This is a genomic window from Gemmatimonadaceae bacterium (genome assembly GCA_036496605.1).
Taxonomy (GTDB): domain Bacteria; phylum Gemmatimonadota; class Gemmatimonadetes; order Gemmatimonadales; family Gemmatimonadaceae; genus AG2.
This window is the reverse complement of sequence record DASXKV010000061.1, coordinates 1-50,138: the sequence shown is the minus strand read 5'-3', so window position 1 is coordinate 50,138 and position 50,138 is coordinate 1. Positions and strand designations below refer to the sequence as shown.

Here is a 50,138-nt window from a genome sequence, read left to right as displayed (position 1 = left end):
TGCACCGCGGCAATGTGTGACACGACCGCGCCCATGCATGAGGCGACCGCGATTGCACACGACACGACCGCGGCTTCGCATGACACGACCGCGGCTTGATTCGACACGACCGCCCCTTTACAAGACACGACCGCGGCTTCACCCGACACGACCGCGATTTCGGCGGCGCACGACGCCTTCGCTGACCCCGATTTTCATTCACATGGCCAGGTAAACACGCTCCAGGCGATCGATCTCACGTGCCCGGGACGCGGGACCAGATGACGACGGTGCCACACGAGCTCACGGCGCCCTGCTGAAACTGCGTCGGCGTGCTCGACGGACCAGCGTAGAGCTCAACACCCTCGATGTCGCGCGCCGAGAAGTCATCGACCTCGAGGTTCGGAACGCGCTGGCCGTCGACGAAGTATTGCGGCAGGCAATCGCGGCGAAAGTTGGCTGGCGAGTCGAAACGAATGCCGCTGCCACCGCGTGAGCGAACGAAGCGCACGCCCGGCGCGTCTCGAAGGACGTCACTGAGCCGGGACGCGTGGCGGGCTTCGATATCATCGCGCGTGAAGAAGGTGCCGCCGATGCCTGTCGCGCGCCGGCGGTAAAAGTCCTCGATCCAGAGCATGTGGCGCCTGGTGTGATCGTTAATGTCGACGCCGGGAAGCTCGAGCGCCTGCGCCATCATGACGACAACGAGGGTGTCGTTCGTGTTAGGCTTCACGTCGACCTGGACACTTCGCGGCACGTAGCCGAGTCGCCGCACTGAGACTTCGGCTTGTCCGGGATCGACGCGGGAGAGAACGAACGCGCCGGAGTTGTCGGTGCGTGTCAAAATGTGCGCGCTCGTAATGCTGACGTCCGCTTCGGGGAGCGGAGCGCCGGCCGAATCGCGCACGAGTCCGGTCACCCTTCCTTTCTGCGCAGCGACTGGCACCGACCACAGCATTACAGCCGCAACGATTGACGCCACGTGCCAGCCGGCAACGCGGGTTCGGCGCACCGCGGGCATGTTCGACGTCGTCTGCATAACGACTCCCGCGTGAGACAGGTTAGATGTGGGCTGGTGCCGTCCCTCCTCAGGTTGAGACTGAGGAGAGACCGGCTTTTGTCAAGGAGAGCCGAAAGCGAGAGGGACCTGAAACAGTACGGTACTGGATCTTGGCGCACGATCATTGCCTTGACGCTGCGACCTCAGCTTGGATCCTTGTCATGCCCTCCATTTCAAAAACCGTCGCCGCGGCTCTGCTGTTCGCGTCGCTTTCTCCAAACGCGAGGGCACAGATACCGGGCACTCCGCTGCTCCAAAACGCGTTCGCGAATCCCGGGATCACTGCCGCGGTCGACTTCGCCTCACTCGGCAGCGCGTCGTCCTTCGCGGCGGCCGGCGCGTGGGCACCGGGATCGGCTCGATTTCAGTTCAGCGGCGGTATCGGGGCCCAGACGCGGTCGGGCTCACCCACCAGAACCGCATATGGAGTCCGTCTCAACATTCCGCTCCTCAGCGAGGAGAGCAGTCTCGGGTTGAGTCTGTTTGCAGGCTACGGTGGTTTATCCGGCGGAGGGATAGATAGTTCAACCACCAAATCCGTGATCCCGCTCGGCGCGACCGTGGGCTACCGCATCGGACTCGGCGGAAATCACGGGCTTTCCATATACGGCTCACCGGTCTACGAGGCGGTTGGCCGTGGCGGCGGAGCAGGCAGTGCAAGCGTCTTCAGGGGCGCCGTCGGACTCGATTTCGGAATTACTTCATCGATTGGCGCGACGCTCGGCATCGAATTCGGCCCAAGCGAGAGCGCGGAGTCGGGCAAGCCATCGGGTACCGCGTTCGGTTTTGCGCTGTCTTACGCGATCGGTGGAGGGCGGTAGGTGGCTTGCATCTTGCCCTCCTCATGGGTGTGCGGGCGCCTTGGCTCGCCATGATGGTCCTCGAGCCGCGGAACAGATGCGGGACACCGACTTGCCACCGATACTGGTGGTGGACGATAATCACGATAACGCGGAGATCATCCGTCAGTATCTTGAGATTCGCGGATATCCGATAACGGTCGCGCACGATGGCGATGAGGCGCTGGCGCTGTTCGAGACGGTGAAGCCCGCGCTCGTGCTGCTGGATGTGATGATGCCCGGCCGGGACGGTTGGGAAGTGTGTCGCATCATGAAGCAGCATCCCACGCTCGGAAAGAGCGTTCGGATTGTGATGGTGACTGCGCTTGGAGAATGGGAAGACAAGCGCGAAGCGCTCCAATTGGGCGCGGACGACTACGTCGAAAAGCCATTCGATCTGCCGACCCTTGCGACGACCGTGCAGCGGAACCTGGCAATGCGAAGTGCGATGGCGTCGTAGTGGTGCGGCCGAGGTGGAATGAGCGATTTCATCCTCCTCACTGACAGCGACGACCCGGCCATCACCGCCGCCGTTGGGCAGCTGGAATCCTGGACTGTGCAATACGCCGACGCGGCGCGGCTGCTCGACGCGATCGGGACGGAAGGCGTTCGGGCGTTGCTGGTGGTCACGACCGACCCAACGTTATTGCGCACAGCGACCGAACGCGCGCACGCTAGTGGAATCCCAGTCATTATTGGCTGCGTCGACGACACCGCGCGACGTCGTGCCGTCGAGCTGCGGGCGGAGGAATGGTATCGCCTACCGGCGACGCCGGACGAAGTCTCGGCGCGGATTCACTCGGCGGTTCACCGCGGTACGCTTACCGGCGCCTCGATCACCGACCGCGTCGAGCGCGTCGAATACGAGGAGATGCTGCACGATGCGATGACCGGCCTGCCGACGCTGCCGGTGATGATCGAGCGATCACGCGCGTTGTTCAAAGAGCGGGGCGAGCTCGTCGTGCTCTATCTGAACTTCGTGCGCTACTCGAAGATCGAAGAGATCTACGGTTGGGAGAAGCTGGACGCCGTCCTGGAGACGACATCGGCGGCGGTGCGCGAGTTTCTCGACGATACGTCTGCGCCGGGAAACTCGCGCTTGATGGTGAGCTTCACCAACGACGACGATTTCATCTTCTTCCACGTTCCGGCGGCTGGCGTTGCCGCCGCGACCGACAATGAGATCACCGATATGGTGGCGCGATTGCAGCGCCACGTCGCCGGGCGCATCGAGGCGCAGCACGGCGACGACATCGCGGCGCTGTTCGACATCTATGTAGGCCGATCGCACGTCTACTACAATCCGAAGGTCCGTCTCGAACGACTCATCTACCGTGGTATTCGCGAGGCGGCAAAGGCGGCGCGGAGCATCGAGGAGCGGGATCGCGCCCGGCGCGTCGCGGATCTGCGCGCCAGCCTGCGCGAACGTGGCGTGTATATCGATTACCATCCCATCGTCGTCACGGAGACGCAGGAGATCTACGGGTACGAAGCGCTCGCGCGCGGCGTGATGCGCAGTCTGCGATCGCCCGAAGTGATGTTCGACGTCGCTGCTGAGGCGGACCTGGTGTGGGAGCTGAGCCGACTGTGCCGGAGCCGTGCGATCGAAGGAATGGATACGCACCTCCAGCCGGGCGAGCTGTTGTTCCTCAACGTCGATCCGCACGACTTCAACGATCCCGCGTTCAATGAGAACGAGGTGAAGTATCCGGAGCGCGTCGTCATCGAAATCACGGAGCGCACGGCGATCAAGGACTATCCAAAGTTTCGAGAACGCTTACGAGCCTTTCGCGAAGTCGGGTTCCGCTTTGCCGTCGACGATGCCGGCAGCGGCTACGCCGGCCTGGGGTCGATCGCCAATCTCGAGCCGAATTACATCAAGCTCGATATCTCGTTGATCAATGGCATCGATACGAACTTCATCAAGCAGAATCTGGTCGAGACGATGGTGAAGTTCTCGAACGACCACGGGGCGAAGGTGATCGCGGAGGGCGTCGAGCGCGCGGAGGAGTTCAAGGCGGTGAAAGAGCTCGGCGTGCATCTCGTCCAGGGGTTTTTTCTGCACCGGCCATCGCATGCGCCACCGCCGGCACTCACCGCCGTCCGCCGTTAGGCATACGCGCCACCGAGGAGCGATTCGACGACGCGCAGCGAGCGCTCCGCGGCGCCAAGGCCACTGGACACCAGGCTGAGCGCGTTCGCCCCAGCGATAGCGCGTGCGGCCGGATCGTCTACCCAGGTAGTGATCGCCTCCGTGAGCGAGCCAATATCGGCGACGGAGCGCCCGCCCGCCTCACCAACGAGTGACACCGCATCGCGACTTCCCTCGTGACATGGGCCGAAGAGCACGGGAGCACCGAACGCCGCTGGCTCGAGGACCGAGTGCAATCCCGCCGCGTGAAAGCCGCCGCCGACGAAGGCGAGGTCGGCTAGCGCGTACAGATCGCCGAGCACGCCGACGCGATCGACGAGGACGACGTCGGTCGAAGGGTTGGCGGTGTCGAGCCGATCGAGGCGAAAGCCTTCGGCTCGGCTCCAGGATTCGATCGGTGCGAGGTGCGCGGCTGTCGGCTCGTGGGGTGCGATGATGAGTCTCGCCTGCGGCGACCGGAGGTGGACTCGGGCAAAGGCAGGGAGTAGAACTCTCTCATCAGCCGGCCAGGTCGAGCCGGCGACCAGGGTCGGTCGCTCGGAAGCAAGGTGCGACACGGTCGGAGAACCACGATCGACGCGTTGCGCGCGCTGCCACACCTGGTCGTAGCGCGTGTCGCCGGTGATCGCGATCGCGTCTCGCCGCACGCCAAGCTCCGCGAGACGCGCCGCATCGGCGTCGTCGATCGCGCCAACGGCATCGAGCATGGCATACGCGTCGTGAAGGAACGCGGCGGCCAGGCGCGAGCGACGGGACGAATTCGGCGAGAGAGTCGCGCTGACGAGGCCGAGTCGTATTTCCCTTGCATGCGCGACAGCATTCAGCGTCGGCCAGACGTCGAGCTTCGCGTACACGAGCGCAGTTGGTCGAAGCGCATCCAGCGCTGCACGCATATCGGTTCCGGCATCGAAGGGGAGATAATCCCGAAAGTCGACGTCGAGTGAGCGCGCGAATGCTTCGGCACTCGGCGAAAAGTGCGTGAAGGCGAGCTGCACATCCGGATGCCTCTTCCGCATGAGCTCGAGAACAGGCCGCGCCTGTAGCCCTTCGCCGACGGAAGGCGCATGCGTCCAAAGCAGTGGCCGCGAGGGATCGCGATGCGTCGCAGCCCAATCGCGATAGCGACCGATAATCCCTCTTCGTGCCCGCAGGGCCCGGAGTGCCTTCGCGTCGCTCGACGGGAAGAGGTTCGCCAGCGACGCGCCAAGTCGCGCGAGGCGGGCGCTGCCCTCGTAGCCGAGCCGGAGGGCGGGATGCACGCCGCTCGCGTTAGGCGGACGCGGTTGTCAGTGTGACGCGCCCCGCTTTGCGAGTTGGGCCTCGATTACTCGCCGGAAAGCAGAATACGGCTCGAATCCAGCGAGCGGCTGATCGCCGACAAAAAAGCTAGGTGTCGACGCCACGCCAGCGGACTGGCTACGCGCATAGTCCGCTTCGATTAACGGGCGTGTGAGGTGGTGCGAGACGCAATCCCTCCAGGCGGGCATCGCGACGCCAAGCCGAGCGGCGAGCGAATCGAATGCCGGCATCGCGTTCGGAAGATTCTCCCAAGTCTGCTGCGACGAAAACAGCGCGTCGTGCATTGGCCAGAACTTGTTTTGGACGGATGCACACATTGCTGCCTCGGCCGCGGGCATCGCGTTCTGGTGCTGTCGCAGGGGGAAATTCAGATAAGCGAGCACGACCTTTCCCGTCGCGACATAATCGCGGACCAGAGGACCGTAGGTCGAGTCGTGCCACATTTTGCAATAAGGGCACTGGAAGTCGCTCGCCTCGATAATCCATAGAGCGTTCTGTGAGCGATTACCGCGAATGCGGCCGCTGTCGGCGTGGGCACTGACGGAGTCGCTCAAGCTCGCGCTCGGTGCTCGCGCAGCTGCTGCCGTGGCCGGCGTTGTCGTTGCGGAAGTTGCGGGAAAGCGTGTCGAGTCGCCGCGTGCGGCATCGGCACCGCGACAGGCGAGCGCGGCGAGGGAAACGGCGGCCAAAAATCTGAGCGGCGCGGCCATGAGCGTGTTTGAAAGAGGTGTACGACTAGCGGCCCGGACTGAAGTCCTCGAGCGCATTCGCCTCCGGCATCGCCGGTGCACGGTGGTGCCGAGTATGTCGCCAGAAAAGTAACTACCCGGTGGCGGCTCGATGAAGCGACAGCGAGTCTGTAACGAGAGTCGCGGCAACGAATTTGAGGAGTCGATGCGGCGCGAGAACGCTCTGGTTTTTTCTCTCTGGTGCGAGCGACGCGGTGGGGCCGCGGCGGGCGGTACAAGGCACAAAACGTGCTCTACCCAAAACCGACGTGCGGTCGTCGCGATGCGACTGCAGCACGAGGCAACGCGAGTATGCCGGGCGGAGACGAGTGGCGACGATGGGGAGTGCATCGCAAGCTCGCATAACTGCCCGCCATAGCGCGGCGATCTCGCGAGTCGCACTGGAAACCCGAGCCACAGAGAGAAGAGCGGCATGAAGCGAGAAGCGCTGATGGCGCTGACGGCGCTGGGGATGGCGTTACCGGCCCTCCGCGCACAGGACACGACGCGAGCGCAACGGCCCGTCGCCTCCGACACGACAAGACGCATGACGGCGGCGGTACCCGCGGGCACGCCGCTCGAGCAGCTCGTCGCCGAAGAAGCGCAACGGCGCGCCAACATTGCTCGCGTTTTGTTGATCACGAACGCACAAGTCGCCGTGCAGCAGGAAGCGCTGCGCAATTTGAGCGATCAGCTCTATGTGAGCGAGCAGCTCGTCGGCGCAACGCATGGACAGCTTGCTCTCGCCGCGGAAGCACTCAAGAAGCAACCGAGCACGGTTCTCTCGGTGTTGTTTGCGGCGGATTCGGTCGCGGCGCCGAGCGTTGGCAGCTTAGCGCTTTCCATCGATGGCGCCAACACCACGATGATGACGGTGTCGGATACCGCGCGGACGGCGTTTCGCGTCGGTGCGGCCGACGAGCTGTTTCGCGGAGCAGTGCTCCCAACTCCACACACGATCGTGTTGACGGCGACACTGAACGGACAACCACAGCAGCTCGTGACACGTGTTCGTGCCCTGGGTGACGCTGTCACGTACGTGCAATTCGCCATTCAGGACGGGAAGCTGGTGCAGACGTCCTGGGCGAGCCACACGGCTAACCCATTCTGAACGGACGGCGGAGGTCTTGATGATCAGAGGATTGAGCCTCGCTGCCCTCGCAGTCGTCGCGCTGCCGCTACTGGCGCAGCAGCGTCCAACGACGACGAGCACAACGATGACGCTGGCGGACACGTCGCTCCTGCCGCCGATAGATCCGACGCGCGCGTTGGAGGCCGAAGTCCGCGTCGCGCTGAACGATCTGCTCGCGAATCGCACCGTCTCGGCGTTGCAGCGACTCCAGTGGCTGGCATCACTGCCGCCGACGTCCACCGCCGGTACGAGCAGTGAGACGCTGCGCGGACGCGGTGACATGTTGTTTCTCCTCGCCCAGGCGCAGTATCGGTTAGGCATGGACAGCGCGTTCCGAACGAACGCGCAAGCGGTACTCAGCAGCGGGCCGGCTCGTTATGCGCCACTGCTGCGCTCGCAGATGATGTTGAGTGCGTATCGCACGGGCGATTTCGCGCGTGTCGCGGATCTCATGAACGGGCCGTCGGCTGATCAAGCACGAGGGCTCGCCGCCCTCGTCGGCGGGTTGGCGGCGTACCAGCTCCGGAACTATCCGGGTGCGGCAGCGAAGTTTGCCGCGGCGAAGGCGACGGGCGCTCCCTACGCCGATTTCGCCGAGTATATGGATGTGCTGACTTCGCTCCGCACCGACACGACGCGCACCGCGGCGGCACTGTCCAGGCTCGAAGCCCTCGCGCCGACGGCGAAGGGCGCCTTCGCGGATCAGGTTCGTTTGACGGCGGCGGAGCTCGCGTATGAAACGAACTCCTTCGATCGCGCGATCACGCTCGCGAACGCGGTGACGCCTAACAGCGGCCTGGCGCCACTCGCCCTTCTGACGAAGGCGTGGGCGCAATACAAGAACAAGGATATCGCGGGAGCTGGCCAGAGCTTCGCTGCTTTCGCCGATCAGTATCCGCTCCTGCCGCAACGCGACGAAGCGCGGCTGATGGCGGCGCAGTCGCTTCTGCAGTTAGGCAAAACGGACGACGCGGCGCGACTCTTCAAGATGGTCGCGGACTCCGGTCACTCGGAAGCGACTCGGCTCGACACCAAATCGACCGACGCGGTGATGAACCTGGCGCGCGCGTTGGTGCGCGCGCGTGCCGCCGGTCTGCTTTTCGCCAACGATCCCGAGATGGGCAAGACGATCCAGCTCGAGGAAACGGCGGGCGCCGATCCGCAAATTCTTGCCTCGGTCATGACGGGCACGACGCCGACTTTACCCGACGTCGAAGTCGCGCGCATCGTGTCGTTGAGCGATCTGATGCAGCGTTATAACACGATCAGCGATTCGCTCGGCCAAGGTTTACCGAAGCGCGTTCTGTTCGCGCCACCCTCGGCGAATGCGGCGCCAACGTTGTTTGCGCAGCACTCGGAGGCAGTGATGGCGGCCGATCTGGATGCCGCGATCACGTCACAGCGGCTGCGTCTCGCGACTCGCAATGCGACTCTGCGGCTCATGCAGATTCGCGGACTCCAGCAGGCGATGAAGGGGCGCGCCGATACCGTTGCGAAGCTCGTTGCGCGAGTCGATACGACTGATGCACGGCTGCGCGGCTTGTTGACGAGCATCGACTCAACCGAGGCGCACCTGCGCGCCACGCTCGTCACTGAGGTGCGCAACGTTCAAGGTGGGCCGGCATACGTGCTTTCCGTGCGCGCCGACAGCCTCCGTCAGCGTGGGCTGATTCCGCAAGGCATGGATGTCGAGGCGCTCGTTGCCGCGCGCACGGACTCGATGCTCAACGCGTTGCCTCTGTTCCTGCTTCGCGACTCCGTGCGAACGAGGCTTGGCGTCGTGCGTCAGCAGCTCGCCGATTCACACGAAGCGATTCAGGCGGCAGACGTCCTGTTCTCCGCCGCGACAACGGGTCAGCTCACGGACACCAGCGCTGCGCTCTCGAAGCTCCGCGGTGATATGGCGGCCGCCATGTCGCGGCGCACGCAGGCAGAAGCTGGCTTGGTCGCCGCGGTGAGCAGGGAGCTTTCCGCGCGCGCGACCGACCTCCTCGGGCTGCTGCAGCACGATCTGCAGGCAGCCGAATTTGGAACGGCGACGACGGCTTTCTTCAACGCGATCGATCAGGGCAAGACGCCGGCGACTGGTACCGGGCGATCGAGCGACGCGGGTAGCCTAACGGGAACCGCTCCTGCCGCTGTCGGCAGCTTGACGTCGCCATCGAATACGAGTGCTCAATCTGGAGCAGCGGCGGCGAGCAGGGGAACGCTGGCGCGCACCGGAACACCTCCCACGCAGAAGAAGTAAACGATGACTCGGATCATCAGGTTATTCATAACGGCGGCCATCGCGTTGCCGGTGGCGCTCCAAGCGCAAACGCCGGCATTGACGGTCGCGAACACGACGCGAGCCGCGCCACCGGCATCGCTCGATTCGGCGATCGTGAGACTTCAGGATTTTCTCAATCGCTATCCGACGAGCCCCCTCCGGCCAAACGCCTTGCTGCAACTCGGCGAGTTGCTCGTGAGGCAGGCCGACACGGTATTTGCCGAGAGCCAGCGCGCGGCGGGCGTCGTAGCGCGACCGGACAGTGCGGCCGCGCGTGGAGCGCGTCCATCGCCGACGGCGCCGTCAAGCGCGCCGTCAACCGCGCCGGCAACGACCGCGAACGGAGCGCCGATTGCCCCGGACTACACGGCGGCGATCACTCGTTATGAGGAGCTCGTCAACCGGTATCCGAACTTCGAGCAGATCGATGCCGCGAGCTATACGCTCGGAACCCTCTACGCATCAGAACAGCGATGGGCCGACGCCGCACGCATGTTCGAGCGCGTTTCGGCGATGCGCAACTCCAGCTTCCGGAGCGAAGCATTCTTCCGGCTCGGCGACGCACGCTTCGAGCTGGCATCGCGGCTCCGCGGCGATCCACGGCGCGTGGCCTTCGCCTCGGCGGCCACGGCCTACGAGCAGGCGGTCGCGTCGACGCAAGCGCCGAGCGACATCTACTTCCTGGCTCTCTATAAGCTCGGATGGTCGTACTACAACCAAGCGAATCAGGCGAATCAGGCCGAATATCAGAAGGCCGTCGACGTCTTCAGCCGACTGGTCGATGCGTACGACAAACTGACGCCCGAACAACAAGCGCGACTCGGGCTGCGCGGCGAGGCCATCGAGTACATGGCCGTCGCGTTCACGCAGGTTGGCGGCGCCCAAGCGGCGAATCGTTACTTCCAGACGCGAGGTGGAGCGCCATACCAGCTCGCACTGATGCGTCGCGTCGCCCAGACCTTCCGGGATCAGGGCAATTTCCCGGAAGCGATTCAGGCCTATCAGATGGTAATGACGCAGGCGCCGACGGATTCGAGTGTCCTCACGGCGACGCGCGAGACCGCGGACATCTATCAGAATCGGCTGCTCGAGCGCGATTCGGCACAGGCGGCGCGAATGCGTCTCGCTGACGTGCTCGCCCCAGGTGGGGCTTGGGCGAACGCGAACCCACAACTCGCGGATACGGCGGCAAAGTTGCGCGAGTCTGCCTTACGAGAGAGCGGTCAGTATCTCCTCGCCTCTGCGCAAGCAGGAAATCGCGCCCGCTTCACCGAGGCCGCCCAGACCTATCGACGGTACCTCACGGATTTCCCGAAGAGCGACAGCGCGCAGATCGTCAACCGGTATCTCGGCGAGGCGTTGTTCGGTGCCGGCGATTACGCGCACGCCGGTTCAGAGTTCGCGAAAGCGGCATTCTCATATGGCAATGGCAACGCGGAGCTGTCGCAGGAGGCAGGTCGTAACGCCATCATCGCATTCGACTCCGCGCTCGTTCGGAATAAGAGCGATCGCGGTGCGCAGGACTCGCTATTCGTCGTTGTCGATCGGTTCGTCGCGGCCTTCCCGCAGACCGACGTCGCGAAGAAGGCGCTGATCGAGAAAGGCCGGCGCGCGTCGGAGACGCAACGGTGGGACGCGATGGAGCAGGCGTTCCGCACGTATGCGACGACGTATCCGAACGATCCGTATACGCCGACGGCGCAGCGCCTCATCGGTGACGCGCTGTATCGCGGCGGACACTACGCCCAAGCGCAGACACAGTGGGAGCAAGCGCAGCGCGTAGCGACGTCGAGCGGCCAGACACGGCTCGCCGATTCCATTCGGGTGCTGCGCGAGTCGGCCGCGGGAAGTTATGCGGATTCCCTGGTGAAGCGCGGCCAGTACGGCGAAGCGGCAGAGGAGGTCTACGTCGCCTACGCGAAAGCGAATCCGCAGAACGCGAAAGCGCCCGACGCCCTCCGGAACGCGATCGAGACGTACATGCTCGCTGACAGTGCTGCGCGCAGCCGGAACGATGAAGGTGCATCTCGTCAGGCACGGCAACACGCTATCGAGCTATCGGCGCAGCTGGCACAGCAATACCCGAACTACAAGTACCGGTTGCAATATCAGACACTCCGCGCGCGGCTGCTTGCCGATCTCGGCGAGAAGGATCAGTCGGTCCAGGCGTATCAGCAGTTGATACAGGAGAATGCGACCTGGAATGGCCGTTCGGACGCGATGGTGCGCGTGGCGGTGATGCTTGATTCGTTAGGGAGGAAGAAGGAAGCGGCGGCGGCGTACGAGTCGTTCGCGAACGCGTACCCGCGCGACCAGCGTGCGCCCGATGCTTTATGGAACGCGGCGGTCACCTACTCTGAAGCCCCGGATCCGGCGGCGGCAGCGCGCACGTTCGCCCTATTCGCGCAGCGGTATCCGCGCGACAAGCGTGCGAGCGATGCACGTCAACAGCAGATCGCGCAGCTGCAGACCTCGGGTGATACGGCCGCGGCGAGCCGAGTGCTGGCGAATGCGTGCGAGCAGCCGACGGAGTCGCTGCAGACGGAATGCTCGTCGCGCGTGGCCCAGCGTTCGTTCGAACAGGGCGTCGCGACGTTCGGGCAGTATCAGCCGGTCAAGTTGACGATCACGTCGAAATCACAACTGACGGCCGCGGGCGTGCAGCGTGCGTCGCGTGACAAGCAGACGCTGCTGCGCCAGCTGACGAGCAATTTCTCGAGCGCGATCAAATCGGGAGTTCCGTCGTACCTCGCCGCAGCGAGCTATTACGTTGGCCTCGCGCAGTGGGAGTACGGCAACTTCCTCAAGAACGTGCGGCTACCGTCGAGTCTCTCCGACGCCGAGCAGACGGCGGCGCAGCAGGGTGCTGCGCAACAGGCGGAGCAGTACTACGGCGCCGCTCGGCAGATCTGGCAGGAGCTGGTGCAGCGCGCCCAGTCGACGCCGGCGATCGGGAACGATCCGGGTGCGCGTCCGTGGATCGATCGCGCACGCAACGCAGTGCAGGGGAACGTTGACGCGGCGCCGCCGAGCGTCGTGACGGGAGGTCGCTGATGGCGACGAGCACGAGCAGCATGAGCAAACGTGAAATTGGACGGGGAACGGCTCGCGGAGCCGTCGTCCTGCTACTCGCGGTTGCATTCGCGATCGACAGCTCCCCGGCCAGTGCACAGCGGCGTCCGCCGCGGCGGCAACAAACGATCGAGATTCACGGGACGGTACCGACACCGCAGGTGGTGACGGTGCGACCGCGCGAAGTCCCGGCGTACAGTCGCCAGGTGCTCGTACCGCGCTTCTACGATCACGACTTCTGGCCGGAGATTCAGGAAGGCTACGCCATCATGTCCAATCGCATGGTGACGCCGGCCGATTCGCTCGTGCTCGCCGCGGACAGCGTCGGCACGCCGGATCTGTTCCGTCTGCCGGCGGTCAGCCCGCTCACGCCGTTGCGTGCGCAGTACGGTTCCATGCGCAAACAGTACGAGTGGTGCGCGCCACACTTTTGGTGTCCGTCGCATCGCGTGCGGATGCGCATTCCCGCGGACTCGTCGGCGTTGTTCCCGCCGCGATTGCCGCCGCAGCCGATGGCGGTCGCGCCCGGCAATGCGAATCCGAACGCGCCGAATCAGCTGCCGGTCGTGCAGCAGCGGTGGTGCGCGACGCACTGGTGGTGTCCGCCTGGTGGCATCGTGACGACGCCGCCGTCGACGACCCCTTCTGCGACGCCGACGCCGGCCGACACCACGCGCCGTCCGCCGCCGACACCACCCGATTCGACACGGCGGCCGCCGGGCACGTCTTCTGCCTTACGGCACTGAGAAAGACGCGCGGCATCACCGGGGCTGAGCTCAGCGTGGTGCCGCGCGCGAGGGACGTAGTTGTATCGATGCACGAGCACACGATTTCACAACACGCCTGCGAGGAGACAGGGCGACATGTCAACGATCATTGAATGGTACAAGAACGGCGGACCGATCATGAACTTCATCCTCGCCGTAGGCGTGGCGGGGATCGCGATTTTCATCGAGCGGTTCTACACGATCGTGATCAAGTCCAAGATCAACGGCCGTGCATTCATCGAGCGCGTGATCTCGCTCGTACGCGCCGGCAAGATCGACGATGCGATCAAGCTCTGCGCGCAGTCGACGGCGGCGCTCCCCGATATGGGGTTGCTCATTCTCCGTAGCCGCAGCCGCGACGAGGCCGATCTGCAAAGCGTCGCCGATGCGGCGGCGATCACGGTGATGCCGAAGCTGACGCGACGGCTGCAATACCTGCCGATGCTCGCCAACGTGGCGACGCTCTTCGGTCTGTTCGGAACGATCTACGGCTTGCGCGAAGCATTCGCGTCGGTGGCGTCGGCCTCGGCGGCCGAGCGGTCGGCGAAGCTCGCGGCGGGCATCGCGATCGCGCTGAACGCGACCGGCTTCGGTCTGCTCGTGGCGATTCCGCTCTCGATCGCGCACGCGTACCTCGTGAGCCAGTCGGAGATGATCATCGAGCAGGTGGACGAGTTCTCGGTTCGCCTCGTGAACGCGCTCATCGACCGACCGGACGTTCGCCTCGGCCATCGTTAGGCCGTGACGCGCAGCGCCGACTTCAGCACAGGACGGATCCATGGCTTCGCGATTTCATAAATTTCGGGCACGCCAATTGGAGCGCGAGCCACTCACGGCGCACGGCCGGATCAATCTCGTGCCGCTCGTGGACATTCTCACCGCGATCGTGTTCTTCAGTCTCCTCACGTACACGGGCGCGGTGATGACGAACCTGACGGCCTTCGATCTGGCGCTGCCGCCAGTCGTGGTGACTGCGCAAACGAACACGAGCGGCGCGCAGCCGGACACGGTCACGCCCATTCTCATGATCGGTGTCAAGCAGGGCGGCCTGCGCGTCGAGCATTCCAATGGCGGTGCCACGCCCTTCGCACAGAACATCGCTGGGCTGACCCCCGCGTCGCTCGATTCGCTCGAGGCGACGCTCCAACAGATCAGGCAGCGATTCCCCGACGGCGACGCGGCGACGGTCGTGCCTGACGACGACGTCAACTACGACGACATCGTGCACGTGTTGGAGAAGGTCAAGCTCGCCAACTTTCCGAAGATCTCCCTGAGCAGCGCCGCGCGATCCATGCAGGTCGCGTCGACCAACCCCGGAGGACGCTGAAGATGATGTCCGAGCGTACACGGGCGATCCGTGAAGCCCGGCGGCGATCGCAGTTCCAGAAATTCCGCCTCGTACAGCTGAACCTGATTCCGCTCGTCGATACGTTCGTGGCGATCGTGTTCTTCTCACTCACGGCGGCGACCGTCGGCGACCTCGCGCCGATCCTCACCGGCGTGAACCTGCCGCAAGCCAAGGTCGGCTCGCCGGCACACCAGGAGCTCACGTTAGGCGTTTCGAGCAAGCCGGCGGCGATCGTGTTCAACGGCAAGCAGCTCATGTCGGTGACGGCGGCTGCGCAGGCGACATCGAACTATCCCGATCAACCGCTCGTCGTTCCGCAGCTCTATAGCGTGTTGAAGGCGGCGGCCGACTCGATTCGTCAAGCGAGCGGAACGAGCCCTAACGAATCCGTGACGACGCCGCTCGCCATTCAGGGCGACAAGACGATGCGCTATGACCTGCTCCAGCGACTGCTGCAGACGGCTCGGCTCGCCGGATTCCGCCAGGTTACGCTGCAGGTGCAGCGCGCGACGGAACAAGGGCAGGCAACGACGGTAACGATGTAACATGGCGACTCCATTGCAACCAGCGACGCCGGCCGGATCGCCCCCGCCGCGCGATATGGACCGGTTCGACAACCGGCTGCGCTTCGAATGGGCGGACCCCGAGCAGCGCGTTCTGCTGTATTCCTGGGCGTTCGCGATCGCGATCGCGATCGTGTGGCTGATCATCGTGGGATTCCACAAGATGGTCCCGCCATCGATCAACGACGAAGGCGTCGTGATTACGCTCGCGCCAACGCCGACAACGGCGCCACCGGCCGCACCGCCAGTGGTGCCTAACAACGGCACGGCTGAGGCGGTGGCTGCTCCGGGCAAGCCGAACGCACCGCCTGGGCACAAGGGGCCGGAGAAGGGCAATCCGCGGCAGGGCAAGCCCGGCTCGCGTACCGAGCAGACGAACAACGGTGCGATTGGCACAGCGTTCGGAACGGGGAGCGGCTCGGGCACGGGCGGCCTAACGGGTAACGTGTCGTCGCTCATTGGCGGCGTGGCCGTGGCGTCGGGAAGCGGCGGAACCGGCGGCGGGCAAGGCGGTCGCGGTGGCGGCGGTACGGGCGGCAAGACGGTGCTCGGCTTCGGTCAGGGCGGAGAAGGTGGACGCACACCAGGCCGCGGCGGCTTCGGCGGTGGGAATGGAACGGGCGGCGGCGGCGGCGGTGGCATTGGTGGTGTGGGCGCCGGTGGTGGCATTGCTCGCGCCGCAGTGCGCGTGGCAGCGCCTGCGCCAGTCCGTGCCGACAATCTTGGCGGAAATCGACGCGATGTCGGAGAGCTCGGACAGTTCGTTCGTAGCCGTGAGTCGCAGCTCCGCTTTTGCTACCAGGAGTATGGATTGAAGGCGAATCCCTCACTTGCGGGAACGGTGACGGTTGCGATCTCGCTTACGGGTGGTGGCGACGTCACGGGTGCGAACATCACCAACCGCACTTGGGGCGGGCCTGGGGCTTCGGAGGCGGAGAGCTGCATCCGGAGCAAGATCGAGTCATGGAAATTCCCGTCTTCTGACGCGGGCGGCGGCACGTACTCGTTCCCGTTCAACTTCACCAAGTGAGCGAACGATTTGCCGTTGAAGCGGGGCGACCAACTGGCCGCCCCGTTTTGCTGTTAGCTTGGTGATTGGTCTTTGGGGTTGGTCGTTGGTTGATCCTTGGCAGTTGCCGAGCACGAAAACCAACCAACGACAACCAGCACCAGCAACCAACCACTCTGTAACACCTAACGACGATTCCTCCGGTGCTGCGACTCAAGTTTGCGCTGGTGGCGCTTGCGACCGCACTGCAAGTGCAGATCGGGCCGCTGCAAGTGCCGGCGCCCGTTGGATTCGTCAACGATTTCGCGCACGTCATCCCGCCAGACAACGCGACGCGGATCGAGCGAATCATCGAGGACGTCCGCGGGAAGTCCGGCGGCGACATCGCGGTCGTCACGCTTGCCGACTTGAAAGGACGCGACAAGGCCGATGTCGCACTCCGTATCGGTCGAGCCTGGGGAGTGGGCAGCAAGGGAAACCCCGGCGATCCAGCGCGCAATCGCGGCGTCGTCATTCTGGTGGTGCCGAAGGAGACGAGCTCCGATGGTGGTGGCCACGTCGAGATTGCGACAGGTCTCGGCTCCGAGGGCTTTCTCACCGATGCAACTACGGGTGAGATCCAGGACGAGGCCCTGCCGCTCCTCCGTCAACAAGACTACGGCGGCGCTATCGAGCTCATGACGCTGCGCGTCGCTCAGCGCTTCGCCAGCGAGTTCAATTTCCAACTCGACACGTCATTCCAGGCGCCCGCACCGAGCTTCACGCCGCGTGGAGCTCGCGCACCATCGGGTCGCGGAAGCCGAGGCGGAATCAGCCCGTTCGTGTTGTTTATCATCTTCATAATCGTGATGTCGATTCTCAGCTCCGGAACGCGACGTCGCGGTTGCGGGCCGGGCTGTCTTTTCATTCCATTTCCGATCGGTGGTGGATGGGGCGGAGGTCGCGGTGGTTTCGGAGGTGGCGGGTGGGGAGGCGGTGGTGGTGGCGGAGGCGGTGGCTTCGGTGGGTTCGGTGGGTTCGGTGGGGGTGGTGGATTTGGAGGGGGTGGTTCCGGCCGTGATTGGTGACCAGGGGAGCGTCAAATGGCGAAGATGACGCCTGAAGAACTCGTCGAGCAATTGCGCGCCGCTTACGGCCCCGATCTGCGCAGCGTGGTGCTGTACGGATCGGCCGCCGCCGGCGAGCACATACCGAAGCGATCCGACTACAACATCCTCGTGCTCGTGGAGACGCTGCCGCTCGATCGACTACGTGCCGCAGCGGCCGTGGCGCGAGCGTGGGGCGAAGCCGGCAATCCGCCGCCGATGACGATGACGACGCGCGAGTGGCGTTCCTCCGCGGACGTCTTTGCGATGGAGTACGCGGACATCATCGATCGACACAAGATCCTTTTCGGCGAGAATCCATTCGACGGCATTCGCGTTGACCCCAAAGATTTAAGGCTCCAGCTCGAGCACGAGGCGATGGGAAAACTGCTCAGGCTCCGGCAGGGCGTCCTCGCGTCGGGCGGAGACGACCGACGTCAGACGGAGCTGCTGGCGGACAGTCTGAGCACGATCATGGTGATCTTTCGCGCCGTTTTGCGCCTCGAGGGAGCCGTCCCCGCGAAGGACAACATCGCGGTCAGCCAGACGGTCGCCCGGAACGCACGGTTCGACGCGACTCCTTTCGAACGAGTGGTTCGCCATGTGCGAGGAGAGCAGGCGATCGCGCCGGCTGAAGTCGGCAACGTGATTGCAGGCTATCTGGACGGCATGGAAAGGCTCGTCGACCATCTCGATCGGTACACGGGATGAAGGTGAGCGAGGCTGCTCAGAACTTCTTCAAGAGGAAACGAACCACATGAAAATCGCTTTGCGGCGTATAGCATTGCTCCCACTCCTCGCGGTCGCCGTCGCTTGCCCGGGAGACAAGAAAAACAACACCGCTCAACTACCCGTCGATACGGCCAAACCGGACACCACCAAGGCGCTTGCGACGACGACGGACACTACCACCACCGATCTGTCAAAGATCAAGTCGAATCTGCCGACAGCTGCGCCCGATACATTTCACCGACGGAACCCCGCGGCGGTAAATGGTGGTGGCGTAGGCAATAGTGGCCGGACGTCCTTCGCGGACGCGCCGAGGCCGCTGGTCGATGCAGTCGAGCGTGAGCAGAGCGCTACCCGCTTCTGCTACACGGAGTTCGGCCAGAAGGCCGATCCAACGCTCCGCGGCAACGTGGCCATGGTCGTCACGATCGGCAGCACCGGAGTCACGAACGCGACCGTAGGGGATTCGAAGTGGTCCGGCACCGCTGGTCGAGCCGTGAACCGGTGCCTCGATCAGAAGGCGAAGCAAGCCTGGAACGTGGCGCCGGGGGCCGTGAAGCCGGGCCATTATGTTGTGCAGTTGAGCTTCAGCGGTACGCGATAAGTGGAACGGACGGGCCCGCGGCAACGTAGACAGCGGCACAGATCGCCCAATCACGGAGTGCTCGATGAAACGAACGTGGCTCGCAGTTCCCCTGCTCATCGCGAGCGCGGGGTGCGGATACAATCGCATTCAGCAGCTCGACGAGCAGGCCAACGGCGCGCAGGGCCAGATCGAGGTGCAGTTGCAGCGACGTGCTGACCTGATCCCGAATCTCGTGAACACAGTGAAGGGGTACGCTCAGCACGAGTCGGACGTCTTCATCCAGGTGGCGCAGGCGCGCTCCGGAGTGCTCGGCGCCGTGCAAACGCATGACCCCCAACAAATGGCCGACGCCAATGCGCAGATGACGTCGGCGCTCGGCCGCTTGATTGCGGTCGCGGAGAACTATCCGCAGCTCAAGGCCGATCAGCAGTTCACTCGCCTGATGGACGAGCTCTCGGGAACCGAGAACCGGATCGCTGTTGCGCGAGGCGATTACAACAGCGCTGCGCAGGAGTACAACACGTACATTCGGCAGTTTCCGCAAACGCTCACAGCGAAGTTCACCGGCGCGAAGGCACGCAATTACTTCAATGTGACAAATCCCGGGGCTCGCGAAGCTCCGACGGTCGATTTCTCGAAGCCTTCTGGTGCCGCGCCTTCGGGTCAGACGGGATCGAGCGCCGCCCCAACGAAGCACCCATGATCGCGTGATGTCGCGCTAGTGAAAAGCGAAGAGGAAATGGCCAGTCGTCCAGGCCTGGACGACTGGCCATTTGTTTGGACAAATGCGATCGGGCCGAAATGAATCAATCACGTGACGAAACGCGCGCTGTGATTGTTAGAAGCGTTGAGTCACAGTGGATTACGGCGCAAGAGCGTGGTAGCCCGTGCAATTGAAGGGATTGGCGCCGAGCAACACCGTGTCTAACTTTGTACGCCTCCGCCCTGGCGATTTCCCACCTACTTGCTTGGGCTCCGAGGTCGTTGCACGCAGGCTCTTTGTCTGCAGCCGACACTCGACTCTCCTCCATCCCTCGAAGGAGCCCTCCCGATGAGAGCTTTGTGGAAAGGGTTGCTTACGGCCTTTGGTTGCGCTGTCGTGTACGCCAGCGCCGCCCATGCCCAACAGCAACGGCCGGCCATCGTTGGCCGCGTGACCGAGCGTGGAAGCAACACGCCGATCGCGGATGCGAATGTAATTCTCGCCGGCACGCAACGTGGCGGCCGGACCGACGAGAATGGCACGTTCCGCATCGCGGATCTCACACCTGGCACGTATGCGGTGCGCGTGACGCGCCTCGGCTACTCGGCGGCTACCAAGCAGGTCACGGTTGCTGAGAGCGGGAACGCGACCGCGGATTTCGTTCTTCAGACGTCGGCGGTGCAAATCGATCAGGTGGTCGTCACCGCGACCGGAGCGACGGAGCGCAAGCGTGAGAACGGCAATGACGTCGGCATCATCAAGCCGGGTGACAATTTGAGCCTGGCGGCCGAGCCGAACCTGACGTCAGCTCTCGCGGCGAAGACACCGGGTCTCACGATTACGCAGGGTGCGGGAACGGCCGGCACATCGTCGCGCATCCGCATCCGCGGCGCCAATTCGGTCTCTCTCTCGAACGATCCGCTGCTCATCGTCGATGGCGTGCGATTGGATAACAGTACTGACTCCTTCGGTCCGGGCGTCGGCGGAGCGAGTGTCAGCCGCTTCGACGACATCAATCCGGAGGACGTCGAGAGCATCGAGGTCCTGAAGGGCCCCGCGGCATCGGCGCTCTACGGAACGGCCGCCGCGAACGGCGTCATCCAGATCACGACCAAGCGTGGCGCCGCGGGCCGAACGCAGTGGAGGACGTTTGCGCAGTACGGAAATCAGTGGAATCCGATCAAGTACGGAGACAACTACTACAACGTCGGCACGCTTCCTAACGGCAGCCTGTACACGTCCCAGTGCACGAACGATCGTGCGACGCAAGGCGTCTGCGTTCAGGGAACGCTCAATCACTTCAATCCAGCCGGCTTCTACAACGTCTATACGACGGGGAATATCAAGACGTACGGCCTGAGCGCCGCCGGGGGTGGCGACGCGACGCAGTACTTCGTGAGCGGCGATGCCGATCGCCAGCAGGGCGCGATCACCATCAACACGACGCACAACTACAGCTTGCGTGCTAACCTAACGACGCGGCTGACGCCGAAGCTCAACGCCACGTTTACGACGAACTATGTCGACCGCAACGTGCGCTTGCCCGACAACGACAACGACATTTACGGGCCGCTGGGCAATATTCTGCTCGGCAAAGCCTTCAACTGCTCGGCGACGCAATTCCACGCCAACTCGCTCGCGCCGCAGTGCGGCAGTGACACGCTGAGCGATGGCTTTTATTCGGCCGTGCCATCGACGTTCTACATCCGCGACAACTCGCAATGGGCGAAGCGCTTCATCGGCGGCGCCACCGCGACCTGGCAGCCCTACTCGTGGCTCACCGGCGTCGGCCAGGCCGGCGTCGACATGGACAACGTGTTCGAGCGCGCGTACTTCCCGTCGAACGTCGTCACATGGATCAACGCAGGCATTACCAACGGATCGATAGCGGAGTATCGCCGGCAGAATCCGCGGTACAGCACGCAGGGCAGCTTCACGGCGACGAAGCAGTTCGGTTCGATCTCGACGTCGACGGTGGTCGGTGGTCAGTACCTGAGCGAGCAACAACACTGGACCTTCGCCTCCGGAACGAACCTGATTCCAGGCACGGGCTCTCTCGCCGCTGCCTCCGCGAACAAGTCGGTCAACGAGAGCAACCAGACGATCGTCACGGTGGGGTCGTACGCGCGCGAGCAGCTCGGCTTCGGCGATCGCCTCTTCCTCACTGGATCGATTCGCGCCGACGAGAACAGCGCCTTCGGTAAGGATTTCAAGCTTGCGTATTATCCGGCGCTGAGCGCGTCGTGGGTGGTCTCCGAGGAGCCATTCCTTCGCGACAAGTCGTGGATTGCGTCGGGCTTCCTCAGCCAGCTGCGATTGCGCGCGGCGTATGGCCAGAGTGGACAGCGTCCCGGCTTCCGCCAGGCGGATACTTATCTGTCGGGCGCCGCGGTCACGCAGGCGGGTCAGTCGGAGCTACCGGCGGTGGTCATCGGGGGCACGGGTAACGTGGAGCTCAAGCCGGAGATCTCGACCGAATACGAAGGCGGCTTTGACGTCAACTTCTTCCAGGACAAGCTCGGCCTCGAGTTCACGCATTACGCCAAGACGACGCGTGACGCGCTAATCGCTCGTGTGCTTGCTCCGTCGTTAGGTGTGAGCACGACCCAGTTCGTGAACCTCGGCCGGGTGTTCAACGGCGGCAACGAGCTCGCCCTCAACACGACGGTCTTCGACAAGCGCAGCGCGAAGCTGGACTTCACGCTCGCGGGCTCGACGCTCAAGAATCGGCTCGACAAGCTCGGTGCGGGCATCGCGCCGATCATCTTCGATCCTCAGCGGCACGTCGAAGGCTATTCGCTCGGCGGCTTCTGGGCGAAGAAGATTCTGTCGTACAGCGACGCGAACCATGACGGCGTCCTGAGCCGCAGCGAGGTGCAGGTCGACAACGCGATCACGTACATCGGGCCATCGCTTCCCACGTTCGAGCTCAGCGCGACGCCCACGCTCACGCTATTCGGCAACGTCAAGCTTTCGGCGCTCGTGCAGCATCGCGGCGGCAACTACATCTACAACCAGACGGAGGAATTCCGGTGCACCACCTCCGCGTTCGCGAATTGCCGCGAGGACAACGACCCGACCGCGCCACTCGTCGATCAGGCAGCGGTGATCGCCTATCAGAAGACCGTGGCGAGCGGAGCACCATCGCACGCGGGGTTCATTCAGAAGGGCGATTTCACCAAGCTTCGTGAGATCTCGGCGACGTACACGCTGCCGCAGCTGGTCTCGAACCGGCTCGGACTGCGCTCGTCGTCCGTCACGCTCGCGGGCCGCAACCTCGCGACATGGTCGCCGTATCGCGGAGCAGATCCGGAAATCCAGTACAGTCAGCAGAGTGGTCAGGGCAACACGAGCTTTGGCTCGACCGACTTCCTGAGCCAGGCGCCGTTCCGGCAGTTCGTCATGCGTCTCGACCTCGGCTTCTAAGCGCCTTCACGCCAAAAACACGATGAGGAATTTCATGATTTCATTTTCGCGGCGAATCCTCGCGCGCGCCGCAGCGCGGTCCGCAGCGATCGCGTCGCTCGCCGTTGTCGGGGTGTCGGTCAGCGCGTGCAACCTCGACAAGACGCTGAAGGTGCAGGACGTCGACGTTGCCACGCCGGGATCGGTGTCCTCGGCCGCCGGCCTCCCCGTGGTTTACGCGGGTGGTCTGGCCGATTTCCAGCAGCAGATCAATTACGTCGACGGCACGGTGGATCTCCCCGGCCTGCTCAGCGACGAGCTGCGTGACATCGATACCTTTCCAACGCGTATTTCCGTCGATGAGCGCGGTCCGATCCAGATCAACAACGGCACGGTGCAGGCATGGCTGCGCTTCATGCAGCAGGCGCGCGCGTCGCTCGAACGTGGCGCTGGCGCGTTCGCGCAGTTCGCGCCCAAGGATCCTCGCAGCGCCGAACTGCACGCATTGGAAGGCCTCATGTACGTGTATTTCGCCGAGGACTTCTGCAACGGAATGCCGTACAGTGAGTTCGTGAACGGTGCGCCGGTGTACGGTCCGCCGACGTCGAATACGCAGAGCTATCAGCTCGCCATCGCGCAGGCCGATTCGGCGCTCGCGATCGTGAGCGACACCACGAGCCAGGGCTACCTCGCGTCGGTCGTGAAGGCGCGCGCACTGCTCGATCTCAATCAGCCCGACCAGGCCGCGGCGGCCGTCGCCAAAGTACCGGTCACGTTCCAGTACAACGTCTACAATTCCACGAACAGCGGCCGCGAGAACAACGGCGTCTTCATCAACGTCGGACCGCAGAGCAAGCGTTATGCGGTTGCGGATGGCGAGTCACCGCAGAGCATCAAGTTCCGCACGTTAGGCTGGAACGATGCCAACGCGACGGGCGATCCGCGGGTGCGGTGGTATCAGCTGGGTGTGGGGCAGGACGGTCAGTCCGCCGCGTATTACACGCTCAAGTATCCGGACTTCGGCACGGCGATCGTCGTCGCCGACGGCATCGAAGCGCAGCTGATCAGCGCCGAAGACAAGCTGAAGAACAACGACGTGGCGGGCTGGTTAGGCATTCTGAACGCGTTGCGCGGAAATACCACAATTCTCAACGCACCGCCGTACACGCTGGCGGGACAGAAGGCCGCGACCGCGCTCGCGCCGGTGGCCGATCCGGGCACACCGGATAGCCGGATCGATTTGATGTTTCAGGAGCGGGCGCTGTGGATGTATCTCACGGGCCACCGGCTCGGCGATCTGCGACGGCTCGTGAGAAGCTATAGGCGTTCGCCAGATGCCGTGTTTCCCTCGGGATCGTATCTCGGAGCTGCTGGTGGTTCACTGGGCCCGGACGTGAATTTCCCGATCACCATCGACGAGCAGAACAATCCGTCGGCGCCGCCGAATCTCTGCACGGACAGACTTCCATAAGGAAGTCTGGCCTCACTGCTCTACAACGAAGGCCTCGGACCGCTAGCGCGGTCCGAGGCCTTCTCTATTGGAATGAGTGGGACCGCGGCAGCTCGACGACTCGAGGAAGCGGCGTCGCGAGCCCACCAGCGCCAATTTGGCCGTGCGGGCCCAACGTGACGGGCGAACGATCCTGGGTCGACCCGCTCGATTGGAGTTGCGAGTTGTCTCGTTCACGACGTGAACCGAATCGGGATCGTCTCTCGTGTTCGCCGGATTAACTCTGCGCGAAGAAATCGGGGCGAGTGAACCTTTTCATCGATCACACAGTTCGTCCCATTCGATCGGATCGTAGGCCGATTAAAAGATGATAACTCGTCGCGAGATGTGACGGCGTTCCGCGCATCACGGGTTGATGATGTCGGCGCACGAACGAATCGTGCGGCTGCTAACGAGTCACTCGTTCGGCGCCGCCTCGCGTCTGCGCGCGGATCGCGGTTCGTCGCAGGCGTGTCGTACTCGGTCACATTGCGTAGCCGCCTAACGTCCACGATGTCATTCACACACGAGTGGGGGACGACGATGAAGAGTTCCTGGAGCCGCATCTTCGGGACACTGGTCTGCGCGGCAGTATTGGCCGCGCCGGCCGGCGCGCAGGAAGCCGCCGCTGTCGGCGGTCGAGTGGTTGATCGTTCGAGTAATCTTCCGATCGGCGACGCGAGTGTCGTCGTCGTCGGAACGCAGCGCGGTGCACGGACGAACGAGCAAGGTCGGTATCGCATTACGAGCGTACCGGCCGGCACGTACATCGTTCGTGTGAGCCGGCTCGGATACGCAGCGACGTCACAAAGTGTGACCGTGCCGAGCACCGGCGACGTCGCGGTGGATTTTCAGATTTCGCCGACGGCAGTCACGATCGATCAAGTGGTCGTCACCGCGACTGGTGGCGAAGAGCGAAAGCGCGAGACGGGCAACGCGGTGAGCACCGTGCAGCCTGCGGCCCAGCAGCTTGCGGTCTCGACGACCGTCGCGGACGTGCTCGCGGGGCAAGCGCCGGGTGTCGACGTCAATTTCTCCGGCGGCACGCAGGGCCAGGCGACGCGCATTCGCATTCGCGGAGCGAACTCCGTGTCGTTATCGAACGAGCCGCTCATCATCGTCGATGGCATTCGCGTGAGCAACGATTTCAACGCGGTCGGTGGCATCGGCGTCGGCGGACAGGTTCCAAATAGACTCAACGATCTCAATCCGGAAGACATCGAGTCGATGGAAGTGTTGAAGGGGCCAGCGGCATCGGCGCTCTACGGCACGGCTGCGGCGAATGGCGTCATTCAGATTCGCACGAAACGTGGCCACGCCGGCGCGCCGCGATGGACGATGTATGGCGAAGGCGGCACGCAGAAAGACACCTATAACTATCCCGCGAACTTCAACCAGATCGGAACGCTGCTGACGGGAGCCAACGCCGGAAAAAGTGCGTCCGGCTGCACGCTCAACGCGCAGGCGCTCGGACAATGCGCGGCAAAGCCGGATTCCCTCCAGGTCTGGGATCCGCTCGTGCAGGCGAGCCCGTTCGTGACGGGGACGAAAGGAACCGTCGGAATGAGCGTCACCGGTGGTGGCGACGTCGCGAGCTACTTCCTCTCGACGGACATCGATCACGACAAGGGCGTGTTTGCGCCGAACCATTTCGGTCGAACGAGCGTTCGCGCGAACGTCAACGGGCAGCTGGCAAAAACCCTGTCGGGCGAGATCTCGACGAACTACGTCGCGAGTCGGCTCGCCTTCCCGCAAAACGACAACAACGTCCTCGGGGTTCTCGGCAGCGGGCTCCTCGGCTTTGCCACCGATGATCCGGTGAGCCGTGGCTATCTCGCCGGCCAGACGCCGCACGACATCTATGCGATCGATTGGCGAGAGGACGTCGAGCGCTTCATCGGTTCGTCGAATCTGAACTGGGCACCGAATCGTTGGCTGTCGGGCGTCGCCACGGGCGGCGTCGATTTCTACAGCCGGCGCAACGATCAGACAATCCCGCCTAACACCGTATTCTTCGGCACGTTCCCGGATGGCCAGCGCACGGCGAACACGACGAACGACTGGCAATACACTGCGAACGGCAGCGCGACGGCGAACTTCGATCTCACAACCTCGTGGCATTCGCGCACGACAGTCGGGGCGCAATACAACGAGGAGCAGGTCGCCAGCAATCAGGCGTTCGGCGCGAAGCTGCTCGCCGGTACTGGTTCACTCAACGGGACATCGGCTCGTTTCGCTGTCGGCGAGACGAACACGGACAACCGCACGATCGGTGGGCTGGTGCAGGAGCAGGTCGCCTGGCGCGACCGTCTGTTCCTGAGCGGTGCACTGCGGACGGACAACAACAGCGCGTTCGGCTCGAATTTCGGCTGGATCACGTACCCGGCGGCGAGTGTGTCGTGGGTCGTGAGCGAGGAGCCGTTCTTCCCGCACTTCGATTTCCTGTCGTCGCTGCGCCTCCGCACTGCCTACGGGCGTTCGGGACAGCGTCCGAATTTCCGCGACGCGATCACGTTCTACAACGTGCAAACGGTTACGGTGAACAGTGTCGATTCGCCGGGCATCCAGGTCGGCGGCACGGGCAACCCGGATCTTCGGCCAGAAGTTTCGCGCGAGTACGAGGGCGGATTCGACATGCAGCTCTTCAACTCACGCATTGGTCTCGAGGCGACGTACTACAACAAGCGCGCACACGATCTTCTCATCGCGCGGCCGCTGCCGCCGTCGCTCGGCCTCACGACGACACAGTTCGCCAATCTCGGGGAGTCGACGAACAACGGAATCGAGATTGGGCTTACGACGCACGTGTTCGATTATCGCATGACGAGCTTCGACCTGAACGGGGCGCTCACGACCAACCACAACAAGCTGATCACACTCGGCAATCTGCCGTCAGGTCAGCCGGTTCCACCGATCGTTAATGGCGAGCAGCGCCAGGTCGCCGGCTTCCCGTTAGGCGGCTACTGGGACCGTCCATACACGTTCTCGGACGCGAACGGCGACGGCATCATCAGCTCGAACGAGCTTACGGTATCGCCGGACTTCCAGTATCTGGGCAACCCACTGCCGACGCTCGAATGGTCGCTCACGCCCCGACTCGGGGTCACGAAATGGGTGGAATTCTCGGCGCTGCTCGACCACAAGGGCGGTTACAAACTCTATAATTTGACGGCGCGCTTCCGCTGCAATTTCAGCAACTGCCAGGAAGCGTACGACAAGAGCTCGCCGCTCTCGTTGCAGGCGCGAAACATCGGCCAGCTGGCGGGGACCGACGCTGGCTACATCGAAGACGCGACGTTCACGAAGCTCCGTGAAGTGGCCGTGACGTTGACCGCGCCGTCTCGCTGGGCGCACTACGCGCGGGCCGCCGGCGTGAAGCTCACGATCGCTGGCCGCAACCTGCATACCTGGACGAACTATACGGGCTTCGATCCCGAGGTCAACTCGACGCCGAACGGCAACTTCGCCACGTCGGACTTCCTCACCGAACCGCCGCTGCGTATCTACACGGCGCGCCTAACGCTGCAGTTCTAATGCGCGGCATCCACATTCAGACATGGACATACGCGATGAATAGATTCCTCAATACCGCGCGTCTCGTGGCGAAGTCGCCACGCGTGTGGATCGTGAGCATGCTCGGCTCGGTCATTATGCTCACCGCGTGCAGCCCAACCGACGCGCTCAAGGTGAAAGACATCGACGTGGCGCGGCCCACGTCGATCCAGGACTCGAGCGCGCTGCCGGCAGTTCTCGACGGCGCCATTGGCGACTTTGGCAATGCATACAATGGCGGCGGGGACTTCAATCAGATCACTCTCGCCGGCCAATTGACCGATGAGCTGATCAACACCGAGACGTTCCCAACACGCATCGAGGTCGACGAACGGAAGCAGAAATATCAGAGCAATACGTCCCTCAGCAACCTGTTCTACGCGACGTCCCAGGCGCGGCAATCGGCAGACCGTGCTGCCGCGCTCTACTTGCAGTTCGCGAACAAGGATGCCGGCCTTTCGGAGTCGCTCAATCTGAGTGCGCTCGTTTACATCGTGTTCGCGGAGAACTACTGCGCCTCAGTGCCGATCAGCAATCAGGATGCAAGCGGCAACGTCATTTACGGTTCGTCGCTCACGACAAAGCAGCTGTTGGATGTCGCCGGGCAGAAGGCCGATAGCGCGAAGACGATTGCGTCAGCGAGCGGGGTAACGGGCGGTGCGACCTATGCCGCTTCGATGGTGAACCTCGGCCATCTCGTCAAGGCTCGCGAGCTCCTCGATCAGGACCAGTTCGCGGCCGCCGCAGCGGAAGTGGCCAGCGTCTCGACGACGTTCCAATATCGCTACACGCACTCCGCGACGAGCGCGCGACAGAACAACGGCACCTGGGGCGTGACGGTGAGTGTCGGTCGGTTTGGGGTCGCAAACTCAGAAGGGACGAACGGCCTGGCCTTCCGCGCACAAGGCGACACGGCTGGTACCGTGAAAGATCCTCGGGTCGTGAGCGGCCGCACTACACGAGCCAACAGTAAAGGCAACGGCTTCGACGGCGGCACGCCTCAGTGGGTGCAGCTCAAGTATCCCGCGCGCGACACGCCGGTGATCATCGCCGACGGTGTCGAAGCGCGCCTGATCGAGGCCGAAGCACAATACAGAGCCGGCAACTACGCTGGTGCCGGCGGCACGCTCGCGATCCTGAACGCGCTGCGCAGCAACGCCTCACTGCTTGCCCTGCGCGGCTATCCGGCCGGCTCGTTGGCGGCCCTGCCGGACGTTTCCGCCCAGGGCGGCGTCGCGGAGGAAAATCAGCTGTTTTCAGAGCGTGCGTTCTGGCTGTACCTCACGAGTCACCGGCTCGGCGATCTCCGCCGACTGATCAAGTATTATGGCCGTGGTGCGGAGACAGTGTTCCCTACGGGCTCGTACGTGAAGGCTGGTGTTACGACGACGTACGGCACGGACGTGAACTCGCCGATCCCGCAGGCCGAGGACAACAATCCAAACTTTTCGCGGTCATCCTGCAGTACGACCGCGCCGTGACGGGCAGCAGGCGGGCCCCGACTAGTTAGGAACGGACAGGTTTAGCAGGCAATATTCCGGCATACATGAGGAGCGGCGGGCAGAACTGCCCGCCGCTTTTCTTTTTTTGTCGGGTGGGGTAGCGCGGCGCGCTCGTCACGGGAATATTCGGGGCTGACGGGCACCCAAAAGTGACCGGTTGGCCCGTAGGTGTTGTTGAATTGGAACGTAGGCAGACCTTTCCAGGTTAGTCCCGGCGAATCGTTCGCATGCCGAACGATGCGCCGCGTCGTGATCTCAGACGTGCTCCCGGACTTCGCTTGGATGTCGCGCGCGATTGCGCCGCGCGGTTGGTAGTTGCAGTTGCGATCCCACGTCGCCGAGGAGGCAACCCACATGTGTGCGTCTCGCTGCGAACCGCAAAAGTCCCCTGCAAGGAGGACCATTAAATGACAATCGCTCCCCGAAGTAGAGTGAGCAGGGCTCGAGTGTGGGCCGCTCGAGCGCGACTTACGATTGGCGCGGCCTCGTGTGCACTGTTTGCCCTGGCTCCTGCGGCACATAGCCAACAGATGTACGGTAGCGTGACCGGACGCATAACCGACGCCGGCACGAACCAACCGGTCAGCGACATCCGGGTCATGGTCGTCGGGACGACGATAGGGACGAGCACCAACGCCGAGGGTCGGTACACCCTTGCGAGGGTGCCAGCTGGCCAAGTCTCGATCCGCACGATCCGCGTTGGCTACCAGCAGCAAATAAAGCCGGTAGAAATCACCGCAGGACAAAGCACGACGCTCGACTTCGTGATAACACAGGCGGCCGTGCAACTCGCGGAGATAGTTACGACAGCAACGGGCGAGCAGCGCAGGGTTGAGCTCGGAAACGCCATTGCTACGATCGACAACGTCCCACAGAAGGTCGAGCAGACCGCGACGAACAACATTGCCGATCTGCTCGTCGCCAAGGCGCCGGGAGTCGTAGTACTTCCGGCAGCGATGACGGGCGCGGCACCGGTGGTCCGAATCCGGGGCATCGGCTCGCTGGCGACGACAGGTAGCGGCATCACCAACGACCCGATTTACATCATCGACGGCGTCCGGATGAACACCGGTACCCTAAATCTGGGCACAGGCGGCACGCGAGCGAGTTTGCTCAACGATCTCGATCCAAACGAGATCCAGGACATCGAGGTCGTGAAGGGGCCGTCCGCGGCGACTCTATATGGTACCGATGCGGCAAACGGCGTCGTCGTGATCACCACGAAGCGCGGCCATTCCGGCGCTACCCAGTGGACCTGGTTTGGTGAACAGGGACTGGTGCAGGACAACAACAAGTATCCTGCCTCCTACGCTATCTGGGGCCATAAGACCGGCACGACGACCCTGCAGAGATGCACGCTTGTCAGCCAGAGCCAAGGGACTTGCGCGCCCGACAGCCTGACCTCCTTCAACGTGCTGACGGATCCCTCCTCGACGCCGTTCCACACCGGGAATCGAAACTGGTACGGGTCGCAGGTCAGCGGCGGCAACGACAGGGTACGCTTCTTCGTGAGTGGCGATATCCAGAATGAGATCGGCCCAATCAAGATGCCGGAATTCGCGCAGGCGACGCTTGTGGATTCGATGAAGGTCGGGATGCGGGACGAGTGGCTGCATCCGGAGGCGTTCCAGTCGTACAACTTGCGGACGAACCTCAACGCGAGCCTGTCGCCTAACGTCGACCTGACGATGACCGCGGGCTTCAGCAATACGAACCAGCGACTTCCGCAGGTGGACAACAACATCAATAGCTTCATCTACAGCGCGCGCAACAACCCCGGCTTCAACCACAACGGGGCCCCCGGCCTCACGTATAGCGAGATCGGTTCACTCGGTGAGTTCCGGAACGGCTACGGCGTCTACAGCCCAGCGCAGATCTTCCAGGACCTCAACGAGAATGGGACTGAGCGCTTCATCGGCTCGGCGGATGCCCAGTGGCACCCCTTCTCTTGGATGTCGAATCAGGGCACCATGGGCGTCGATCTGGCAAGCAATGACCACTCGCAGCTGTGTCGTTTCTCCGAGTGTCCGAATCTCGGCACACAGCGACTCGGCACTGTGAGCAACAACCACGCGGACCTGCGGAATTTCTCGGCCAGGGTCGTCAGCAACTCCCACTGGCAGGCGCGATCCAGCCTCATTTTGACGACTACCCTAGGTGCCGACTATACCAACATTGCGGTAGACACGACGGTCGCGAACGGTACGAATCTCCCTCCTGGCGGCCAGACGGTTGGTGAGGCCGCAGTTCAAAGCGCGTCCAATGCCTTCCAGACGGTGGAAAAGACGCTCGGCTTCTACCTTCAGGAGGAAGCGGCATTTCGCGACCGGCTATTCGTCACCGTTGCTGCACGCACGGACCAGAACAGTGCGTTCGGAACGAATTTCTCGCGCATCGTCTATCCGAAAGCGAGTGTCTCGTGGCTCGTTTCGGACGAGGGATTCTTCCCGAAGATGAACTGGCTCGATCAATTCCGTCTTCGGAGCGCCTACGGCGCATCGGGTGTCTCGCCTGGCGGCATAGTGGCTCTGCGTACATTCCAAGCGCAAACGGCCAATATTCCGCCCATCGCTGGCGTCGCCGGGGGAGTTGATACACCGGGGCTGCTGCAGAATGCGCTGGGCAACTCGAACCTGAAGCCGGAGCGCTCGGCCGAGTTCGAAGGCGGGTTCGATGCGGACGTCTTCCGTTCGCGCGCACACTTCGCCTTCACGTACTACGACAAAAAGACGCACGACGCGCTGATCAGCCAACAGATTGCCTCCTCATCCGGAGCGCCGGCACTCTCGGTACTCAAGAATCTGGCTTCGGTTGAGAACTCCGGCGTGGAGCTGGACCTCAACAGCACCATTCTGAATCGGAGCGTGTTTGGATGGGATGTCAACGTTGCGGCGTCACACAACTCAAACAAGATTCTGTCGTTAGGTAATGACCCCAGCGGAAAGCCTAACGCCACGATCGGCACCGGCACGAACCGGGACTCGGTCGGGCTTCCCGTGAACGCGGCATTCGCACGGCCGTACACGTATGCCGACAAGAACGGCGACGGTATCATCACACCCGATGAGGTGACGGTATCGCCCGGATACGTTTACGCAGGCTACTCCGCGCCACGGGACATTTTCTCGATCACGAATGGAATCGACCTGCTGAACCACAAGTTGCGCATCACGGCGCTGACCGACTACAAGGGCGGCTACGTCTTGAGCAACCAAACGGCCTCGTTCTACGCCCAGAACTTCTCCTCGTGGTACTCAAATAGTGTCAAGTCCACGCCGTTGTGGGACCAGGCCCGTAGCGTGGCGAACTCCGCGGCGAAGAACCCGACACCGTCGGGGTACGGCTACCTAGAGAACGGGCAGTTCTGGAAGCTGCGCGAAGTCTCGGCAATACTCACGGTGCCTCAGAACATAACGAGTCGGATGCGAGCGCATGATGCTCAGCTCGTGCTCTCCGCCAGGAACTTGCACACATGGACCAGCTACACCGGTCCCGATCCGGAGGAGAACTACGGTACGGGTGATACCCAGACCGATTTCTCGACGCTCGCGCCGCCACGGTACTACATCTTGCGCCTCAACCTCCACTACTGAAACGTCAACCAGGGATAACCGAAAATGTTCAATTTCAGTAATCGGACCCGGGGAATGACGGCAGCGGCGGTCGTGGCCGGGATGCTCTTCCTCGGAGCCTGCGATGTGAATAAGGAGCTCCTGCAACCTGAGCAGCCGGGCGTGATCAGTCCCGGCGCGGTAAACAATGCGACAGCGGCCGACGCACTCTGGGCCGGCGCACTCCAACAATGGAATAAGGTCATGAATGGCAGCCCGACCAACTCGGGCAGCAACCAGGAGGGACTGTGGAACTGGGAAGGGCTCTTCACCGACGAGATTCGCTCAGTTGACACGTTCTCACAGCGCAACGATGACGATCAGCGCAACGAAGCAACGAACGATGCGCTGTTGACGACGATCTACAACGGTGCCCAGCAGACTCGCGGGCGGGCGCGTGACGCCATCAACGCTCTCTTGGCCTACGATAAGTCCGCTACCGGTTCACAGCATGTTGGCGAGATGTACCTGGCGATGGGGTACATCGAAATGCAGCTCTCGGCTGTGTTCTGCAACGGCATTCCTTTCGGAGAGACCGTGAATGGCGTTCCGCAGTACACGAAGCCGGTGACGGACGCCGACGGATCGAAGCTCGCAATTTCGCGGATGGATTCAGCGGTGACGTATCTCACCGGGACGGATTCAGCTACGCTCAACATTAAGTACGCCGCTCTCGTGACTAAAGCGCGCGCGCAAGTGGACCTGGCAGTGGACCTGGCAGATTATGCCGGCGCTGCCACTACGGTCAACGGCATACCAACCAGCTTCCAGTACAACTTCAACTATTCGAAGCCGGGTACTTTTGACAACGAATGGTGGGTTGAGGGCCCGAACGTGAAACGGTACTCGGCGGGTGATAGCATCGACATCGCCGGCCCGATCCTGAACGCCATTCCGTTCGCCGAGCTGAATGATCCGCGTGTCTCGGTTACCAACATGGGCCTTGTGGCCGAGGACGGACACTCCGTACTCTGGCAAGTGAACAACTGGGGTCAAGACGACGCGGTCCCGGCGATCTCGGGCATCGATGCCCGTTTGATTGAGGCTGAGGCCCAGCTGCAAGCTGGCAGCATCAGCGGGATGATGACGATTCTCAACGCACTCCGCACATCTCCGCAGGTCATTGGCGTATTCAAGGTGCCAGCGATGGCAGCGCTGGCTACACCGGCTGATCTGAACACCGCAACCAATCTGTTCTTCCGGGAGAAGGCGCTCTGGCAATTCGGGCGCGGATATCGGATGGACGATCTGCGGCGGTTGGTGCGCCAGTATGGACGCTCGCAGGACCAGGTTTTCCCGACGGGCGGCTTCACGAGAAACGGCACACCCTCCGGACAGTTCGGTAGTCAGGTTGCCTTCCCGGTGCCGGATTACGAGAAGACGAACCCTAACTTTCACGGGTGTATCGACACGAAGGCGTAGGTCGGATAGGCTGGATGAATGCGAAAACGTGGGGGCGATTGTTTCGCCCCCACTTTTTTCGCCGGTAAGTGCCGCTTGGCTCGTTAGGCCTGAGCGGGCTTCGGAAAGAGTGGCGCGCCTTTGCGCACCTTCCAACCGGCTGCGTCCAAGCCGGCGAGACCGTCGAAGCGCTGATCGGAAACGCGGCCGGGCGCGCCGAGCTGCCGCCACAGCTCTTCGGTCTTGCCGGGCGCGAATGGATGCAGCAGGACGCACTGACGCGCGAGTCCACGGACCACGGACGCGAGGACGTTGTCGAGATCGGTCGTCAGCGATGCGTCCTTCGCGAGCGCCCATGGCTTCGACGACTGGACGAATTCGTTGCCGCGCGTGACGCTCGCGAGCGCGCGTTTGACGCCTTCCTGCAAGAGATAGCCGCGCGATCCGTCCATGGCCGCGTGATACTCGACGAGGTCGGCGACGTCGGTGCGATCCAGCGGCGTAGGTTCTCCGGACGGGACCACGCCGTCGCGATACTTCTCGACCATCGCGATCACTCGGCTCGCCAGATTTCCCCAGCTGTTCGCGAGCTCGGAGGTGTATCGCTCGTCGAACCGCTCCCAGGAGAAATCGCCGTCGCCGTCGAACGGGATTTCACGTAGCAGGAAGTAACGAAGCGCGTCCGGGCCGTGCCGGTCGATCGCCTCGCCTAACGAGAACGCGACGCCGGCCGACTTGCTGAAGCGATCACCACCAAAGCTCATGAAGCCGTGCGCCCAGACCTGCTGCGGCAGTTCGACCTCTGCCGCCTGGAGCATCGCCGGCCAGACGATGCAGTGCAGCCGCGTGATGTCCTTGCCGATGACGTGCAGCTGCGCCGGCCACCGCTCTCGATAGTGTTTATCGGGAAAGCCGGCGGCAGTGAGGTAGTTCGGCAAGGCATCGAACCAGACCCAGGTACCCTGCTCTTCGCCCGTGCTCGAGCGAATGGGAAAGGGAATTGCCCAGCTCAGTCGCGAGCGCGTGATCGAGATGTCCTCGAGTCCCTGCGCGAGCAGCGCGAGCATCTCGTTGCGCCGCGACTCGGGCCTGAGAAAATCCGGACGGTCGGCGAAGAGACGGTCCAGGAAACCTTGATAGCGCGTTAGGCGGAAGAACCAGTTGCGTTCCTCCGTCCACTGCAGCTCGCGTGTCGGATGCAGCTCGCAGCGTCCGTCGACGATCTCGCTGTCGCGTTTGAACAGCTCGCAGCCGACGCAGTACCAGCCCTCGTACGTCTTCTCGAAGAAGTCGTCCGGATTCTTCTCGTGAATGCGCTCGATGAGCGCCTTCACGCCGCGCTTGTGGGCAGGGTCGGTCGTACGAATGAACTGGTTGTTGGAGATGCCCAATCGGTGCCACATCTCCTCGAACGTCGCGGCGACCCGATCGACGAATGCCTGCGGCGACACGCCGCGTTCCTCGGCCGCCTGACGCACCTTCTGGCCGTGCTCGTCCATTCCCATGAGGAAATGCACATCGTCGCCCGCGAGACGGTGATAGCGCGCGATGGCGTCGGCGCCGATCTTCTCGAGCGCGTGACCGAGGTGCGGGTCACCGTTCGCGTAATCGATTGCCGTGGTGAGATAGAATCGTGCCAAGAGAGAAGTCCTGTCAGTACAATGCCTAACGTTTGGGCCGCACGCGTTAGGCTTCGGGAGGCGTCGAATCCCCCGAGGCGCCGCCATCGTTCCCATCGCCGCCCGATTCGCCGCGTTCGCGGCCGGCGCGATTGCGCCGCCCGCCGCGACGACCGCGGCGCCGATGCGGTTTGCGTGCCGCATCGACGGCCGGTGTCGCTCCAGTGGCTGGAGTCTTGACCGGCTCCGCCGTCGCCGACTCGGCGCGAGGTGGCTCCTCGATGATGTCGATTGCAGAGCTTAGCTCGCCCTCGCCTTCCTCGTCGACGTCGGCGCGCACATCCACGGCCTCGTACTCATCGGTGACGGTCGGAATCGCAATCGGACCCCCTCCAACCGCGTCGAGCTCGAGCCGCAACTCGTCGAGGAGCACGACTCGCACCTCGCCATCCGTGCCGCGAAGCGTCACGCGTTCCCGAAAGATATCGTTGGCGACAACCTTCTCCTCGCCGCGCTGTGTGCGAACCGCCTTTCCTTCCTTCGGGAATCGCTTGCGTTGCTGAACGTAGAAGTCGTGCTCGTAGCGTAGACAGCACATGAGCCGCCCACAGGCACCCGAGATCTGCGATGGATTCAGCGAAAGCCGCTGATCCTTCGCGACGCCAAGGTTGACCGGCCGCAGCTCGGGCAGCCACGAGCTCGAGCAGTACTGTCGTCCACAGCGGCCGATGCCATCGAGGCGTTTGGCCTCGTCGCGAACGCCAATCTGCTTCAACTCGATACGCGTTCTGAACATCGCCGCGAGCTCGCGCACGAGATTTCTGAAATCAACGCGCTTTTCCGCAGTGAAATAAAAGGTGAGCTTCTTTCGATCCCACTGCCATTCAGCATCGGAGATCTTCATCACGAGCTGATTTGCCTTCACGCGCTCCATGGCCTTTCGGCGCGCGTCCTCGTCTTGTGCGCGAACCTCGCTGAACTTCCGGAGATCGTCGGCGGAGGCGACGCGTCGCACCTTCTTCGCTGGAGCAGCCGCGCCGAGGCCGTGAGCGGCGCCGGCACTGCGCTGTGCGGCCAGCTCGCCAACGGAATGCACACGCCCGAGATCCTCTCCCCGATCCGCGTCGACGATGACGGTCGCCGAGGGCGCCAGCGATTCGTCGGCTTCCCAGAGGAAGAACTCCTTGCGATTACCCTTGAACGCGACTTCGATGAGATGCGACATCCTTCAGAGACTGGAGATCGGTGCAAAGCGGGCGCGCGTATCGTGCGCGCCTACTCCACGAACTGGCCAAGACGTTGAAATTTCTCGCGCCGGCGCCTAACGAGTTTGTCCGGCTTGAAGCGGCGCAGCTCGTCGAGGTGACGGCAGAGCGCGTCCTGCACGGACTTGGCGGTCATTTCATGGTCGGCGTGAGCCCCGCCGAGCGGCTCGGGGATGATCTCGTCGATCACCCGCAACTCGTACAGATCAGGCGCGGTGATCTTGAGGGCCGATGCCGCCCTCTCGCGCATCTCCGGACTCTTGCCATCCTTCCAGAGAATCGCGGCGCATCCTTCGATCGTGATGACCGAATAGACCGAGTTCTCGAGCATCATCACGCGGTCGGCGACGCCCAGTGCCAGGGCGCCCCCTGAGCCGCCTTCGCCGATGACAGTAGCAATGATCGGTACCTCGAGACGGCTCATCTCGAACAGATTCCTGGCGATCGCTTCCGACTGGCCGCGTTCCTCCGCGCCGAGTCCCGCCCACGCGCCCGGTGTGTCGATGAAGGTCAGCACCGGGACGTGGAACTTCTCCGCCAGCTTCATCAGACGGAGCGACTTGCGATAGCCCTCGGGATGCGGCATTCCGAAGTTGCGGCGGAGATTCTCTTTGGTGTCGCGGCCGCGCTGGTGGCCGATGACCATGACCGTTTCGCCGTCGAGCCGCGCCCAACCGCCGATGATGGCGGCGTCCTCGCGAAAGAGCCGATCGCCGTGCATCTCGACAAAGTCCGTGAAGCAGAGACGGATGTAATCTTCCGTCAGTGGTCGCCTGTTGCTCCGCGCGACCTGAACGCGCTGAAGGGGCGTGAGATTCTTGTAAATCTCTTCCCGAAGCTCGGTGAGCTTCTTCTCGAGCGGCGCGATCTCCTCGGTAACGTTGAGTTGCTGGTCCCCGGCGAGCCGTTTGAGCTCGTCGATCTGCTTCTCGAGCTCGGCCAGTGGCTTTTCGAAGTCCAAAGTCGCTGTCGCCATCCAGAGTCCTCTCGCTCCTCACGCCCCGCGAACGAGGCGAACGCGCTCACTGCCGAGCAACGCCCGCAACTCGTTCAGCGCCGACTGCGTCGCGGCGAGTTTGAGCGATCGCGATCGCAAGCGCGCCCGTCCGCCGTTGCCATCACTCCACTGCACCTCGAGCGACGGCGCGCTCGATTGCGACGTCGAATGGGCCTCTATCACCGCGCGAACATCCCGCATCACGTCCGCAGCCAGTCCATCGCCCAGCGTCAGATCGAGCGCTACCGCCACTTGCCCGTTAAGCCGTAATTCGGCAAATGGGCTGACCGATTCAACGATGAACGTGGGGTTCTCGGCGTCCTGGTCGCGACGCGAGTACCCGCCCTTCAACAACACCGGAACATCCGTCCGGATGCGATCAGAGAGTAGCCCCCACGCCTCTGGGAACACCAGTACCTCGGAAGATCCCGAAAAATCCTCAACTGTCAACCGCGCGAACTCGGCCCCGGACCGTTTGCTGATCTGTTTCTTGATCGCCGTAACGACGACCCCGAGCGCGATCTGCTGGTCGTGCCAACGACCGAGATCAGCCACGTTGTGCGTCGCGAACAGCTCACATTCCAGGCGGAACGGCTCGAGGGGATGCCCCGAAATGTAGAAGCCGAGGATCTCCTTCTCTTTCGTGAGTCGCTCCGAATCGGAGAGCGGTGCGATGTTCGGCAGCGTGCGATTTGAGAACCCGTTGCTCGCGCCAGGGTCGGTGTCGCTGCCAAAAAGGGAAACTTGCCCGGCGGCACGCTCCTCCTGCTTGAGGGAGGCCTCCTGCAGCGCGCTGTCGAGCACGGCCCAGTACTGCGCGCGATGGCCGCCGACGTTGTCGAGCGCTCCCGACGCGATCAGTGCCTCGAAAACTCTTCGATTGCACAAACGCAAATCGACTCGTTCACACAGATCGAAGATCGACGTGAATGGTCCCTTCTCACGGCGCGCCGCGAGAATCGAATCGATGGCCGAACGGCCGACGTTGCGAATCGCGCCAAGCCCGAAGCGGATGCGCGTGTCGCCGACGACGGTGAACTTGTATCCAGATTCGTTGACGTCGGGCGGCAGTACCTCGAGGTCGAGCTCTCTCGCCTCGTTGATGAACTTCACAACGCTGTCGGTGTCGCCAATCGACGACGAGAGCAGCGCAGCCATGAATTCGGCCGGATGGTGCGCCTTGAGCCAAGCCGTCTGATAGGAGAGAACCGAATACGCGACGGAGTGCGATTTGTTGAATCCGTAGCGGCCGAACGTCTCGATCTGTCCCGCGAGCTCCTCGATGACGTTCCGACCGTAACCGCGCGCCACCGACTTCTCGATGAACTTTCCGAGCTCCTCGCGAATAAGGTCCGCGTCTTTCTTGCCGACCGCTTTACGCAGGACGTCGGCTTCGGCAAGCGAGATCCCGGCAAGGATCTGCGCGATACGCATGACCTGCTCTTGGTAGGTGATGACGCCGTAGGTCGGCGACAACACTTCCTCGAGCTCTGGGAGGGCGTACGAGACCGGCTCGTCGCCGCGCTTGCGCCGCTGGTAGACGCGATGCATTCCGGCGTCGAGCGGGCCGGGGCGCATCAACGCGTTCGACGCGACGAGATCGTCGAAGCGGTCGCAACGCATACTCCGCAGCATGTCCGTCGCCAACGGAGACTCGAATTGAAAGACGCCGGTGGTGCGGCCGGCGCGAAGCATGTGATACACCTTCTCGTCATCGAGCGGGAGCGAATCAATGTCGAGCGGCGCCGCGCCGCGCTCGTCGATTGCCTTGACGGCGTCGTGAATGACGGTGAGCGTCGTTAGGCCGAGAAAGTCCATCTTCAGCATTCCGGCCTTCTCGAGACAATTCATGTCATACTGGCTCACCACGACGGTCTCGTCGTTGATGTCGCCATCCTTCATCGAGCCGGAGCCCTTCGATGCCTGGGTGCAGATCGGGACGTAATCGTCGACCGGCCCCGGCGCGATCACGACGCCCGCGGCGTGAACGCCGGTGTGCCGCGACAATCCCTCGAGTGCGATCGCGTAGTCCAGGAGCTGCCGGTATCGATCGTCGGTCTCGTAGAGCTTCTTCACCTCCGCGATCTGCGCGACAGCGTCCTTCACCTCCAGCGAGAAGTTCGGCTGGTTGGGAATGAGCTTCGCGAGCTGATCGGTCTCGACCGGGGTGAATCCGAGCACGCGTCCGACGTCCTTGATGGCAGCGCGCGATTTCATCGTGCCGAAGGTGACGATCTGGCACACGGACTCGCGCCCGTATTTCTGCCTAACGTAGTCGATGACTTCGCCACGTCGCTCGAAGCAGAAGTCCACGTCGACGTCGGGCATCGACACGCGTTCGGGATTGAGGAATCGCTCGAACAGCAGGTCGAACTTCAAGGGACAGACGTTCGTGATCCCGAGCGCGTAGGCAACGAGGGAGCCAGCCGCCGAGCCACGACCCGGACCGACGGGAATGCCACGCTCGCGGGCCGCTTTGATAAAATCGTAAACAATGAGGAAGTAGCCGGCGTAGCCCGTCTTGTTGATCACGCCGAGCTCGTAGTCGAGGCGCTCCCTGACGTTGTTTGGGAACGGGTCGCCGTACCGTGCTTTCGCCCCCTCCAGCGCCAGGCGATTGAGCAGCTCGTTCTCGCTCGCGACACCCGTCGGAAGCGGGAAGGCCGGAAGGTGGTACTTCTTCGAGAACTCGAAGCCGACCTCGTCGGCAATCTTGAGCGTATTCTCAACGACATCCGGACGATCGGGAAAGAACTCCCGGATTTCCTGATGGCTCTTGAAATAGAGTCCTTCGTCGTAACGCATCCGGTCGCGATCGGCCAGGTCCTTGCCGAGGCCAATGCAGAGGAGAACGTCGTGCGCGTCGTGATCCTGGCGCTTGAGGAAATGCGAATCGTTCGTCGCGACAACGGGAAGACCGAGCTCCGTGGCGAGGGCGAAGACGCGAGGGTTCAGGTCGCGCTGGCCGGCCGAGTCGTGCGCCTGGACCTCGAGATAGTATCGATCCTTGAAGACGTTCGCGTACCAGGTCGCGGCCTCGACGGCGGCCCCGTGGTCATCACGTAGTAACGCGGTCGCAATCTCGCCAGCCATGCAGGCCGAGGACACGATGATGCCCTCGCTGTACCGCGCGAGCAGCTCGCGGTCGACTCGCGGCTTGGTATAGAAGCCTTCGGTGTACGCCAACGAGGAGAGCTTGACCAGATTGCGGTACCCGGTCAGGTCCCGAGCAAGCAGCACGAGATGATAGTACGGCTTCTGTGAGGCGCCGTTTGCGCGCGTGCGCGCGCGACGATCGCCGGGAGCGACGTACGCCTCCATCCCGATGATCGGCTTGAGCTTCGCTTTCCGGGCCTGCTCCTGGAATTCCCAGGCGGCGTGCAGATTACCGTGATCGGTAATCGCCAGGGCGGGCTGCTCGAACTCCTGGGCTCGTCGGATCAGGTCTTCGATCCGATTCGCGCCATCGAGGAGGGAGTATTCGGAATGGCAGTGGAGGTGTACGAAGGACATCGCGAGGAAGATAGCGACCGCCGTGCGACGAGGCAAAGAAAACGCTGCGTCGAGGTGATCGTCTAACGGCATATGGAGCAAAGTCTTATACAAATCGAGAGTGATCGGTGAGCGAGCCGGCGATTCGCGTCGAACGACCGGGCGAAGAAATACCGGCGCGAGCAGGGCGATCCGTGCGCAGAGTGGCGCGCGTCGCCGCGCGCGTGCTGGGTGTGCTGCTGCTCACGCTACTCCTCTACCTCGTGCTCGCACCAACGGGACGGTATCTCGTGCGCGCGGCCTGGGAGGAGGGGAAGATCCTCGCGCGACGACGGCCGATCACCGACATCGTCGCTGATTCGGCGACCTCGGTGGCGACGCGGCGAAAGCTGGAAATCGTGCTGGCAGCGCGCGCGTTCGCGAGCGAATCCATTCAACTGCGAGCGCGTCGGAGCTTCACAACCTTCAGTGGGCTCCAGCATGACACGCTCGTACTCGTGCTCTCGGCAGCCTATCGAGATCGGCTCAAGGCGTACACCTGGTGGTTCCCGATCGTGGGGCGGGTGCCGTACAAGGGTTTCTTCGATTTCGGGGCGGCGCGGACGACGGCGCGTTCGCTCGATCGTGAGGGCTTCGACGTTTACCTCAGGCCATCGCCGGCATTCAGCACCTTAGGGTGGTTCAACGACCCACTTGTTTCCACTTCACTCAATGCTGATTCGATCGATCTGGCGAACACCGTCATTCACGAGCTGACGCATAACACGTTCTATGCGCCGGGTCAGGCCGTATTCAACGAGTCGTTCGCGAATTTTGTCGGGGCGCGCGGATCGGCCTGGTTCTTCAGGTCACGCAACCAGCCTGACGCCGCGGACGAAGCCGACGCGCGCTGGAGCGACGACCGGGTGATGGCGCGCTTCTGGGAGCGGCTCTATCACTCGATCGACTCGGCGTACAAGGCGCACCCGGGCGACGATTCGACGCACGTGCGGGAGCGCATCGCCGCGCGTGACACCGTGTATCACCAGGCGCGCACGGAGCTCGTCGAAGTGCTGGGACCGCAGCTGCACACGATCGGGCCGCGCGTGCTCGAGCGGATGCGGCTCGACAACGCCGCGTTGATGGCGCGTCGGATCTACCTCACCGATCTGGATCTCTTCGACGCGGTGTGGGCGCGCGAGGGTCAGGATCTCAAGAAGACGATCAATCGGATCATAGCGCTGGCGAAGTCAAAGCCGAAGGATCCGTTCGGGGCGCTGCGCGAATGGGTGGCGAAGACGCCCGCGATGCGAGTCAGCTCACTCGACAATGTGGTCAGCTGACTGAGCGCGGTGGTCAGCACACATCACCACTCGGCCACTTTGCCGAGCGGCGCGTGCAGCTGACCGTGCGCCTCGGCCACCTCACGAGTCGGTCTCGCCACCTCGCTGATCCCCGCGGCCAGGCGAGCGAGACACGTGGTCAGCGCATCGGGCAGCTCGGCCACTTCATCGGGCCGCGCCGCCACTCGACGAAGCGTGACGGACAGCTCACCGAGCCGAGTGGTCAGCTCACCGAGCCGAGTGGCCAGCTCACCTGGCGGCGCGGTTAGGCGACCGAGCGAGTCGGCCACCTGATCGTACCGGCCGGCCAGCTGACGAGGCGCCGTGGTCAGGCGACGCGGCGACGCCGCCACTCGAGTGAACCAGCTCGCCACTTGACGAAGCGCCCCGCCCATCTGAGCGATCCGGCCGGCCACTTCATTGTACCGAAAAGATACCGGAAGATGCCTCACGGTTCGCCGCCGCGATGCGCGCGCCATCTGTGCCGTCGCCCTCGGAATGAGGCTACTTCGTGAAGCGCGACTTGAGGATCGCTCGGAGATCGATCGGTGGATGCTCGGGCGTCGGCGCTTCCGGTGCGAGAGCAGCATCCTCGCCGAGGACGTACCGCTGCATCTTGGCGCGCACGCCACGGTCGAGAAAGCGCGACAGCTGGTCCATCGAATAATCCGCGCCTCGCCGCGTGTTGTACACGTTGAGTGGATACGACACGACGAGATGGTTCCGCGCCCGGGTCATGGCGACGTACATCAGCCGACGCTCCTCCTCGAGCTGATCGTCGTCGGCGGTGGCGCGGGCGAGCGGAAAGAATCCGTCCACCGCCCACATGAGAAAGACGGCGTCCCACTCCTTCCCCTTCGCGCTGTGCGCGGTGCTGAGCACGAGCGCGTCGTCTTCGGCATCGCCGCCAAGCGCGAGATCCTGCGTACTCTGCGGCGGCTCGAGGGCGATCGCGGAGAGAAACGCGGCACGATTGGGATAACCACTCGCGATGACGCGGAGCTGTTCGAGGTCGGCGAGCCGTGCTTCGGGACGATCGTAGCGTTCGCGGAGAATGTCATCGTACAGCCCACGAATCGCCTCGATCTCCGCGCCGACGCCGGTGCCGAGCGATTCCTGCTCGCCGCGCGTGGCGCGCGCGCGGAGGGAGCGGAGCAAGGCGACGAGACGCTCGTGTGCTTCACGAGCGCGCTGCGGCGGCAGCCAATCATAAAAGGCGTCCGCTTCCCAGCCGCGCTCCGTGATCGAGGCGATCGCCGCGCGAGCCGTCACGTCTCCAATGCCGGGCATGAGCATGAGAATGCGATACCAGCTCACGTCATCGCGTGGATTCTCGATCACCCGAAGAAACGCGAGGACGTCCTTCACGTGGGCGGCCTCGAGGAACTTCAGGCCGCCCCATTTCTCGAACGGGACCCGCCGATTCGACAGCTCGATCTCGAGATCGGCCGACATGTACGCGGCGCGAAAGAGCACCGCGATCTCGCGCAACGGCGTACCCTCCTCGTGCAGCTCGAGCACGCGGTCGACGATGAACTTCGTCTGCTGCTGCTCGTCCCTCGCGGCGACGAGCCATGGGGCTTCCCCGCCGGTGCGATGCGTCCAGAGGTTCTTGGTAAATCGTTGCTCGGCGCGGCTGATGAGCGTATTCGTAACGTCGAGGATCGGTTGGGTGGATCGATAGTTCTGCTCGAGCGTGACGAGGTGCACGCCCGGAAACTGCTTCGGGAAATCGAGGATGTTGTGGATGTTCGCGCCGCGGAACGAGTAGATGCTCTGGGCGTCGTCGCCGACGACGGTGATGTTCTGGTGTGTGCGACACATCCCGCGGAGAATGCGCGCCTGCGTCAGGTTGGTATCCTGGTACTCGTCGACGAGGATGTGATCGTAGAGCGCGGCCATGCGGTCGGCGAGCGGCACGGAATGCTCGAGCATCAGCTGCCAGAAGAGGAGCAGATCGTCGTAGTCGACGAGATTACGCTCGATCTTCCGGCTCGTGTACTCGGCGAAAATGCGGAGGACGTCGTCGGTGTAATCGGCGAACTGGGGCATCTCGCCGCCGAGAATGTCCTCGACGGGAATCTCGGTGTTGACGTGGCGCGAGTAGATCCAGTGGAGGGTTTCCTTCTTCGGGAAGCGCTTCTCCTGCTTGCCGTAGCCGAGGTTCGCTCGCGCTAGGCCCATCAGGTCCTCGGCGTCACCCTCGTCCATGATCGAGAAGTCCTTCGGCAGACCGGCGGACTGGCCAAAAGTTCGCAGCAGTCGATTCCCCGTGCTGTGAAATGTCCCGCCATGCACATGGCCACTGACGACGCCAACGAGCCGCTCGGCGCGTGTGAGCATCTCGTGCGCGGCGCGGCGCGTGAATGTGAGGAGGAGAATGCGCTCGGCCCTCACGCCGCGTTGCAGCAGGTGCGCGACGCGGTAGACGAGCGTGCGCGTTTTTCCCGTACCGGCGCCCGCAACGATGAGCAGGGGACCGTCGCCGTACGCGGCGGCAGCCGCCTGCTCCGGATTGAGCTGCGATGTGAGATCGTCGAGCGAATGCTCGTTGGCCTCGGCGACCGCATCAGGCTCGCGCGGACGGTAAATTCGCGGCCCGTCCGCCATGCTCAACGAATGGCGCGCGCGGCCGCGATGGTGGTCGGCGTCTGGAGAGTGGCGGTGAGGTCGTCAGGCGCCATACGCCGGGGCGACAACCCGAACGTCACGCCGGCCTCGGCGACGACTGCGTTCGCGACCGAGGCAACGCTCGGTGGATCGTTAGGCAGCTCGGCGTTTACCGACGTCATCGTCACCGACTGGATGCCACAGGGGACGATGAGATCGAAGTAGGCGAGGTCCGTCGCGACGTTGAGGGCGAATCCGTGCCAGGTGACCCAATCGCGGGCATGAACGCCAATGGACGCAATCTTCCGGTTCTCGATCCAGACACCCGTGTAGGGAGGATTACGACCGGCGATCAAACCGAAGGCAGCAACGCCGTCGATGAGTAATTGCTCAACCTGGCGCAGGTACCAATGGAGGTCCCGGCGGTGGCGCTTGAGGTCGATGATCGGGTAGCCGACGAGCTGCCCCGGTCCGTGGAACGTGACGTCGCCGCCGCGCTCGACCTCGAACAGTTCGACGCCGCGCTGCTGGAGGTACTCGGGCGTGGCGAGCATGTTGGCACTCTTCGACGAGCGGCCGAGTGTGATGACCGGCGGATGCTCGACGAGCAAGAGCACATCGTCGTCGATCTCGCCGGCGATGCGCGCACGGGCGACCTCGCGCTGCAAAGCGAGTGCGTCGGCGTAGGGCAGCCGACCAAGATCGACGACGAGAAGCTCAGGCACTAGGCGTGAATCATCATCCCCATCGAATCGAGCGCCGCTTCGGCGATCGCTTCGGCGAGGGTTGGATGGGCGTGAATCGCGAGATCGACTTCCTCGACCGTGAACTCGTTCTCGCGCACGACCGCGAGCTCGTGGATCAACTCCGTCGCGTGCGCGCCGATGATATGGGCGCCGAGAATCTCGCCGTACTTCGCGTCGCGAATGATCTTGACGAAGCCCTCGGTCTCACCGGATGTCCGCGCGCGGCCGTTCGCCGAGAAATTGAAGCGGCCGACTTTGTAGTCGAGCTTCTTGTCCTTGCACTGCTGTTCCGTGAGACCGATCGACGCGACCTCGGGATGGCAGTATGTCGCATTCGGAATGTTGCCGTAGTTCACGCCATGGGTGTGCTTACCGGCGAGTATCTCGGCGACGGTAATGCCCTCGCGTTGCCCCTTGTGAGCCAGCATCGGCGGACCGGCGACATCACCGATTGCATAAATACCAGGCGTGGTCGTGGCCATCTTGGCGTCGATCTTGACGAAGCCGCGCTCGGTGAGCTGCACGCCCTGCTCCTTGAGGCCGATCTCCTCGATGTTCGGCGCCCGACCGGCCGCGATAAGTACTTTCTCAACCTCGAGACTCTTCTTCTCGCCTCCGACCTCAACGGTCATCGAGACGGAGCTTTTCCCGACTTTCACGTTGCCGATCCTGGCGCCGGTGAGCACGTCGATCTTTCGCTTCTTGAATGAGCGCTCGAGCTCCTTGCTGCAGTCCCCGTCCTCGAGAGGCAGTATGCCAGGCAGCACCTCGATCAGTGTCACCTGCGTCCCGAAGGCGTTGAACACGTCGGCAAACTCACAACCGACGGCGCCGCAGCCGACGATCGCCATTGTCTTCGGAGCATTCTCGAGGATCAGCGCTTCGTCAGACGAGATCACGGTCGTCTTGTTGAGCTCCAGTCCGATCTGGGGGAGGCCCTTCACGCGAGAGCCCGTCGCGATGACGATGCCCTTCTTGGCCTCGTGCTTCTCCTCCTTGCCATCGGCGGTCTTCAGCGTGATGGCATTCTTGCCGGCGAGCTTTGCGGCGCCCTTGAGCCAGGTGATCTTGTTCTTCTTGAACAGGAACTCGACGCCTTTCGAGTTCTGTTGGCTCACGGCGCGGGAACGCTTCATCGCGACACCGTATTCAAGCTTGATGTCCCCGACCGTGACGCCGAACTCCTTGGCGTGCTGCAGCCGGTTGGCCATCGCCGAGGACTCGAGCAGCGCCTTCGCTGGAATACATCCCCAGAGGACGCAGGTACCTCCCAAACCTTCTCGCTCAACGACGGCCGTCGAAAGACCGAGTTGGGCGCTCCGAATTGCACCTACATAGCCGGCGGGGCCGCCGCCGATAAAAATCACGTCGAACGAGGCCATGGTTCCAATGTTCCTCAAAGAGTTCGAAAGTCGTCGCCGCGCGGGCGAACCGACGGCGGCCCCGAAACATATTCGCGACGTCCACCGCGGACTATTGGAGCTCGTGACGAGCGCGCCTTGCTCGAGATCATCCCGCGCACTAGCGTAGCGCTCATGCCGTCCTCACGAGCGTGGACCAGGGCGATCAGCATCTCGGCGCTCGGCGTCAGCTTCCTGTTCGATTGTGCCATGCTCGCGCGCGCGCAGGCAACGACGCAGGGCGCACCCTCCGTTCCGACAGCGAAGCTGATTGGGACGGTCACGGACACGAGCGGCGTTCCGCTGGTGCAAGCCGAGATATGGCTCATCTCGGTGTCCACGCTGCGGACGGTCACGGATGACTCGGGACGATTCGAGCTGTCGGGCTTACCTGCCGGCGCGGTCACGTTCGGCGTCCGCCGGCTTGGATTCCAGTCCGCAACATTCTCCGCCGTCCTCAAGCCGGGCAAGACGCATCGCGCGACTTTTCCGCTCACGCCGTCCGTGCAATCGCTCGCGGAGGTGAAGGTGCAGGATACGGCGTCGACCTGGCTCGCGCTTTTCGATGAGCATCGCTCGACGAACCGAGGCACCTTCATCAAGCGAAAGGACTTCGAGAACCAGAATCTGCGCATCGCGACTGACATTCTGCGTCGTGTGCCCGGAGTGCAGATCGTGCCGACGCGCACCGGCACCGTCGTACAGATGACGCGCGGCGCTGGCGCGCGGCGCTGCATGCCGCAGTTATACGTTCACCAGACGCCGTACAGCGGCAACTTCGACGATTTCACGCCGGACGACATCGAAGCGCTCGAGGTGTACGTCGGAATCTCGGAGATTCCCCCCGAGCTCATTACCTTGGGCCGTCCGATCTGCGCCGCGATCGTGATCTGGACGCGCGAACCGCCGCCGAAGAACCGCGGTGGGTAAAGGGTCGAGGGTACCCTCTGCCCTCTACGCCACAAGCATTAACGGGTTCTCGATCATCCTGCCGAGCGTCTGGAGAAAGCGCGCGCCGACGGCGCCATCGACCGCACGATGATCGCAGCTCATCGTGAGGCGTAGGCGCTTTCGGATCGCGATCTCACCATCAACGACGACCGCTTTGTCTTCCGCACGGCCCACGGCGAGTATGGCGGTCTCTGGCGGATTGATGATCGCCGTGAACTGATCGATGCCGTACATCCCGAGATTCGAGACCGAGAACGTCGATCCGGTGTACTGCTCGGGCTTGAGCCGCCGGTCGCGTGCGAGCTTCGCGAGCTCCTTGACCTCCGCGGAAATCTGACGCATCGACTTTTGGTTGGCGTCGAAGACGACTGGGACGATGAGACCGTCGTCCGTCGCCACGGCGACGCCAAGGTGAACGCGATTGAACATGCGAATGCGATCGCCGAGCCAGTGCGCGTTGACCTCGGGGTGCTGCGTCAGCGCGGTCGCGACGGCTTTGAGCAAGACGTCGTTTACCGAGACCTTGAATTCGTCTCCGAGTGACGCCATCGCCTTGCGCATGTCATCGATGCGGCCGAGATCGTACTCCGCCGTGAGGTAGAACGTCGGAATCGGCCCGATCGACTCGGACAGGCGACGCGCGATCGTCTTTCGAATTTGCGTAAGTGCCAGGTCTTGAAAGTCGCCCTCGCGCGATGGCGCAAGCGGAGCGCGTGGCGCTGGTGGCGCACCGGCGCTCACCGCAGCGGCCGCCTCGATATCGCGCTTGATGATGCGGCCCCCAGGACCGCTACCGCGGAGCTGCCCGAGATCCAATCCCTGTTCAGTTGCGAGACGGCGCGCAAGAGGAGACGAACGCACACCGCCGTTTCCGGTCGGCGGTTGTGACGGTCGCGCAGGGGATGCAGCGGGCGCGCGTGATGCACTCGCGCCGGCCGGTGCCGATGCGGCAACCTTTTGTTGCGGTGGCGCGGACGCCTCGCCCTGCGCCTCGTTAGGCCCGCGCGGAACGGACGACGTGCCGGCCGCTTCACGCGTCTGCGCGACGACCTGCTCCGGATGTTGTCCTGTCGGCGCTGCGGGAGCGGCGGCTGGCGCCGCTCCGCCGGCTTCGGCGAGAATGGCGTCGATATTCTCATCAGGCGCAGCGATGACGCCGAGGAGCTGGGCAACGGGCCGGGACTCACCCTCACCGACCAATCGCTTTCGCAGGACGCCGTCGCCGCGGGCGACGAGCTCCATGACGGCTTTGTCAGTTTCCACTTCGGCGAGGACATCGCCGCTCTTCACGGCGTCGCCTTCGTTCTTCAACCATTTCACCAAGCGCCCTTCTTCCATCGTGGGCGAGAGCGCTTCCATGAAAACCTTCGTAGCCATGAAGAGCCGGGGCTAGGGGATGGGTGCTAGGGGCTAGGGGCTAGGGGCTAGGGGCTAGGGGCTAGGGGCTAGGGGTAGA

Annotated in this window: 35 protein-coding genes; 23 read left to right on the top strand and 12 right to left on the bottom strand. The window is 63.3% G+C overall.

Translation table 11 applies throughout. The features are described 5' to 3' along the window. Positions 1-235: 235 nt before the first annotated feature. Positions 236-1,018 (bottom strand): carboxypeptidase regulatory-like domain-containing protein, encoded by a 783-nt coding sequence (locus VGH98_23940; GenBank protein HEY2379053.1) that lies wholly within the window; start codon positions 1,016-1,018, stop codon positions 236-238. A 182-nt stretch (positions 1,019-1,200) separates the two neighbouring features. On the opposite strand from VGH98_23940, the gene VGH98_23935 reads away from it, so the two are divergent. The 3 genes from VGH98_23935 to VGH98_23925 all read left to right on the top strand — a co-directional run bounded on the left by VGH98_23935 (position 1,201) and on the right by VGH98_23925 (position 3,991). Further along, the gene (locus VGH98_23935) at positions 1,201-1,860 is read left to right on the top strand and encodes a hypothetical protein (GenBank protein HEY2379052.1); all 660 of its coding nucleotides are present in this window, start codon (positions 1,201-1,203) and stop codon (positions 1,858-1,860) included. Positions 1,861-1,936: 76 nt separating this feature from the next. Continuing rightward, positions 1,937-2,338, top strand: a complete 402-nt coding sequence (locus VGH98_23930; GenBank protein HEY2379051.1) for a response regulator — start codon at positions 1,937-1,939, stop codon at positions 2,336-2,338. An 18-nt stretch (positions 2,339-2,356) separates the two neighbouring features. Beyond that, positions 2,357-3,991 (top strand): EAL domain-containing protein, encoded by a 1,635-nt coding sequence (locus VGH98_23925; GenBank protein ID HEY2379050.1) that lies wholly within the window; start codon positions 2,357-2,359, stop codon positions 3,989-3,991. Here VGH98_23925 and VGH98_23920 read toward each other — a convergent pair. Together VGH98_23920 and VGH98_23915 are read right to left on the bottom strand one after the other, a co-directional pair. Beyond that, positions 3,988-5,289 carry a glycosyltransferase N-terminal domain-containing protein gene (locus tag VGH98_23920; protein HEY2379049.1) on the bottom strand — a complete coding sequence of 434 codons (1,302 nt, stop codon included), beginning with the start codon at positions 5,287-5,289 and terminating at the stop codon, positions 3,988-3,990. The two genes, VGH98_23925 and VGH98_23920, sit on opposite strands and share 4 nt — an antisense overlap. 27 nt (positions 5,290-5,316) lie before the next feature. After that, on the bottom strand, positions 5,317-6,039 hold the full coding sequence (locus tag VGH98_23915) for a thioredoxin domain-containing protein (GenBank protein ID HEY2379048.1): 723 nt from the start codon (positions 6,037-6,039) through the stop codon (positions 5,317-5,319). Positions 6,040-6,490: 451 nt separating this feature from the next. On the opposite strand from VGH98_23915, the gene VGH98_23910 reads away from it, so the two are divergent. From VGH98_23910 to VGH98_23825, 18 genes are all read left to right on the top strand, one after another. Then, complete coding sequence (locus VGH98_23910; GenBank protein ID HEY2379047.1) at positions 6,491-7,168, top strand: hypothetical protein; 678 nt, start codon at positions 6,491-6,493, stop codon at positions 7,166-7,168. A 19-nt stretch (positions 7,169-7,187) separates the two neighbouring features. After that, the gene (locus tag VGH98_23905; protein ID HEY2379046.1) at positions 7,188-9,437 is read left to right on the top strand and encodes a hypothetical protein; all 2,250 of its coding nucleotides are present in this window, start codon (positions 7,188-7,190) and stop codon (positions 9,435-9,437) included. A 3-nt stretch (positions 9,438-9,440) separates the two neighbouring features. Beyond that, positions 9,441-12,512: a tetratricopeptide repeat protein gene (locus tag VGH98_23900; protein HEY2379045.1), complete on the top strand. Its 3,072-nt coding sequence runs from the start codon at positions 9,441-9,443 to the stop codon at positions 12,510-12,512. 20 nt (positions 12,513-12,532) lie between these two features. Beyond that, positions 12,533-13,276: a hypothetical protein gene (locus tag VGH98_23895; GenBank protein ID HEY2379044.1), complete on the top strand. Its 744-nt coding sequence runs from the start codon at positions 12,533-12,535 to the stop codon at positions 13,274-13,276. A gap of 117 nt (positions 13,277-13,393) precedes the next feature. Then, complete coding sequence (locus VGH98_23890) at positions 13,394-14,035, top strand: MotA/TolQ/ExbB proton channel family protein (GenBank protein ID HEY2379043.1); 642 nt, start codon at positions 13,394-13,396, stop codon at positions 14,033-14,035. A gap of 40 nt (positions 14,036-14,075) precedes the next feature. Further along, a complete protein-coding gene (locus VGH98_23885; GenBank protein ID HEY2379042.1) occupies positions 14,076-14,624 on the top strand; it encodes a biopolymer transporter ExbD in 549 nt (182 codons plus the stop codon). Positions 14,625-14,626: 2 nt separating this feature from the next. Beyond that, the gene (locus tag VGH98_23880; GenBank protein HEY2379041.1) at positions 14,627-15,190 is read left to right on the top strand and encodes a biopolymer transporter ExbD; all 564 of its coding nucleotides are present in this window, start codon (positions 14,627-14,629) and stop codon (positions 15,188-15,190) included. Between the two features lies 1 nt (position 15,191). Next, a complete protein-coding gene (locus VGH98_23875; GenBank protein ID HEY2379040.1) occupies positions 15,192-16,238 on the top strand; it encodes an AgmX/PglI C-terminal domain-containing protein in 1,047 nt (348 codons plus the stop codon). Positions 16,239-16,420: 182 nt separating this feature from the next. Continuing rightward, a complete protein-coding gene (locus VGH98_23870) occupies positions 16,421-17,284 on the top strand; it encodes a TPM domain-containing protein (protein HEY2379039.1) in 864 nt (287 codons plus the stop codon). Positions 17,285-17,299: 15 nt separating this feature from the next. After that, positions 17,300-18,013 (top strand): nucleotidyltransferase domain-containing protein, encoded by a 714-nt coding sequence (locus VGH98_23865; GenBank protein HEY2379038.1) that lies wholly within the window; start codon positions 17,300-17,302, stop codon positions 18,011-18,013. 46 nt (positions 18,014-18,059) lie between these two features. Further along, positions 18,060-18,635 carry a hypothetical protein gene (locus tag VGH98_23860; protein ID HEY2379037.1) on the top strand — a complete coding sequence of 192 codons (576 nt, stop codon included), beginning with the start codon at positions 18,060-18,062 and terminating at the stop codon, positions 18,633-18,635. A 64-nt stretch (positions 18,636-18,699) separates the two neighbouring features. Next, positions 18,700-19,320, top strand: a complete 621-nt coding sequence (locus VGH98_23855) for a LemA family protein (GenBank protein ID HEY2379036.1) — start codon at positions 18,700-18,702, stop codon at positions 19,318-19,320. Between the two features lie 348 nt (positions 19,321-19,668). Beyond that, a complete protein-coding gene (locus tag VGH98_23850; protein ID HEY2379035.1) occupies positions 19,669-22,746 on the top strand; it encodes a SusC/RagA family TonB-linked outer membrane protein in 3,078 nt (1,025 codons plus the stop codon). A 34-nt stretch (positions 22,747-22,780) separates the two neighbouring features. Then, positions 22,781-24,196 carry a hypothetical protein gene (locus VGH98_23845; protein HEY2379034.1) on the top strand — a complete coding sequence of 472 codons (1,416 nt, stop codon included), beginning with the start codon at positions 22,781-22,783 and terminating at the stop codon, positions 24,194-24,196. 531 nt (positions 24,197-24,727) lie between these two features. Then, positions 24,728-27,748 carry a SusC/RagA family TonB-linked outer membrane protein gene (locus VGH98_23840; protein ID HEY2379033.1) on the top strand — a complete coding sequence of 1,007 codons (3,021 nt, stop codon included), beginning with the start codon at positions 24,728-24,730 and terminating at the stop codon, positions 27,746-27,748. A 35-nt stretch (positions 27,749-27,783) separates the two neighbouring features. Next, on the top strand, positions 27,784-29,247 hold the full coding sequence (locus VGH98_23835; protein HEY2379032.1) for a hypothetical protein: 1,464 nt from the start codon (positions 27,784-27,786) through the stop codon (positions 29,245-29,247). 563 nt (positions 29,248-29,810) lie between these two features. Then, a complete protein-coding gene (locus VGH98_23830) occupies positions 29,811-32,861 on the top strand; it encodes a SusC/RagA family TonB-linked outer membrane protein (GenBank protein ID HEY2379031.1) in 3,051 nt (1,016 codons plus the stop codon). Between the two features lie 24 nt (positions 32,862-32,885). Further along, on the top strand, positions 32,886-34,301 hold the full coding sequence (locus tag VGH98_23825; protein HEY2379030.1) for a hypothetical protein: 1,416 nt from the start codon (positions 32,886-32,888) through the stop codon (positions 34,299-34,301). 83 nt (positions 34,302-34,384) lie between these two features. Here VGH98_23825 and metG read toward each other — a convergent pair whose 3' ends face one another. From metG to dnaE, 4 genes are read right to left on the bottom strand one after another with little or no spacing between them, the layout of a single operon-like run. Further along, positions 34,385-36,007 carry a methionine--tRNA ligase gene (gene metG, locus VGH98_23820; protein HEY2379029.1) on the bottom strand — a complete coding sequence of 541 codons (1,623 nt, stop codon included), beginning with the start codon at positions 36,005-36,007 and terminating at the stop codon, positions 34,385-34,387. After that, on the bottom strand, positions 35,967-37,124 hold the full coding sequence (gene ricT / locus VGH98_23815; GenBank protein HEY2379028.1) for a regulatory iron-sulfur-containing complex subunit RicT: 1,158 nt from the start codon (positions 37,122-37,124) through the stop codon (positions 35,967-35,969). The genes metG and ricT overlap by 41 nt, the downstream gene beginning before the upstream one ends. A gap of 50 nt (positions 37,125-37,174) precedes the next feature. Further along, a complete protein-coding gene (locus VGH98_23810; GenBank protein ID HEY2379027.1) occupies positions 37,175-38,140 on the bottom strand; it encodes an acetyl-CoA carboxylase carboxyltransferase subunit alpha in 966 nt (321 codons plus the stop codon). Positions 38,141-38,158: 18 nt separating this feature from the next. Further along, entirely contained in the window at positions 38,159-41,674 is a 3,516-nt protein-coding gene (gene dnaE, locus VGH98_23805) for a DNA polymerase III subunit alpha (GenBank protein HEY2379026.1), read from the bottom strand. Between the two features lie 107 nt (positions 41,675-41,781). Here dnaE and VGH98_23800 point away from each other — a divergent pair, with 107 nt between their 5' ends. Continuing rightward, entirely contained in the window at positions 41,782-42,975 is a 1,194-nt protein-coding gene (locus VGH98_23800) for an aminopeptidase (GenBank protein HEY2379025.1), read from the top strand. A 23-nt stretch (positions 42,976-42,998) separates the two neighbouring features. Here the strand turns inward: VGH98_23800 and VGH98_23795 are convergent, their stop codons facing one another. Genes VGH98_23795 through lpdA form a run of 4 tightly spaced genes read right to left on the bottom strand, consistent with a single transcriptional unit; the run spans position 42,999 to position 47,713 of the window. After that, positions 42,999-43,427, bottom strand: a complete 429-nt coding sequence (locus tag VGH98_23795) for a hypothetical protein (GenBank protein ID HEY2379024.1) — start codon at positions 43,425-43,427, stop codon at positions 42,999-43,001. Positions 43,428-43,479: 52 nt separating this feature from the next. Continuing rightward, the gene (locus tag VGH98_23790) at positions 43,480-45,585 is read right to left on the bottom strand and encodes an ATP-dependent helicase (GenBank protein HEY2379023.1); all 2,106 of its coding nucleotides are present in this window, start codon (positions 45,583-45,585) and stop codon (positions 43,480-43,482) included. A gap of 2 nt (positions 45,586-45,587) precedes the next feature. Then, the gene (gene lipB / locus VGH98_23785) at positions 45,588-46,310 is read right to left on the bottom strand and encodes a lipoyl(octanoyl) transferase LipB (protein ID HEY2379022.1); all 723 of its coding nucleotides are present in this window, start codon (positions 46,308-46,310) and stop codon (positions 45,588-45,590) included. Beyond that, positions 46,310-47,713 (bottom strand): dihydrolipoyl dehydrogenase, encoded by a 1,404-nt coding sequence (gene lpdA / locus VGH98_23780; GenBank protein ID HEY2379021.1) that lies wholly within the window; start codon positions 47,711-47,713, stop codon positions 46,310-46,312. Before lpdA ends, lipB begins: the two co-directional genes overlap by 1 nt. A 153-nt stretch (positions 47,714-47,866) precedes the next feature. On the opposite strand from lpdA, the gene VGH98_23775 reads away from it, so the two are divergent. Further along, positions 47,867-48,661 (top strand): TonB-dependent receptor, encoded by a 795-nt coding sequence (locus tag VGH98_23775; GenBank protein ID HEY2379020.1) that lies wholly within the window; start codon positions 47,867-47,869, stop codon positions 48,659-48,661. Positions 48,662-48,685: 24 nt separating this feature from the next. On the opposite strand, the gene VGH98_23770 is transcribed toward VGH98_23775, so the two are convergent. Beyond that, positions 48,686-50,059, bottom strand: a complete 1,374-nt coding sequence (locus VGH98_23770; protein ID HEY2379019.1) for a dihydrolipoamide acetyltransferase family protein — start codon at positions 50,057-50,059, stop codon at positions 48,686-48,688. Between the last annotated feature and the right edge of the window lie 79 nt (positions 50,060-50,138).

Excerpts from the sequence above, each read along its gene's own strand:
- VGH98_23940 (HEY2379053.1), bottom strand. The coding sequence starts at position 1,018 with ATGCAGACGACGTCGAACATGCCCGCGGTGCGCCGAACCCGCGTTGCC.
- VGH98_23935 (HEY2379052.1), top strand. The coding sequence starts at position 1,201 with ATGCCCTCCATTTCAAAAACCGTCGCCGCGGCTCTGCTGTTCGCGTCG.
- VGH98_23930 (HEY2379051.1), top strand. The coding sequence starts at position 1,937 with ATGCGGGACACCGACTTGCCACCGATACTGGTGGTGGACGATAATCAC.
- VGH98_23925 (HEY2379050.1), top strand. The coding sequence starts at position 2,357 with ATGAGCGATTTCATCCTCCTCACTGACAGCGACGACCCGGCCATCACC.
- VGH98_23915 (HEY2379048.1), bottom strand. The coding sequence starts at position 6,039 with ATGGCCGCGCCGCTCAGATTTTTGGCCGCCGTTTCCCTCGCCGCGCTC.
- VGH98_23910 (HEY2379047.1), top strand. The coding sequence starts at position 6,491 with ATGAAGCGAGAAGCGCTGATGGCGCTGACGGCGCTGGGGATGGCGTTA.
- VGH98_23905 (HEY2379046.1), top strand. The coding sequence starts at position 7,188 with ATGATCAGAGGATTGAGCCTCGCTGCCCTCGCAGTCGTCGCGCTGCCG.
- VGH98_23900 (HEY2379045.1), top strand. The coding sequence starts at position 9,441 with ATGACTCGGATCATCAGGTTATTCATAACGGCGGCCATCGCGTTGCCG.
- VGH98_23895 (HEY2379044.1), top strand. The coding sequence starts at position 12,533 with ATGAGCAAACGTGAAATTGGACGGGGAACGGCTCGCGGAGCCGTCGTC.
- VGH98_23890 (HEY2379043.1), top strand. The coding sequence starts at position 13,394 with ATGTCAACGATCATTGAATGGTACAAGAACGGCGGACCGATCATGAAC.
- VGH98_23885 (HEY2379042.1), top strand. The coding sequence starts at position 14,076 with ATGGCTTCGCGATTTCATAAATTTCGGGCACGCCAATTGGAGCGCGAG.
- VGH98_23880 (HEY2379041.1), top strand. The coding sequence starts at position 14,627 with ATGATGTCCGAGCGTACACGGGCGATCCGTGAAGCCCGGCGGCGATCG.
- VGH98_23875 (HEY2379040.1), top strand. The coding sequence starts at position 15,192 with ATGGCGACTCCATTGCAACCAGCGACGCCGGCCGGATCGCCCCCGCCG.
- VGH98_23865 (HEY2379038.1), top strand. The coding sequence starts at position 17,300 with ATGGCGAAGATGACGCCTGAAGAACTCGTCGAGCAATTGCGCGCCGCT.
- VGH98_23860 (HEY2379037.1), top strand. The coding sequence starts at position 18,060 with ATGAAAATCGCTTTGCGGCGTATAGCATTGCTCCCACTCCTCGCGGTC.
- VGH98_23855 (HEY2379036.1), top strand. The coding sequence starts at position 18,700 with ATGAAACGAACGTGGCTCGCAGTTCCCCTGCTCATCGCGAGCGCGGGG.
- VGH98_23850 (HEY2379035.1), top strand. The coding sequence starts at position 19,669 with ATGAGAGCTTTGTGGAAAGGGTTGCTTACGGCCTTTGGTTGCGCTGTC.
- VGH98_23845 (HEY2379034.1), top strand. The coding sequence starts at position 22,781 with ATGATTTCATTTTCGCGGCGAATCCTCGCGCGCGCCGCAGCGCGGTCC.
- VGH98_23840 (HEY2379033.1), top strand. The coding sequence starts at position 24,728 with ATGTCATTCACACACGAGTGGGGGACGACGATGAAGAGTTCCTGGAGC.
- VGH98_23835 (HEY2379032.1), top strand. The coding sequence starts at position 27,784 with ATGAATAGATTCCTCAATACCGCGCGTCTCGTGGCGAAGTCGCCACGC.
- VGH98_23825 (HEY2379030.1), top strand. The coding sequence starts at position 32,886 with ATGTTCAATTTCAGTAATCGGACCCGGGGAATGACGGCAGCGGCGGTC.
- metG (HEY2379029.1), bottom strand. The coding sequence starts at position 36,007 with ATGGCGGCGCCTCGGGGGATTCGACGCCTCCCGAAGCCTAACGCGTGC.
- ricT (HEY2379028.1), bottom strand. The coding sequence starts at position 37,124 with ATGTCGCATCTCATCGAAGTCGCGTTCAAGGGTAATCGCAAGGAGTTC.
- VGH98_23810 (HEY2379027.1), bottom strand. The coding sequence starts at position 38,140 with ATGGCGACAGCGACTTTGGACTTCGAAAAGCCACTGGCCGAGCTCGAG.
- dnaE (HEY2379026.1), bottom strand. The coding sequence starts at position 41,674 with ATGTCCTTCGTACACCTCCACTGCCATTCCGAATACTCCCTCCTCGAT.
- VGH98_23790 (HEY2379023.1), bottom strand. The coding sequence starts at position 45,585 with ATGGCGGACGGGCCGCGAATTTACCGTCCGCGCGAGCCTGATGCGGTC.
- lpdA (HEY2379021.1), bottom strand. The coding sequence starts at position 47,713 with ATGGCCTCGTTCGACGTGATTTTTATCGGCGGCGGCCCCGCCGGCTAT.
- VGH98_23775 (HEY2379020.1), top strand. The coding sequence starts at position 47,867 with ATGCCGTCCTCACGAGCGTGGACCAGGGCGATCAGCATCTCGGCGCTC.
- VGH98_23770 (HEY2379019.1), bottom strand. The coding sequence starts at position 50,059 with ATGGCTACGAAGGTTTTCATGGAAGCGCTCTCGCCCACGATGGAAGAA.